General features: G+C 56.8%; 57 protein-coding genes, 2 tRNA genes and 2 pseudogenes (1 of these 61 only partly in view). 37 read left to right on the forward strand and 24 right to left on the reverse strand.

Features of this window, described 5'->3' with window-relative positions; all coding sequences use genetic code 11:
- Positions 1-143 precede the first annotated feature (143 nt).
- Positions 144-2,801, forward strand: coding sequence for a CBS domain-containing protein (locus L3J03_02075; protein MCF6289782.1), 2,658 nt, complete (start codon positions 144-146; stop codon positions 2,799-2,801).
- Here L3J03_02075 and L3J03_02080 read toward each other — a convergent pair.
- A complete protein-coding gene (locus tag L3J03_02080) occupies positions 2,798-4,126 on the reverse strand; it encodes a citrate synthase (GenBank protein ID MCF6289783.1) in 1,329 nt (442 codons plus the stop codon). The genes L3J03_02075 and L3J03_02080 overlap by 4 nt on opposite strands.
- Before the next feature lie 196 nt (positions 4,127-4,322).
- Between L3J03_02080 and thiE the strand changes: the two genes are divergently transcribed.
- Together thiE and L3J03_02090 are read left to right on the forward strand one after the other, a co-directional pair.
- Positions 4,323-5,024 carry a thiamine phosphate synthase gene (gene thiE, locus L3J03_02085; GenBank protein ID MCF6289784.1) on the forward strand — a complete coding sequence of 234 codons (702 nt, stop codon included), beginning with the start codon at positions 4,323-4,325 and terminating at the stop codon, positions 5,022-5,024.
- 37 nt (positions 5,025-5,061) lie between these two features.
- On the forward strand, positions 5,062-5,724 hold the full coding sequence (locus L3J03_02090; GenBank protein ID MCF6289785.1) for a hypothetical protein: 663 nt from the start codon (positions 5,062-5,064) through the stop codon (positions 5,722-5,724).
- Between the two features lie 12 nt (positions 5,725-5,736).
- On the opposite strand, the gene hflC is transcribed toward L3J03_02090, so the two are convergent.
- From hflC to L3J03_02105, 3 genes are all read right to left on the reverse strand, one after another.
- Positions 5,737-6,666, reverse strand: a complete 930-nt coding sequence (gene hflC / locus L3J03_02095; protein ID MCF6289786.1) for a protease modulator HflC — start codon at positions 6,664-6,666, stop codon at positions 5,737-5,739.
- An 18-nt stretch (positions 6,667-6,684) separates the two neighbouring features.
- The gene (hflK, locus tag L3J03_02100; GenBank protein ID MCF6289787.1) at positions 6,685-7,797 is read right to left on the reverse strand and encodes an FtsH protease activity modulator HflK; all 1,113 of its coding nucleotides are present in this window, start codon (positions 7,795-7,797) and stop codon (positions 6,685-6,687) included.
- Between the two features lie 363 nt (positions 7,798-8,160).
- Positions 8,161-9,051, reverse strand: coding sequence for a rhomboid family intramembrane serine protease (locus L3J03_02105; protein ID MCF6289788.1), 891 nt, complete (start codon positions 9,049-9,051; stop codon positions 8,161-8,163).
- Positions 9,052-9,427: 376 nt separating this feature from the next.
- On the opposite strand from L3J03_02105, the gene L3J03_02110 reads away from it, so the two are divergent.
- Positions 9,428-10,051 (forward strand): NYN domain-containing protein, encoded by a 624-nt coding sequence (locus L3J03_02110; protein MCF6289789.1) that lies wholly within the window; start codon positions 9,428-9,430, stop codon positions 10,049-10,051.
- A gap of 83 nt (positions 10,052-10,134) precedes the next feature.
- On the opposite strand, the gene L3J03_02115 is transcribed toward L3J03_02110, so the two are convergent.
- Positions 10,135-10,212, reverse strand: a tRNA-Glu gene (locus L3J03_02115).
- Positions 10,213-10,228: 16 nt separating this feature from the next.
- Positions 10,229-10,304, reverse strand: a tRNA-Lys gene (locus L3J03_02120).
- Positions 10,305-10,644: 340 nt separating this feature from the next.
- On the opposite strand from L3J03_02120, the gene L3J03_02125 reads away from it, so the two are divergent.
- The 7 genes from L3J03_02125 to radA all read left to right on the forward strand — a co-directional run bounded on the left by L3J03_02125 (position 10,645) and on the right by radA (position 17,072).
- Entirely contained in the window at positions 10,645-11,250 is a 606-nt protein-coding gene (locus L3J03_02125; protein MCF6289790.1) for a recombination-associated protein RdgC, read from the forward strand.
- Positions 11,251-11,393: 143 nt separating this feature from the next.
- Positions 11,394-11,567: a hypothetical protein gene (locus L3J03_02130; GenBank protein MCF6289791.1), complete on the forward strand. Its 174-nt coding sequence runs from the start codon at positions 11,394-11,396 to the stop codon at positions 11,565-11,567.
- A complete protein-coding gene (locus L3J03_02135; protein ID MCF6289792.1) occupies positions 11,554-12,096 on the forward strand; it encodes a hypothetical protein in 543 nt (180 codons plus the stop codon). The genes L3J03_02130 and L3J03_02135 overlap by 14 nt, the downstream gene beginning before the upstream one ends.
- A 3-nt stretch (positions 12,097-12,099) precedes the next feature.
- Positions 12,100-13,536: an Asp-tRNA(Asn)/Glu-tRNA(Gln) amidotransferase subunit GatB gene (gene gatB, locus L3J03_02140; GenBank protein ID MCF6289793.1), complete on the forward strand. Its 1,437-nt coding sequence runs from the start codon at positions 12,100-12,102 to the stop codon at positions 13,534-13,536.
- Positions 13,537-13,738: 202 nt separating this feature from the next.
- Complete coding sequence (radC, locus tag L3J03_02145; protein ID MCF6289794.1) at positions 13,739-14,485, forward strand: DNA repair protein RadC; 747 nt, start codon at positions 13,739-13,741, stop codon at positions 14,483-14,485.
- Between the two features lies 1 nt (position 14,486).
- Positions 14,487-15,671, forward strand: coding sequence for a radical SAM family heme chaperone HemW (gene hemW / locus L3J03_02150; protein ID MCF6289795.1), 1,185 nt, complete (start codon positions 14,487-14,489; stop codon positions 15,669-15,671).
- A 24-nt stretch (positions 15,672-15,695) separates the two neighbouring features.
- A complete protein-coding gene (gene radA, locus L3J03_02155; protein MCF6289796.1) occupies positions 15,696-17,072 on the forward strand; it encodes a DNA repair protein RadA in 1,377 nt (458 codons plus the stop codon).
- A gap of 20 nt (positions 17,073-17,092) precedes the next feature.
- Here radA and L3J03_02160 read toward each other — a convergent pair whose 3' ends face one another.
- The 12 genes from L3J03_02160 to L3J03_02215 all read right to left on the reverse strand — a co-directional run bounded on the left by L3J03_02160 (position 17,093) and on the right by L3J03_02215 (position 30,290).
- Positions 17,093-17,392 (reverse strand): DUF167 family protein, encoded by a 300-nt coding sequence (locus L3J03_02160; protein MCF6289797.1) that lies wholly within the window; start codon positions 17,390-17,392, stop codon positions 17,093-17,095.
- A 3-nt stretch (positions 17,393-17,395) separates the two neighbouring features.
- On the reverse strand, positions 17,396-17,980 hold the full coding sequence (locus tag L3J03_02165; GenBank protein MCF6289798.1) for a DivIVA domain-containing protein: 585 nt from the start codon (positions 17,978-17,980) through the stop codon (positions 17,396-17,398).
- A 3-nt stretch (positions 17,981-17,983) separates the two neighbouring features.
- On the reverse strand, positions 17,984-18,151 hold the full coding sequence (locus L3J03_02170; protein MCF6289799.1) for a hypothetical protein: 168 nt from the start codon (positions 18,149-18,151) through the stop codon (positions 17,984-17,986).
- Between the two features lie 218 nt (positions 18,152-18,369).
- Positions 18,370-18,672: a YggT family protein gene (locus L3J03_02175; GenBank protein MCF6289800.1), complete on the reverse strand. Its 303-nt coding sequence runs from the start codon at positions 18,670-18,672 to the stop codon at positions 18,370-18,372.
- Positions 18,673-18,690: 18 nt separating this feature from the next.
- Positions 18,691-20,604, reverse strand: coding sequence for a methionine--tRNA ligase (gene metG, locus L3J03_02180; protein MCF6289801.1), 1,914 nt, complete (start codon positions 20,602-20,604; stop codon positions 18,691-18,693).
- Positions 20,601-21,545: a hypothetical protein gene (locus L3J03_02185; protein ID MCF6289802.1), complete on the reverse strand. Its 945-nt coding sequence runs from the start codon at positions 21,543-21,545 to the stop codon at positions 20,601-20,603. The genes metG and L3J03_02185 overlap by 4 nt, the downstream gene beginning before the upstream one ends.
- Positions 21,546-21,608: 63 nt before the next feature.
- The gene (holB, locus tag L3J03_02190; protein MCF6289803.1) at positions 21,609-22,601 is read right to left on the reverse strand and encodes a DNA polymerase III subunit delta'; all 993 of its coding nucleotides are present in this window, start codon (positions 22,599-22,601) and stop codon (positions 21,609-21,611) included.
- Complete coding sequence (locus L3J03_02195) at positions 22,601-23,662, reverse strand: HD domain-containing protein (protein ID MCF6289804.1); 1,062 nt, start codon at positions 23,660-23,662, stop codon at positions 22,601-22,603. The genes holB and L3J03_02195 overlap by 1 nt, the downstream gene beginning before the upstream one ends.
- A 1-nt stretch (position 23,663) precedes the next feature.
- Positions 23,664-26,654 carry an AIR synthase-related protein gene (locus L3J03_02200; protein ID MCF6289805.1) on the reverse strand — a complete coding sequence of 997 codons (2,991 nt, stop codon included), beginning with the start codon at positions 26,652-26,654 and terminating at the stop codon, positions 23,664-23,666.
- A 304-nt stretch (positions 26,655-26,958) separates the two neighbouring features.
- Entirely contained in the window at positions 26,959-28,281 is a 1,323-nt protein-coding gene (locus L3J03_02205; protein MCF6289806.1) for a hypothetical protein, read from the reverse strand.
- Positions 28,282-28,328: 47 nt separating this feature from the next.
- Positions 28,329-29,807: a sigma-54-dependent Fis family transcriptional regulator gene (locus L3J03_02210; GenBank protein ID MCF6289807.1), complete on the reverse strand. Its 1,479-nt coding sequence runs from the start codon at positions 29,805-29,807 to the stop codon at positions 28,329-28,331.
- A gap of 231 nt (positions 29,808-30,038) precedes the next feature.
- Complete coding sequence (locus L3J03_02215; GenBank protein ID MCF6289808.1) at positions 30,039-30,290, reverse strand: hypothetical protein; 252 nt, start codon at positions 30,288-30,290, stop codon at positions 30,039-30,041.
- 365 nt (positions 30,291-30,655) lie between these two features.
- Here L3J03_02215 and L3J03_02220 point away from each other — a divergent pair, with 365 nt between their 5' ends.
- Positions 30,656-31,198 (forward strand): GspH/FimT family pseudopilin, encoded by a 543-nt coding sequence (locus tag L3J03_02220; protein ID MCF6289809.1) that lies wholly within the window; start codon positions 30,656-30,658, stop codon positions 31,196-31,198.
- Between the two features lie 60 nt (positions 31,199-31,258).
- Here the strand turns inward: L3J03_02220 and L3J03_02225 are convergent.
- Positions 31,259-31,507 (reverse strand): annotated as a pseudogene (locus L3J03_02225) (hypothetical protein).
- A 30-nt stretch (positions 31,508-31,537) separates the two neighbouring features.
- Positions 31,538-31,669: pseudogene (locus tag L3J03_02230) on the reverse strand (prepilin-type N-terminal cleavage/methylation domain-containing protein).
- A gap of 135 nt (positions 31,670-31,804) precedes the next feature.
- On the opposite strand from L3J03_02230, the gene L3J03_02235 reads away from it, so the two are divergent.
- From L3J03_02235 to L3J03_02250, 4 genes are all read left to right on the forward strand, one after another.
- The gene (locus L3J03_02235; GenBank protein ID MCF6289810.1) at positions 31,805-32,455 is read left to right on the forward strand and encodes a prepilin-type N-terminal cleavage/methylation domain-containing protein; all 651 of its coding nucleotides are present in this window, start codon (positions 31,805-31,807) and stop codon (positions 32,453-32,455) included.
- A 36-nt stretch (positions 32,456-32,491) separates the two neighbouring features.
- Complete coding sequence (locus L3J03_02240; GenBank protein MCF6289811.1) at positions 32,492-32,947, forward strand: prepilin-type N-terminal cleavage/methylation domain-containing protein; 456 nt, start codon at positions 32,492-32,494, stop codon at positions 32,945-32,947.
- Between the two features lie 169 nt (positions 32,948-33,116).
- Complete coding sequence (locus tag L3J03_02245) at positions 33,117-33,749, forward strand: PilX N-terminal domain-containing pilus assembly protein (GenBank protein ID MCF6289812.1); 633 nt, start codon at positions 33,117-33,119, stop codon at positions 33,747-33,749.
- 84 nt (positions 33,750-33,833) lie between these two features.
- Complete coding sequence (locus L3J03_02250) at positions 33,834-34,301, forward strand: PilX N-terminal domain-containing pilus assembly protein (protein ID MCF6289813.1); 468 nt, start codon at positions 33,834-33,836, stop codon at positions 34,299-34,301.
- A gap of 13 nt (positions 34,302-34,314) precedes the next feature.
- Here L3J03_02250 and L3J03_02255 read toward each other — a convergent pair whose 3' ends face one another.
- Positions 34,315-34,878, reverse strand: coding sequence for a hypothetical protein (locus tag L3J03_02255; protein ID MCF6289814.1), 564 nt, complete (start codon positions 34,876-34,878; stop codon positions 34,315-34,317).
- 259 nt (positions 34,879-35,137) lie between these two features.
- Between L3J03_02255 and L3J03_02260 the strand changes: the two genes are divergently transcribed.
- Positions 35,138-36,481: a radical SAM protein gene (locus L3J03_02260; GenBank protein MCF6289815.1), complete on the forward strand. Its 1,344-nt coding sequence runs from the start codon at positions 35,138-35,140 to the stop codon at positions 36,479-36,481.
- Between the two features lie 384 nt (positions 36,482-36,865).
- On the opposite strand, the gene pgeF is transcribed toward L3J03_02260, so the two are convergent.
- Positions 36,866-37,654: a peptidoglycan editing factor PgeF gene (gene pgeF, locus L3J03_02265; GenBank protein MCF6289816.1), complete on the reverse strand. Its 789-nt coding sequence runs from the start codon at positions 37,652-37,654 to the stop codon at positions 36,866-36,868.
- A gap of 4 nt (positions 37,655-37,658) precedes the next feature.
- Positions 37,659-39,284, reverse strand: coding sequence for an L-aspartate oxidase (gene nadB / locus L3J03_02270; protein MCF6289817.1), 1,626 nt, complete (start codon positions 39,282-39,284; stop codon positions 37,659-37,661).
- A gap of 230 nt (positions 39,285-39,514) precedes the next feature.
- On the opposite strand from nadB, the gene L3J03_02275 reads away from it, so the two are divergent.
- The 4 genes from L3J03_02275 (at position 39,515) to tcmP (ending at position 42,201) form a co-directional block, all read left to right on the forward strand.
- Entirely contained in the window at positions 39,515-40,147 is a 633-nt protein-coding gene (locus L3J03_02275) for an SH3 domain-containing protein (protein ID MCF6289818.1), read from the forward strand.
- Positions 40,148-40,217: 70 nt separating this feature from the next.
- On the forward strand, positions 40,218-40,832 hold the full coding sequence (gene cysC / locus L3J03_02280; protein ID MCF6289819.1) for an adenylyl-sulfate kinase: 615 nt from the start codon (positions 40,218-40,220) through the stop codon (positions 40,830-40,832).
- Positions 40,833-40,858: 26 nt separating this feature from the next.
- Positions 40,859-41,827: a DUF4263 domain-containing protein gene (locus tag L3J03_02285; protein ID MCF6289820.1), complete on the forward strand. Its 969-nt coding sequence runs from the start codon at positions 40,859-40,861 to the stop codon at positions 41,825-41,827.
- 89 nt (positions 41,828-41,916) lie between these two features.
- Entirely contained in the window at positions 41,917-42,201 is a 285-nt protein-coding gene (gene tcmP, locus L3J03_02290) for a three-Cys-motif partner protein TcmP (GenBank protein ID MCF6289821.1), read from the forward strand.
- Positions 42,202-42,376: 175 nt separating this feature from the next.
- Here the strand turns inward: tcmP and L3J03_02295 are convergent, their stop codons facing one another.
- Positions 42,377-42,535, reverse strand: a complete 159-nt coding sequence (locus L3J03_02295; GenBank protein MCF6289822.1) for a hypothetical protein — start codon at positions 42,533-42,535, stop codon at positions 42,377-42,379.
- 346 nt (positions 42,536-42,881) lie between these two features.
- Here L3J03_02295 and L3J03_02300 point away from each other — a divergent pair, with 346 nt between their 5' ends.
- The 16 genes from L3J03_02300 to L3J03_02375 all read left to right on the forward strand — a co-directional run.
- Positions 42,882-43,190 (forward strand): nucleotidyltransferase family protein, encoded by a 309-nt coding sequence (locus tag L3J03_02300; GenBank protein MCF6289823.1) that lies wholly within the window; start codon positions 42,882-42,884, stop codon positions 43,188-43,190.
- A complete protein-coding gene (locus tag L3J03_02305; GenBank protein ID MCF6289824.1) occupies positions 43,171-43,461 on the forward strand; it encodes a DUF86 domain-containing protein in 291 nt (96 codons plus the stop codon). Before L3J03_02300 ends, L3J03_02305 begins: the two co-directional genes overlap by 20 nt.
- 50 nt (positions 43,462-43,511) lie before the next feature.
- Positions 43,512-43,688 carry a hypothetical protein gene (locus L3J03_02310; protein ID MCF6289825.1) on the forward strand — a complete coding sequence of 59 codons (177 nt, stop codon included), beginning with the start codon at positions 43,512-43,514 and terminating at the stop codon, positions 43,686-43,688.
- Between the two features lie 123 nt (positions 43,689-43,811).
- Positions 43,812-45,125 (forward strand): AAA family ATPase, encoded by a 1,314-nt coding sequence (locus tag L3J03_02315; GenBank protein ID MCF6289826.1) that lies wholly within the window; start codon positions 43,812-43,814, stop codon positions 45,123-45,125.
- A complete protein-coding gene (locus L3J03_02320) occupies positions 45,118-45,702 on the forward strand; it encodes a DUF4276 family protein (protein MCF6289827.1) in 585 nt (194 codons plus the stop codon). Before L3J03_02315 ends, L3J03_02320 begins: the two co-directional genes overlap by 8 nt.
- Before the next feature lie 333 nt (positions 45,703-46,035).
- Positions 46,036-46,581, forward strand: a complete 546-nt coding sequence (locus tag L3J03_02325) for a hypothetical protein (protein MCF6289828.1) — start codon at positions 46,036-46,038, stop codon at positions 46,579-46,581.
- Positions 46,582-46,634: 53 nt separating this feature from the next.
- Entirely contained in the window at positions 46,635-47,024 is a 390-nt protein-coding gene (locus tag L3J03_02330) for a hypothetical protein (protein ID MCF6289829.1), read from the forward strand.
- A 234-nt stretch (positions 47,025-47,258) separates the two neighbouring features.
- Positions 47,259-47,492: a type II toxin-antitoxin system Phd/YefM family antitoxin gene (locus tag L3J03_02335; protein MCF6289830.1), complete on the forward strand. Its 234-nt coding sequence runs from the start codon at positions 47,259-47,261 to the stop codon at positions 47,490-47,492.
- Entirely contained in the window at positions 47,489-47,917 is a 429-nt protein-coding gene (locus L3J03_02340; protein ID MCF6289831.1) for a type II toxin-antitoxin system VapC family toxin, read from the forward strand. The genes L3J03_02335 and L3J03_02340 overlap by 4 nt, the downstream gene beginning before the upstream one ends.
- Before the next feature lie 313 nt (positions 47,918-48,230).
- Positions 48,231-48,518, forward strand: a complete 288-nt coding sequence (locus tag L3J03_02345; protein MCF6289832.1) for a metalloregulator ArsR/SmtB family transcription factor — start codon at positions 48,231-48,233, stop codon at positions 48,516-48,518.
- A 54-nt stretch (positions 48,519-48,572) separates the two neighbouring features.
- The gene (locus tag L3J03_02350; GenBank protein MCF6289833.1) at positions 48,573-49,925 is read left to right on the forward strand and encodes a TolC family protein; all 1,353 of its coding nucleotides are present in this window, start codon (positions 48,573-48,575) and stop codon (positions 49,923-49,925) included.
- Entirely contained in the window at positions 49,922-51,043 is a 1,122-nt protein-coding gene (locus L3J03_02355; protein ID MCF6289834.1) for an efflux RND transporter periplasmic adaptor subunit, read from the forward strand. The genes L3J03_02350 and L3J03_02355 overlap by 4 nt, the downstream gene beginning before the upstream one ends.
- Complete coding sequence (locus L3J03_02360; protein ID MCF6289835.1) at positions 51,036-54,263, forward strand: efflux RND transporter permease subunit; 3,228 nt, start codon at positions 51,036-51,038, stop codon at positions 54,261-54,263. The genes L3J03_02355 and L3J03_02360 overlap by 8 nt, the downstream gene beginning before the upstream one ends.
- Before the next feature lie 15 nt (positions 54,264-54,278).
- On the forward strand, positions 54,279-54,473 hold the full coding sequence (locus L3J03_02365) for a DUF2892 domain-containing protein (protein MCF6289836.1): 195 nt from the start codon (positions 54,279-54,281) through the stop codon (positions 54,471-54,473).
- Positions 54,474-54,543: 70 nt separating this feature from the next.
- Positions 54,544-55,215, forward strand: coding sequence for a phosphatase PAP2 family protein (locus tag L3J03_02370; protein ID MCF6289837.1), 672 nt, complete (start codon positions 54,544-54,546; stop codon positions 55,213-55,215).
- Between the two features lie 619 nt (positions 55,216-55,834).
- On the forward strand, positions 55,835-56,607 hold the 5' portion of the coding sequence (locus L3J03_02375; GenBank protein MCF6289838.1) for a KamA family radical SAM protein. 1,174 nt of this gene lie beyond the right edge of the window; only the first 773 of its 1,947 coding nucleotides appear in the window; the start codon lies at positions 55,835-55,837; the stop codon falls past the right edge of the window.

Below are 56,607 nucleotides of genomic sequence, written 5' to 3' on the forward strand. Positions count from 1 at the left end.
GACAAGCTATGGAGCGCTGGTCGTTGCCCGGAATAGAATATTTTCTGACCCCTGACCCCTGACCCCTGACCCCTGACCCCTGACCCCTGACCCCTGACCCCTGACCCCTGACCCCTGACCCCTGACCCCTGAAACAATACGCCATGCAGGTAATCACCACCCATTTGAATGCCGACTTCGATGCCCTGGCCGCGATGGTGGCGGCCAAGCAACTCTATCCAGAGGCGCATCTTGTTTTTTCCGGGTCCCAGGAAAGGAATCTGCGTGAATTTCTGGGCCAGGCCCTTCCCTATACTTACGAATTCAAGCGGGTCCGCCAGATCGATCTGACCAAGGTAACCCGGCTGATCGTGGTCGACACCCGCCAGGCCCGCCGGTTGGGCAACCTGGCCCAATGCCTGGACAACCCAGGAATCGAAATTCATATCTATGACCATCATCCGGACATGCCCGGCGATCTGCACGGCAGCGTGGAAGTGGTCCGGCCGCTGGGGTCCACCTCGACCATCTTCTGCCAGCTTTTTCAGGAGCGAAAGATCGCCCTGAGCCGTGAGGATGCCTCGCTGCTGCTGCTGGGCATCTACGAGGATACCGGCTCCTTCACCTTTTCCACCACCACTCCCGATGATCTGCGGGCCGCGGCCTGGCTCCTTGCCCAGGGGGCTGACCTGCAACTGGTATCCCAGTTCGTGTCCCGGGAATTGACTTCCAGTCAGGTGGCCCTGCTCAACGACCTGATCAGGCAGGCCACCAGTTATTCGATTCAGGGGATCGACATCGTGGTGGCCAAGCTCACCATGCCCGAATATGTGGACGAGTTTTCCCTGATTGTCCGCCAGTTCATGGTCATGGACAACCTTGACTGCCTGTTCGCCCTGGCCGGCATGGGCGACCGGATTTATCTCATTGTCCGGAGCCGGATTCCCGAGGTCAATGCCGGCGAGATCGCCCGCGAGTTCGGCGGCGGCGGCCATGCCTCCGCCGCCTCGGCCACGGTCAAGGATCTGACCATGATCGAGGCCGAGGAGAAGCTGGTGCGGCTGCTGCACAAGCATGTCCGCCCCCAGAGCGTGGCCAGCGAACTGATGTCCGCGCCGGTGATCTCGGTGGGCCCGAATATCGCGATCAGGGAGGCCAACGAGATCCTTACCCGCTACAACATCACGGTGCTGCCGGTGATCAAGGGACCGCATAAGATCCTGGGGATGATCTCCCGCCGGGTGGTGGAAAAGTCAATATTTCACGGGCTCGGCGACCTGCCGGTGAGCGAATACATGACCACCGACGTGGCCACCCTGCCGCTTTCCGCCACCCTGGCCGATATTCAGGAGATGATCATCGAGCACCGCCAGCGCTTGATTCCGGTGGTGGATGACCAGGGCGGGGTCAAGGGGGTTATCACCCGCACCGATCTGCTTAATCTACTGGTCAATGATCCCGGTCATATCCCGGGCGAGCCGCCCGGCGGGGAGGACCGCTCCTATGCCGAACGGCACCGCAATCTCAACAGCCTGATGGTGGAGCATCTCGGCCGGGAGATCATCGTGCTGCTCCGCGACATCGGCGAGGTGGCCGAGCAGAACCAGTGGGCCGCCTATGCAGTGGGCGGGTTTGTCCGCGACCTGCTGCTGCGGATCAAAAATCTTGACCTTGATATCGTGGTCGAGGGGGATGGCATCGCTTTTGCCAAAAAACTGGCGCAAAGGCTGGGCGGCAAGGTGCGCACCCATGAGAAGTTCAAAACCGCGGTGGTGATTCTGGCCAACGGGTTCAAGATCGACGTGGCCACGGCCCGGCTCGAATATTACGAGTATCCGGCGGCCCTGCCCACGGTGGAGTTGTCTTCAATCAAGCTTGATCTCTACCGCCGTGATTTCACCATCAACGCCATGGCCATCCACCTCAACCCGGACCGGTTCGGGACCCTGGTCGATTTTTTCAACTGCCAGAGCGATCTCAAGGAGAGACGGATCCGGATCCTGCACAACCTGAGCTTTGTCGAGGACCCCACCCGGATCTTCAGGGCGATCCGTTTCGAGCAGCGCATGGGGTTTCAGATCGGCAAGCATACCGAAAAGATGCTCAAGAACGCGGTGAAAATGAACCTGTTCGACCGTTGTCGCGGCCGCCGCTGTTTCGGGGAACTCAAACTGATCATGTCCGAGGAGGACCCGATGCCGGCCCTGCGGCGGATGGCCGGGTTCGACCTGCTCAAATTCATCCTGCCCGGGCTGAAACTGGACAAACGGCTGGCAGTCACCCTGGCCGAAACCCAGAAGGTACTGGCCTGGCATCGGCTCCTCTACCTGGATACGCCCTGCCGGTCGTGGATGGTCTACCTGCTGGTGGTGATGGCCCCCTTTTCCATGCGCAAGCTGGTAAATTTCTGTGCCCGTTTCGAGGTGCCGGAGCGGTACTGTCTCCTGCTGCGCCGGATGAAGGAGAGGGGGGATAAGATCGTCCGGGTCCTGAACCAGGGACGGGTCATGCGGCCCAGCGAGATCTACTGGCTGCTGCACGGACTTGAACATGAAGGGCTTCTCTACCTGCTGGCCCTGGCTCGGAGGAAAAATGCCAAAAAGGCGGTTTCGATGTACGTCACCAAACTGCGCACAGTGACCACCTCGGTGCGGGGCAGTGACCTCAAAAAAATGGGCTATCCGGTGGGCCCGCTCTACCGTACCATCCTCAACCATCTTCTGGAGGCCCGGCTCGACGGCCTGGTAAGCACCCGGGCCGGGGAGATCGCCTTTGTGAAGAAACATTACCCCCTGGGGCCGGACCAGGGGGGGTATGCCTAGGCTTCCTGACCGTTGTTTTCCGGTTTTCTTTCCGCCATGGGCACGAAAGGCCGCTGTTTGGGACCGACATAGATCTGGCGCGGCCGGTTGATCCGCGAATCGGGATCGTCCCACATCTCCTTCCAGTGGGCGATCCAGCCCGGCAGCCTGCCCAGGGCGAACATCACCGTGAACATGTTGGTGGGGATGCCGATGGCCCGGTAAACGATGCCGCTGTAGAAATCCACATTGGGATAAAGATTACGTTCGATGAAGTAGTCGTCGCTCAAGGCCGCCTCCTCCAGTTCCTTGGCAATATCCAGGAGCGGATCGACCACATGCAGGGAATCAAGAACCTGGTCGCAGGCCTTCTTGATGATCCGGGCCCGGGGGTCGTAATTTTTGTACACCCGGTGACCGAAGCCCACCAGCCGGAAGGGGTCGTCAGGGTCCTTGGCCCGGTCGAGATATTTGATATAGTCGCCGCCTTCTTCGTAGATCCGCTCCAGCATCTCCACCACCGCCTGGTTGGCGCCACCGTGCAGCGGTCCCCACAGGGCGCTGATTCCGGCCGAAATCGACGCATAGAGATTGACCCGGGCGCTGCCCACCAGCCGGACCGCCGAGGTCGAACAGTTCTGTTCATGGTCGGCATGGAGGATGAGAATCTTGTTCAGGGCCTTGACCACCACCTCGTTGATCGTATAGGGCTTGACCGGCGAATCGAACATCATGTTCAGGAAGTTGGCGCAGTAGGTCAGGTCGTGCCGGGGATAGATCAAGGGCTGGCCGATGGATTTTTTATAGGAAAAAGCGGCAATGGTCCGCACCTTGGAGAGGAGCCGGGCCGCCATCCGGTCGATATCCTCGGCCGGGTTGTCGATCATCTCCGGATAATAATTGCTCAGGGTGTTGACCATTGAGGAGAGGATGGCCATGGGCTGCGCATTGGGCGGAAAGCCGTCAAAGAAGTGGATCATATCCTCGTGGAGCATGGCAAACCGGCCCAGCAGGGTACTGAATTTTTTGAGTTGCTTTTCAGTGGGCAGGCTGCCGTGGAGCAGCAGGTAGGCCACCTCGACAAAGGTACAGTTCTCCGCCAGTTCGGCAATGGGATAGCCGCGGTAGTTGAGCACACCCCGGGCCCCTTCGAGAAAGGTGATTTCGCTGGTGCAGGAGCCGGTGTTCATGAAGCCGCTGTCCAGGGTGATATGCCCGGTTTCAGCCCGCAGCCTCCTGATATCGATGGCCTTTTCTCCTTCAGTGCCGATGATGACCGGCAGATGGTAGGTCTTTCCGTCCAGGATCAGAGTTGCCTGCTCCCGGGTGTTTTTTTCTTTCGACATATCCAGATTTCCTTGTATTCTGTCGTGCCGGCCGTAAGGGACACGATGATTGCGGTTTCGCGAGCATTACCGTTGTGGCGGTTCAGCCCGGAGGATGTTGCAGCCTGTATTCGGGATAAGTTGAGGCTTATCTCGTGAAGTCCACCCAAAAAAAATTAGTATAGAAGAAATTTGATAACGATTCAAGAGGCAGGCCATGAAGACGATGGAAGCGGATCATAACCACACCCCTGTCCATGGCAGGCGGATGCGGATTTTTCGAGACGAGGTCACGGTATACCCGGTGTCCTGCGAACGGCTGGCCAGCGGCCGCACCGACCGCGAGTGGCTGGCCGCGGTATTGGCCGGCGGCGCCCGCATCGTTCAACTCCGGGACAAGGATGCGGATGACCGCACCCTGTACGAAAAAGCGGTTTTCTTCCGGCAACTGACCCGGGCGGCCGGGGCGTTGCTGATCATCAACGACCGGGTGGATATCGCCCTGCTGGTCGACGCCGACGGGGTGCATCTGGGCAACTCTGATCTACCGGTCCGGGAGGTCCGGCGACTGGCGCCGGAACTGATCATCGGCGTGTCCGCCAATACCGTCGAGCAGGCCGCCACGGTGGATGAACGCGGGGCCTCCTATTTCAACATCGGGCCGCTCTATCCCACCAGGACCAAGGAGGGACTCTCAACCTTTATCGGCCTGGAGGCGGTGGCTCGATTTTCCGCCTGTTCCGCGTTGCCCTTTACGGTGATGGGCGGGATCAAGCCGGACCATGTCCCGGACCTGGTGGCGGCCGGCGCGGCCCGGATCGCGGTGGTCACCGCCCTGACCCGGGCCGGGAATATCGAGGCGGAAACCAGACGCTGGGTGGAGGCAATCCGCCGGGCCCGGGATAATAAAAGGGAATGATGAATGTCGAATATCGAATATCGAATGGGAAAAGACTATGAAGACCCTTGCTGAACAGACCGCGGAGATCCGGCTGCTGATGGAGTACGGTGTGCCCGGACAGCACCGGGATGCGGCCATCGAACTGCTGACCCGGCACGGGGAGGACAGTATCGCCCTGAACCTTTTTCAGGAGTTCTACAGCTTTCTGCCCGAGGCCCGGGAGGACGCGATCACCGTGCTGCGATTACTGGCGCGGCGGCAGGGGATTTTTCTGATCTGCGCCACCACCCTGGTTGCCGATTACCTGTACACGGTGGGCGGCCAGGGGGCCACTTTTCTCGGGCCTCTCGCCGAGGGGATCTGGGAAAAGGAGGTGCTTGATTTTTTCGGTTTCAAGGACCGGGAGGAATCTGTGGCCGCGCACCGGGAGCTGGACCGGTTTCCGGTCTATGTTCCGGTCCATCTTAACGACCAACTCTGTCATTTCTGCGCGGTTTCCAGCGGCGAGGAGCATGTCTTCGGCTGTCCGGCCGAGATCTGCCCCTGGTGCGGCGGTCAGTTGATCGGCTGCAACTGCCGGTTCGAGCAACTGGAGCGCGACCGGCTGGAGCGGGAAAAGCAGATCAACACCCTGCACGCCATGGTCAATGAAAAAGGGCGGGTCCCCTTTGAACCCGGCCAGGGACCCGCCTATCCGGCAATGGATGAGGATGAGTAGAGCGCCCCGCCCTTATTTTATCGACTGCAGATACTTATAAAACTCGGAGTCCGAGGAGATGATCAGCCGGGTGTTATCGCCCAGGGTCTTGCGATAGGTCTCCAGGCTCTTGGAAAAGGCGTAGAACTCCGGGTCCTGATTATAGGCATCGGCAAATATCCTGGCTGCCGTTGCATCGGCCTTACCCTTGATTTCCTGGGCCTCACGGTTGGCCTTGGAGGTGATCTCTTTTAACTCCCGCTGCACCTTGCCCATGATCTCCGCCTTCTGGCCTTCACCCTGGGAACGCTTCTCCGCGGCAATCCGTTTCCGCTCCGAGATCATCCGGTCATATACCTTGCGTTGCACCGATTCGATATAGTTGACCCGCTTGAACATCACGTCCACCAATTCGATCCCGTACTTGGGGGTGATCTTGGAGGCGGTCTTGTGGACCAGGGCGGCAATGTTGTCCCGGCCGTAGCGGATCGGTCCGTCTTCGGCCTGGGCCCCGGAGATGACCATGATTTCCGGCGACCAGTCCGAACTGCGGATGATCTCCACCAGGTTGTTTTTATTGACCAGGTCGCGGACCGTGCCGTCGATGATGTCGTCGAGAACGGTCATGGCCCGGGTCTGGGTCTTGACCGCCTGCATGAACACCAGGGCATCGGCGATACGCCAGCGGGCGGTGACGTCCAGGTAGACGAATGTTTTGTCATTGGTCGGGATCTGGTTGGGATCGCCGTCCCAGATCAGGATCCGTTTTTCAAAAAAGGTGGCCTCCTGGATAAAAGGGGTCTTGTAATGGAGGCCGGCCTCGGTGATCGGGGTGCCCACCGGGCGGCCGAACTGGGTAATCACCGCCTGTTTGCCTTCTGGCAGAATATAGAAACCCTGCCAGACGGTAACGCCGACGACCAGTACCAGGCCGATCACTATATATCGGATAATCGCATTCACAACATCTCCTCCTGGAGTTTAGGGTTTTGTAGCCGCGGGAGACCCGCCGGTGAGGTTGAGAAAGGGCAGGATCGAACGTTGGTCGCGGTCCAGCACATAGATGTCAGCCAGGGAGGGCAGGACATCCTGCATGGTCTCAAGGTACAGGCGCTGCCGGGTGACCTCCTTGGCGCTCCGGTATTCCTTGAGCACCGCCAGGAAGCGGGAGGTGTCGCCCTTGGACAGGTTTATCCGTTCCACTGCGTAACCGTGGGCCTCTTCCAACTGCTCCAGGGCCTGGCCCCGGGCCTTGGGGATCACCCGGTTGTAGGCCTCTTCCGCCTCGTTGACCAGCCGTTTCATGTCCTGGTCCGCCTCGTTGACCTCGTTAAAGGCCGGCTTGACCGCATCCGGCGGATTGACGTCCTGGAGTTGGACGGTCATGATGTCCACCCCGCTTTCATAGTTGTTAAGGACGGACTGCAGTTCCTTGGCCGTGGCCGCGGCCAGGATGTCGCGGTTGGAAAGAAGGTAGTCGAAGTCCATATTGCCGACGATCCGGCGGATGGCGGTTTCCGACAGGTCGCGCACCGCCTGGCTGATGTCGACCACCTTGAAAATGAAGTCAAAAGGGTCCTGCACCTTGTACTGGACGATCCACTCCACGTCGATCACGTTTTTATCCGCGGTGAGCATCAGTGATTCCGAATCATAGCCGGTTCTCTGGTACACGGTCTGACGGGCCGGAGTCTTGGTCCTGAAACCGAATTCCTCCTTCCGCACCGTTTCCACATCGACCTTCACCACTTCGTCGATCAGCGGTATCTTGAAGTTGAGACCGGGCTGGGCGGTCTTGCTGTACTTGCCGAAACGGAGCACCACCCCCTGTTCTCCCGGTTCAATGGTGTAGAAAGAGGAATAGACCACCTGGAAGAGGAAGATCAGGGCGATGATTCCGATGATGCGGCTGACCCCGCCAAAAGGGAAGCCGCCTTTGCCAGCGCCCTGGCCGTGCTTTGGCGGTTCACCGCCGCCGGACTGCTTGCCGGCAAAGGCGGCCTTGATTTTTTTGACGATCTCCAAAATGAAGTCCTCCGGGGATGGCGGACGGTTGCCCGGACCCCGGGGCGATTGCTGGTCTTGCCAAGCCATGATCAGCCTCTTTTAGTTGGCCGCTACAGATGAGACCACCGGCCAAGAGGCCGGGGCAGAGTCAAACGCAACGGTGATTGGGATGGGATTTTCCGATTTTTTACGAGGTTGTTGCACGTAGTTCGGATTGGATGATCTGACATCATCGCAGAATAACCTTCCGTTTACAAGGATTATTTGTTTCTCATCCGGAAGAATCGCCCTGCGAAGGGCAGAGGACCCTCCTTCGCCTGATGGCTACGGCGGGCAGGCAGAAAAATATGGGGCAGTGATCGTGGTTCGGATATGATATTCCCTGCACCCTGCACCCTGCACCCTGCACCCTGCACCCTGCACCCTGCACCCTGCACCCTGCACCGTTATTTATCCCCATGCCGCCAGCCAGGCGAGAACCACGGAAAACATCGTGCCTGCCAGGAGCAGGTTCTGGAACAATGCCCTTTCAAGAATACGGGCGGGAATTGTCCAGGCCAGGCCCCCCAGGATCATGCCGACGATCAATCCGAAGAAGTGGGCTCCCAGATCGGTATGCTCGCCGCTGCTGCCCAGCAGAGCCAGAAGCGCGACTCCGGCCGCCAGGGGCGCCAGGATCGCCCTGAGTGCCTGGGTCCGTTTGGTAATGGCCTGATACCCCACCAACAGACCGATGGCCCCGAACACGGCGGTGGAAAAACCCACCGAGTTATGGCTGGGACCGTGCAGAACGATATTAAGGTAGTTGCCGAGAACACCGGACAGCAACAGCAGCATCCAGCCCAGGCCGCTGCCCAGGACCCGGCAGAGATAGTGGACCGGAAATCCGCCGATGATCAGGTTGCCCATGAGATGAGCCGGATCGGCGTGAAGGGTCAGCGCGGTGAGCAGGCGCCACCATTCGCCATTAACAAGGATGGCCTTGCCAATGGCCGCCCCGCGGCTGAACCACGGGGCATTGGGACTCCAAGACCCGGTGATTGCGAAAAATACGGCAAGTGCGCCGAGCAGGAGAATCGTGGGCGGCGAAGAAAACAGTTCAGCACTTTGTCGCGGCGCCGGTGGAACCGGGGGCCAGTTGGCGTTTTCCTGCTCAAAGGCCGCAAGTTCGGCCCGGGCCCGTTCCTGATCCTCGGCCGCCACCCGGATAATCCAGTCGGCCGGGGTCTGCTCGACCCGGTGTCCAATGCCCACGGCCGACAGGACCAGGGACCAGAGTTCAATCCGTAGTCTGTCCGGGGTCGTTGCGGCGATTTCGGTCTGGAGTCGAGAGCGGGGCATACATTACCGGAGGTCAGAGATCAAAGGATGATGCCAAAGAAGGCGGGATGCCGGGTATATGTGGCGTCCCCGACGGGATTTGAACCCGTGTCGCCGGCGTGAAAGGCCATACTCAAAGCACACCTCTTCATGATTTCAGTTGGTTATAAATGACAAAAGTGGCTCAAAACGGCTAAAACGGACAAGAGAAGCCCTCAAAAAAGCCACCAGCTTTCTTCCGTTTTTTATTCAATGGAGCTTGCATAAAGTAAAGGTTTTTCTCTTGACAGAGGATGATTATATTATGTAGAGAGTGTAAATAAGTTTACTACCCCTATGGTTTCGACCTAGGGTGCGGGGTCGCTTCGGCGGCCCCTGCTTTTTTCTGGGGTTATAAATGCGAACATCGATCTATGTTGATGGTTTTAATCTCTACTACCGAGCCCTCAAGGGTTCTCCCTACAAGTGGTTGGACTTAAAAGCGTTAACAGCCAACCTCTTGCAGCCCCACCATATTATCGCTGAAATTAAATACTTCACTGCCATTGTTTCCGGGAATATCGATCCCGGACAACCGATCCGTCAGAAGACGTACATACGGGCACTTGAGAAATATGTGCCCGAGGCTTCCGTGTACTATGGCCACTTTTTGAGCCATCCGGTCTCGGCGCCGCAATACCCTTTAACCAATCCGCTTCAGTTCGCTAAGGTTATGAAGACGGAGGAAAAGGGCTCTGATGTCAACATGGCGGTTCATATCCTGAATGATGCCTGGCTTGACAGGTATGATTGTGCCGTGATCATATCGAATGATAGTGATCTGGCAGAGTCGTTGCGCCTGGTTCGTGAACAGCACAACAAAGTGATCGGCCTGCTTTCTCCGTTGATCAACGGGCATCCCTCCCGGGAACTCCAGAAGCATGCCCATTTTGTCAAAAGAATCAGAAAAGGGGTTTTGAAAATTTCACAGTTGCCTTCCCCCATCCCTGGATCTACCATTCGCAAGCCGCAAGGCTGGTAAGAGTCGAGATAGATTTACCCCAACCATTTATCCGAAAACAAGAAAAGGGGTTAGCCATTCACGGCTAACCCCTTTTTATTACTTGGCGTCCCCGACGGGATTTGAACCCGTGTCGCCGGCGTGAAAGGCCGGTGTCCTGGACCTGGCTAGACGACGGGGACAGGTCTTTGTTTAAGATGGTGGGTCGTGCGCGACTCGAACGCGCGACTCTCTGCTTAAAAGGCAGATACTCTACCAGCTGAGTTAACGACCCACTTGGAAGAAGGGTTACATACAATAGCCCGGGGGCGATGTCAAGAGCTTGGGTGTGGGTTTGTATATTTTCTTCTCCCGGTCTACGGCGTTGCAGCTTGGTGGTAGCAGGGTTTTCCGGCCGGGCGCCGTATTTTTCCGAATACCCGGCCAAGCGCCATCCCCCTGACATCAAATTCCTTGTGGAGTGCTGCCAGGTTTGCTATTCTCGGATGAGTTTCAATGGTCGTCGCCTTTACCCTGTGATTTCGTTACAAACGGGTGAATAAGGCTGCTTGTGGGCGCTGCCGTGCCGGTCGGCACGGCTCTTTTTTTTCATGGATTAATCAGGAGGTGTTCCCATGGGATTTCTTTCCGGGTCAGCCAGTTACGTACGCTACGCGGTTGAGGGCGACCTGCCGGAAAAATTTTTTGAATTCGTGGCCGAGCGTGTCGCCGGGTTCAGTTTCCGGGACATCGACGATACCCTGGATGAGTATTCCATCGGCTGGGTGTCGGTTGGAAACATGTTCGACAGCCGCTTCGCCTTTGGTTCCTACACCGTGGCAGATTATATCGTCCTGGCCATGCGCATCGATGAGCGCAAGGTGCCGGCGGCGATCTTGAACAAGTTCGCCAAAAAGGAAGAGGAACGGGTCAAGAAGGAACGTGAACTCCCCAAGCTGAGCCGGGCCCATCGCCAGGAGATCAAGGAACGGGTCCGTCAGCAGCTCGCCAGCCGGGCCGTACCCGCCCCATCGGTCTATGAGCTGTGCTGGAACCTGGCTGACAACACCGTGCTTTTCTTCAGCAATAATAAAAAGGCCCAGGCGGTGCTGGAAGATTTTTTCAAGGATTGTTTCGAGGTCCACCTGGTGATGCAGGTACCCTATCTCGCGGCCGGCCACCTGCTCGGCCCAGACGGCGAGGAAGCTCTGGCCCAATTGCGGCCAACAATTTTTGTCTAATTCCGGGTAAGGTTTCGGTAAACCGCGTACGTTTGAGGTTGGACCGGGAAAGGGGTTTTCTTATACCGAACGGTGTAGCGGACCCTGAGCCGCAGCCGTGACGGCAAAAGCGGAATTTGAAACAACTTCGGCATGATATGGTTATGGGTTCCGAATCGCCGCCGCGGCGAAGCGAGTTCCTGCTTGATAGCCTGTTTATGAACAGCCGACCCTTCTCAATGGAGCGGCCGTTGGTAGAAGAAGACCCCTTTCCCGACAGGAGGGGTTTACTGAATGTTTACAATTCCGGTCAGGGAAAAAATAATGGATCTTGTTGATATCATAATTGAAAAAAAATTTCTGGGCCAGGAGTTCCTCACCTGGCTCTGGTATAAGAGCAACCAGCGCGGCGGCACGGTGTTTCTGGCCGAAACAGGCGATATCCAACTGGTCTTTGAAAAGCATATGCTGCTGGAGTTTGGCGAGGGCGAGGCCCACGAAAGGCTTATCTGTCAGGGGCTGCAGACCGAACTCCAGGAGGCCCGGATCGGCCTGTTGATGGGTAAAAAACTGGAGCAGGCCCGGATCCGGCTGGCATACGGCGACCATGAGTGGTATTTTACCCTGTCCGCCACCCTGTTCGAGTTCCGCAGCGTCAAGGTGCCCAGAACCATGGGCGCGGACGAGGAAAGAGACGATTCCCTGGCCTTTGAGGCCCGGGTGCTGGAGCGGGTGGGGATGATCGAGCAGGTCAACCGGATCATTGACGAGCTGTTCCGGATGTTCCTTGCCCTGCGCATTGGTCCGGACTGGGAGCAGGAACTGGCCGGGCTCAGGGCCTGGGTCCACAGCGCCGCGGAGAAATAAATAATGGAGTTTGAGACTGTAATCGGGCTGGAGATCCATGCCCAGTTAAAGACATTGAGCAAGATTTTCTGCGGTTGTTCCACTGCCTTCGGTGCGCCGGCCAACACCCATACCTGCCCGGTCTGCCTGGGCATGCCCGGGGTGCTGCCGGTCTTGAACCACCAGGTGGTGGAGTATGCCATCCGGATGGCCCTGGCCACCAACTGCGAGATCGGCGCAACCAACGTCTTTGCCCGCAAGAACTATTTTTATCCGGACCTGCCCAAGGGATATCAGATCTCCCAGTTCGAGCGTCCCCTTGCCGAGCATGGCTGGGTCGAAATCGAGGCGGCGGGCAGACATCGCCGCATCGGGCTCACCCGGATCCACATGGAGGAGGATGCCGGCAAGTTGATCCATGACGAGCATGAGTCCAAAAGCTACGTGGACCTCAACCGGACCGGGGTGCCGTTGATCGAGATCGTCAGCGAGCCGGATATCCGCTCGCCCGAGGAGGCGGCCGCCTATCTGAAAAAACTGCACGCCATTCTCCGCTACCTGGATATCTGCGACGGCAATATGCAGGAAGGCAGCTTCCGTTGCGATGCCAATATCTCGCTTCGGCCCAAGGGGCAAGAGGAACTCGGCACCCGCACCGAGCTGAAGAACATGAACTCCTTCCGTAACGTGCAGAGGGCCCTGGAATATGAAGAGAGGCGGCAGCGGGACCTGCTCCTGGACAACGGCGAGGTGGTGCAGGAGACCCTGCTCTGGGATGCGGATAAAAACGTGACCACCTCCATGCGCGGCAAGGAGGAGGCCCATGATTATCGCTATTTCCCGGACCCGGATCTGGTGCCGGTGGTGATTGACCGGCAGTGGATCGAGCGGGTCCGGGCCACCATGCCCGAGCTGCCCGATGAGCGCAAGTCCCGGTTTATTACCGAGTTTGAGCTGCCGGAATACGATGCCGGGGTGTTGACCGCGGATCGGGAGCTGGCCGATTATTTCGAAAGCGCCCACGCCCTCTATCCCCGGGCCAAAAAACTCAGCAACTGGATCATGACCGAACTGATGCGGGAACTGCGCAACGAGGATGCTGGTATCACTGCCTGCGCGGTGGGTCCGGAGAATCTGGCCGCGCTCCTGAAGATGATCGAGGCCGGTACCATCAGCGGCAAGATCGCCAAGACGGTGTTTGCGGAGATGATGGCCAGCGGCAAGGATGCCGGGACCATTGTCAAGGAGAAGAACCTTGTCCAGGTAAGCGATGCGGACGAGTTGCTCGGGATGGTCCGCGAGATTCTCGCGGCCAACCCCCGGCAGGTGGCGGATTTCAGGGGCGGCAAGACCAAGCTGATCGGCTTTTTTGTCGGCCAGTTGATGCAGAAGACCAGGGGCAAGGCCAACCCCAGGCTGGCCAATCAACTCTTTGCCAGGGAGTTGGCCAAGGATAAATGATCACCTGCAACCACCGTGGTTCGTAACCGTTCACCGGGGGTACGGAATTACGGTAACCTCATGCCCGTAAGCGTTTACCAGTGGTTTAGATTCGTTCATTTGGGACAGCGAAGCATACTGGTGCTATTCGAGCAGGCCCAAATGGGCGAAGATGAGGTGCTGGTGAACGCTTGCCTTGGTTCCAATCGGCAAGGAGGGATTCATGGAAAAGGGCGATTGGCGAAAAAAAGGCGCCGGCCACCGGCAGCGGTTGCGGGACAAGTTCCTCGCCCGCGGCATCAAGGCCTTTAACGACGATGAACTGCTCGAACTGCTGCTCAGTTTCGGCACCCCGCGGATCGACTGCAAGGACACGGCCCGGGCCGTGCTGGCCCATTTCAACAACTCCCTGGCCGCGGTGCTGGACGCCCCGGCCGAGGAGTTGATCAAGATAAAGGGCATGGGCCGGAAGAACATCTTTGCCCTTCATTTTGTCCAGGGAACGGCCCGGCGTTATCTCAAGCAGCGGGTACTCGGCAAGCAGTACATCCATTCCTCCCGCGAGGTGGGCGACTACCTTGTCCACCTGCTGCGGGGCCGGGAGCGGGAGGTGTTCATCGCTGTTTTTCTCGATGGTGCCCATGCGGTGATTGCCACCGAGACCGTGGCCGAGGGTACTATTTCAGTGAACACCATCTATCCGCGCGAATTAATCAAGCAGGCCCTGAAGTACAATGCCGCCGCGCTGATCGTGGCCCACAACCACCCCTCCGGCAGCCTGACCCCGTCGGCCCAGGATATCAACCTGACCCGGACCCTGTTCATGGCCTGTTCCCTGATGAACATCACCCTGCTCGACCATCTCCTGGTCGGCGCGGCGCAAGAGGTATACAGCTTTGCCGATCACGGCCTGATGACCGATATCAGCTCCCGATGCGCCCAACTCCTCAACCAGCCGGACCGGGGCTGAGATGGAGGTGTACGACCTGCCGGGCCCGGGCCAGGGCGAGGAGATTGCCACCATTTATGTGCATGTCCCCTTCTGCCGGAGCAGATGTCCTTACTGCTCCTTTGTCTCCTTTGTTGTTGACCGGGACGGGCAGGTCGTTGACTACGGCCGGGCGTTGATCGACCAGGCCAAGGCCATGGCTGAAAATCCCTGGGTCCGGGCGCGTCAATTTACCTCGCTGTTTTTCGGGGGCGGCACCCCTGCCCGGCTGTCCGTTGACCAACTGGCGGCCCTGTGCGATATTTTTTTGCGCCGCTACCCCTTTTCCACGGAAGTTGAACCCGAGGTAAGCCTTGAGACCAACCCCAACACGGTATCCCGGCAGATGCTTGCTGGTCTGCGCCAGGCCGGAATCAACCGGCTCAGCATCGGGGTCCAGTCCCTTTCCGACCGGCTGTTAAAGAAACTGGGCCGCACCCATTCCGCGGCCGATGCCCGCCGGGCCGTGCGCCTGGCCCGGCAGGCCGGGTTTGCCAATCTCAACCTGGACCTGATGTATGGCCTGCCGAGGCAGTCAACGGCCGACTGGCAAGAGACCCTGGCCAGGGCCCTTGAGCTTGGGCCCGAGCATCTGGCGATCTATGAGCTGACCGTTGAGCCGGGCACCCCTTTTGCCGGACGGCTGGCGGCCGGCGACCTGCACCTGCCGGATGAGGAGACCCTGCTGGCCATGGCGGAGGTAACCGCGACGCTGTTGAACCAGGCCGGGTTTACGCGCTACGAGATCTCCAACTACGGCCGGCCCGGTTATTATTGCCGCCACAATATCAATTACTGGGAAAACGGCCCCTATCTCGGCATCGGCGCCGGGGCGGTCTCCTGTTTTTCCGGGGTGCGGATCCGCAACGTCGAGGATCCTGGGGAATTTGTCCGGATGGTGGCGGCCGGCCGGCCCCCTTTTCTAGACGCGGAATGCCTGGACCACCAATCCCGGTTCCGGGAGACGGTGATCATGGGGCTGCGAATGCTGGACGGGATCTCCTGCAGCCGGCTTGAAGAACGGTTCGGGCTCGAGCCGCGCCAGTATTATGGGCCGCTGCTGGAGCGGCTGATAAAAGAGGGCTGGCTGGCTGGCAGCGGAGACCGGCTCCGCCTTACCGGCCCGGGGCTTGGTGTGGCCGATTCAGTGTTGAGCCAGCTGGTATAAGGGAAAAAGAGATAAGAGATGACCATGAAGGCAAAGAAACCGGAAGTTGTTTATATCTGCCAGGGCTGCGGCTATCAGAGCCGTAAATGGCTGGGCCGCTGCCCTGACTGCCGGGAGTGGCAGAGCCTGGTTGAAGAACGGGTCACTGCCTCCCGCGGCGGCGGGACCGGAACTAAAACCGCGACCGCCATCCCGGTCCCGCTGGTGTCGGCGCCCGAGGATGACGATCAGCGCTCCACCACTGGAATCGCGGAGCTGGACCGGGTCCTGGGCAACGGGGTGGTGCCGGGCTCGATGATCCTCATCGGCGGCGACCCCGGGATCGGCAAATCCACCCTGATGCTCCACATGCTGGCCGGGATGGCGGCCCAGGGGTGCCGGGTTCTCTATGTAAGCGGCGAGGAATCGGTGCAGCAGATCAAGATGCGGGCCAGACGGCTCAATGCCTTGCACCCTGACTTGTTCCTGGCCATGGAGAGCAATGTTGAGGCGATTATCGGTATGGCCGACCATATGCAGCCCGGCCTGCTGGTGGTGGATTCGATCCAGACCCTGTTTACCGAGGAGTTTCCCTCGGCCCCGGGCAGCGTCACCCAGGTGCGCGAATCCGCGGCCCGGCTGATGACCCTGGCCAAGACCAGCCGGATCCCGGTGGTGCTGGTGGGTCATGTGACCAAGGACGGGGCCATTGCCGGCCCCCGGGTGCTGGAGCATATGGTGGATTGCGTTCTCTATTTTGAGGGGGATCGCGGCCATGCCTTCCGGATCCTGCGCACGGTCAAGAACCGCTATGGCTCCACCAACGAGATCGGGGTGTTTGAGATGAAGGAAGAGGGGCTGGTCCAGGTGGACAACCCCTCGGAGATATTTCTGGCCGAGCGTTCGGTCGATGTGCCCGGCTCGGTGGTGATGCCGAGCATTGAGGGCAGCCGGCCGATCCTGGTGGAGGTCCAGGCCCTGGTCAGCTCCACCAACTTCGGCACCCCGCGGCGGACCGCCATCGGCGCCGACCCCCAGCGGCTGGCCCTGTTGACCGCGGTGCTGGAGAAAAAGGCCGGCCTCTCCCTGGTGGCCAATGATATCTTTTTAAATATCGCCGGCGGGATCAGGATCGACGAGCCGGCCCTGGACCTGGGCGTGATCAGCGCGATTGCCTCCGGCTTCCTCGAACGGCCGATTCCGGCCGCCACCGTGGTCTGCGGCGAGGTCGGCCTGGCCGGCGAGGTGCGCGCCGTCGGCCAGATCGAGATGCGACTCAAGGAGGCCTACCGGCTGGGTTTCACCCGGTTTATCCTGCCGCGCAGCAATGCGGCGCGACTGGGGGCCAAGGTCCGCAAACAGACCCCGCTGGAGTTGATCGGGGTGGCCACGGTAACGGAACTTCTGGACAGGGTTTTTTGACCGGGGTTCAAGCCTTTGGTTCAGCGGGCCAGATCCCGGTCAAGCACGGCCCGGACCTCGGCCGGGGAAAGGCGGGCCAGTTGCACCTGTTTGGTCCGGCTTTGCAGGCCTGACTTGATGGTGACAGCGGATTTGGGCAGACAAAAGAATTTGGCCAGATAGTCGATCACCATGGCGTTGGCCCTGTTGTCCACCGGCGGGGCGGTGACGGCCAGCTTGAGCGCATCGCCATGTCGGCCCTGGAATCTGGTGCGCGAGGCCCGCGGCTGGATGTAGAGGGTAAGAAGAACGCCGTTGTCATCGGAGCGGAGATAGGACATGGATCAACGGTCCTGCTTGTCCTCGATCCCGCCAAAGGTGATCGCTGGTTCCGGAGTATCGTCATCCAGGGTTTCAGGCCCGAACAGGGGGTCGATATGTTCTGCCGTGGCCACCGGCGCTTCCGGTTTTTTCGGCTCGGGCGGCGGCTCAGGGTCGGGCCCTGGAGGCTCTGCCGCCTTCCGGGGGGCGGGTTCAAGCCCGGGCATCTCCATCTTTTGAAAAAGTTCATCACGGTCCGGCAAAGCTGCCGGTTCCTGGCCGGGAGTGGCTGCGACAGGTTGCGAAACCGCGGGATCCAACTGCTCCAGGTACCAGTTCAGGGTGGCGCGCAATTCGTCCCGGACCCGCTCTTGCAGGGCAATCAGTTTTTCCTCGGTCGCAGCCTTTTCCAGAGCCTGGCCGGCCGTTCTGTCCCCCCGGCCCTGCTCCAACTCACGGATCCGTTCCCGCAGTTGGTCATTTTCCCGGAGCAGGGCGTACAACTCCTCGGCCACCTGTTCGAGGAAGGTATCCACCTCGTCCATATCAAAGCCGCGCAACCGGACCTGAAACTCCTGGTGCTGGATATCTTCCGGGGTGATGGCCATCTGTTACGGTTCCTGGAAATTGTAAAATTGTTGTAAACATTCAGTACCCCCCCTCCTGTCGGGAAAGGGGTCTTCTTCTACCAACGGCCGCTCCATTGAGAAGGGCCGGCTGTTCATAAACAGGCTATCAAGCAGGAACTCGCTTCGCCGCGGCGGCGATTCGGAAGCCATAAGCATATCCTGCCGAAGTTGTTTCAAATTCCGCTTTTGCCGTCACGGCTGCGGCTCAGGGTCCGCTACACCGTTCGGTATAAGAAAACCCCTTTCCCGATTCAACCTCAAACGTACGGGGTTTACCGAAACCTTACAAATTGTTTTTCGCGAGGTATGGGTATCGTCTTTTCAGGTTTCTGATCTCTGACTTCCGGCCTCTGGCTTCCGGCTTCCGATTAATGGCCGATGGACCGGGCGATCCCGGTAATGGTCGGCACCAGAAAACTGCGGAGAAAGAGAAGGGCCAGGATGAGGATCATGGGTGAAAAATCGATCCCCCCGGCAAATGCGGGGATCAGCCGCCGGATCCGGGAAAGGACCGGTTCGGTCACCTCGTTGAGAAAACGGACAATGGGGTTGTAGGGATCGGGACTCACCCAGGAGATAATCGCCCGGCCGATAACAACCCAGATATAGGCGCTGATCACGATACTGATGATATTGGCCAAGGACATCAGAAAATTACTGAGAACGAACATGTTGGATACTCCTCTGGTTTAAGAAATTTTGCTGCCCGCGGCCACTGGTCCGGACACGGTGGCAAGCACCAGCTTGCCATCGCTTTTTGCCGCCAGGACCATGCCCTGGGAGGCGACCCCCATCAGCTTTACCGGTTTGAGGTTGACCACCATGATCACCTGCCGGCCGATCAGTTCTTCCGGCTGGTAGAACTCGGCAATCCCGGCAACCACGGTCCGTTCTTCCGGGACCTTGACCGTGAGCTTCAGGAGCCGGTCCGATTTTTTGATCTTCTCCGCCGCCACCACCTCGGCCACCCGCAGATCGAGTTTTTTGAAGTGGTCAAAGGAGATCAATGAAGCCTCATCCACGCCTTTCCCGGCCCGATCCGGTTGTTTGGCAGCCTCGGCCCTGGTCGGTTTGCTTTCTCCTTCCTTGTCCAGCCGCGGAAAAAGCGACGGCACGGTGGTGATGGCGGTGCCCGGTATGCTGAGCCCCCAGCTTCCCTGGGAGCAGAGATCAGCCGCGGTTTTGATACCCAGGGCCTTGCTCATCCTGGTTGCGGTTTCCGGCATCACCGGCTGCAGGACCAGGGCGAGCAGTCGCAGGGTTTCGGCCAGGTGGAAGAGGACCGTGGCCAACCGCTCCTGTCTGGCCGGATCCTTGGCCAGTTCCCACGGCGCATTGACCACGATATACTTGTTGGCCAGGGCAATTACCTCCCAGACCGTTCGCAGGGCCCGGTTAAAGGCAAAATCGTTCATCAGACCGGTATACTCCGCAACCATCCTGGTCGCAGCCGCGGCCAGTTCCCGGTCAATATCCTCGCCGGCCCCGGGCGCCGGCACCCGGCTGTCGGCAAATTTGGCCAGCATGGTCAGCGAGCGGCTGAAGAGATTGCCCAGGTCATTGGCCAGGTCCGAGTTCCGGCGGGCGATTATCCCCTCGCTGCTGAAGGATGAATCCAGGCCGAATGACATCTCGCGCAGGAGGAAGTAGCGGACCGTGTCCACCCCGTACCGCTCGACCAGTTCGCCGGGCCGGACCACGTTGCCCAGGCTCTTGGACATCTTGGTCTCGTTGATATTCCAGTAGCCGTGGACATGGAGTTTTTTGTAGGGCTTCAGGCCGATGGCCTTGAGCATGGTGGGCCAGTAGATGGCGTGCGGCTTGAGGATATCCTTGGCAATAACGTGCTCGGCGCCTTCCCAGTAGCGGGCAAAATCCGGCCCGCCGGGAAAACCGATGCCGGTGAGATAGTTGATCAGGGCGTCGAACCAGACATAGGTGACAAACTCCTGGTCAAAGGGCAGGGGAATGCCCCAGGTCAGCCGGCTGGTGGGCCGGGAGATGCAGAGATCCTCCAGCGGATCCTCAAGAAAAGAGAGTACCTCGTTGCGGTACCGTTCCGGGGTGATGAACCCGGGGTTGTTCCTGATATGGTCGATGAGCCATTCCTGGTACCGGTGCATCCGGAAGAAGTAGTTCTGTTCGGTGATCTTTTTGGGCGGCGCCAGGTGGTCCGGGCAGTTGCCGTCAACCAGCTCCTTTTCAGTGAGAAATCGCTCGCAGCCCTTGCAGTAGAGCCCGGAGTAGTTGCCCCGGTAGATGTCGCCCCGGTCAAAGACCTGCTGGAGAATGGCCTGGACCGTCTCGATGTGTTCCGGGTCGGTGGTGCGGATAAAATTGTCCGGCTCAATGGCCAGCAACGGCCAGGCCCGGCGGAACATTCCGCTGATCCGGTCGGTGTACTCCCTGGGCTCCTCGCCGGCCTTTTCCGCGGCCTCCACCACCTTGTCGCCGTGTTCGTCGGTACCGGTCTGAAAGCGGACATCCTCGCCGCAGAGCCGCTTGAACCGGCAGATGGTGTCGGCAACAATGGTCGAATAGGCATGGCCGAGATGGGGCTGGGCATTGACATAGTATATAGGGGTGGTGATGTAGAAACTCATGCTTTTTCCTTGCGGGAATTTTGCGTTGTCCGCTTCGGCTGCGGGTCGTTTGCTGCTTTCTTGACCCCTGGCGCGGGCTTGACCGTCCGCCACTCCTCCTTGGTAAGTATCCTGTCCTTGCCGTCCTGACCGAGAAGGGTGATCGTTTCGCTCATCACGTTATGACGGATGACCTTATAGTTCTGGTTGTCATAGGATATCCGTTTGCCGACCTTGGGCATCTTCCTGCGGATCGACTTATAGGTGGCGAATTCGTAGTTGAGACAGCAGAGCAGCCGGTTGCAGGCCCCGGAGATCTTGACCGGGTTAAGCGGCAGGTTCTGCTCCTTGGCCATTTTGATGGATACCGACTCGAACTTCTTGATAAACGAGGAGCAGCACAACTCCCGGCCGCAGCAGCCGACCCCGCCCAGCATCATGGTCTCGTGGCGGACCCCGATCTGGCGCATTTCCACCCGGGTGCGGAACTCCTGGACCAGAATTTTGACCAGTTCCCGAAAATCCACCCGGTTTTCGGCGGTAAAGTAAAAGATGATCTTGCTGCCGCTGAAAAACCGCTCCACCTTGACCAGCCGCATGGGCAGTTTGTTCTTTTTGATCTGACCCGCGCAAAAGGAAAAGGCCCGGTCTTCCATGCCCTTGAGCTTGGCATACTTGGCCTCCTCGTCCCGGGTGGCCCGGCGGATAATGGTATGGTTCATCTTCTTGGTCCGCTCCTGGTTGTCCGGCCAGTTGGGGGTGGAGCCGACAATCCGGCCCGGCTCCAGGCCGTGATCGGTCTGGACCATGACCACAATTCCCTTGGACAGCCGGGACAGCCGGGACGGCGCCGAGAATACCTGCTCCTCCTCCCGGAACTGGATCCGGTAGAGGACCGTCAATCTCTCGCCGGGCTCCGGGGCCGGGTCCCGGTCAATCTGCGGTTCGCTTTTGTTCGTCAATGCCGTGGTTCCTGGTAAAAGGGATCGGATGATATCTGTTTACACGAATTTATCATATTAACCCTATAAGAGCCCCCAGAAAAGGACCTCGCACACCAGGGTGCGATTACAGTTGCGATGCAACTCCTTTTCAGCCCGTTGGATCATTTTCAGCTTTGCCTGTAGTTCCGCCATGTTCCAGCGTCTTCCAGCCGTGTCCAGGATGGCGGCCAGGTCCTGGCTGGTGACAAGCTCTTGCGGGCCGCCGCCGGCAAGGAGCATCAGGTCGCGGAACCAGGTTTTGAGCATGCCCAGCAGTTCGCCCAACTGCTCCTTTAATGCGGCCGCTCTTTCCGCAAGCCGCAGGATCATCCCCACTGACTCCGGGTCTGCCGGCGATAGCCGGACCAGGTTCTCGATCAACTCCTGCCGCAGGTCCAGTAACTCCTGGTCCAGCAGCAACCCGGCCCGGCCCAGGCTGCCCTCGGACAGCGCCGCCAGGGTGGCACCACCGGCCGGGTCCAGATCATGGTCCCGGCACAGGGCCTGGGCGACCAGTTCATAGGGCAGGGCATGAAAGGGGATCACCTGACAACGGGAGACAATGGTGGGCAGGAGGACCCCGGACTCATCGGCCGTCAGGATCAGCAGATTGTCGGCCGGCGGTTCTTCCAGGGTCTTGAGCAGGCTGTTGGCCGCCTCGCGGCGCATGGTATGGACATCCTCAAGGATCACCACCCGGGTGCGGGCCTCAAAGGGCGGAAAGGTGAGGGCATGCTTCAACTCCCGGATCTGCTTGATTTTGATCCCAGCGCCGTCCGGCCGGATATGGAGCAGGTCCGGGTGGGAGTCGGCATTGAACTTCCGGCAGGAGGAGCAGTTGCCGCAGACATCAGTTCCCCGGGGGTGGTTACAGTTGATAAAGGCGGCCATGGTCAAGGCCAGCCGTTTCTTGCCCACCCCGTCCGGGCCGCGGAACAGATAGGCGTGGGCCATCTTTTTCCGGGAAAAGGAGGTGATGAGCAGATTTTTGGCCTTGTCCTGGCCGATGATGTTGGCAAAGGAATAGGGATGCATTACAGGCCAAACAGCTTTTGTTGCCGGGTCTCCTGGGGCGCATTGCCGCTGTCTTCAGGCAGTTCCGCAGCCGTGGTTGACGACGGGTCTTGCTCCTGCCCGCGGCCGCGGAGAAAGAGAAAACGCTCCAGGATCCGCTGAAAATCAGTCCACTGATACCCGGGCTCGGACAACCGGCCTTCCAGTTGACCGATATAGTTGAGCTTGGCATCCAGGTCATCGATAAAGTTGAGAACAAATGCCTCGCTGATCATCGGCAGGGTGGGCGAACCGAACTCGTGCTGGCCGTGGTGGCTCAAGACCAGGTGCTGGACCCGCACCAGCAGTTCCCGGGGAAAGTCGCGGATTTTTATTGCCCTGGCCCCGACCATTTCCGCGCCGAGCACCAGGTGGCCCACCAGTCGGCCCTGGTCGGTATAGTTGAACGGGTAGACGTCATAGGAGAACTCTTCGACCTTGCCGATATCATGGAGCAGGGCCCCGCTGAGCAAGAGGGAGCGGTCAAGCCCGGGGTACAGGTCAACGATCCGGCCGGCCAGCCGGGCCACGGCCAGGGTATGCTCCAGCAGGCCGCCGAGATAGGCGTGATGGATGGATTTGGCGGCCGGCGCCTGCTGGAACCGGTCAAGGAAAGCCGGGTCCTGGAAAAAGGCCTGAAGCAGTTTTTTCAAAAAAGGCTCGGTCACCCCCTTGACCAGGTCCTGGAGCTCGGCAATCATGGCCGGGATATCCAGGTCAGTGGCCGGGAGAAAGAGCCCCATATCAACGGCGGCCGCATCAACCGCCTCCAGGGTATCGATCTTCAGCTGGACTACCCCCTTATAGGCCTGGGCCTGACCATGGATGGCGATGATTCCGCCGGCAGGGCAGGACGGCTGCAACCGGTCAACGTTCTCCCAGAGCCGGGCCCCGATCTCGCCGCTGGAATCCATCAGGGTGAGAATCAGGTAGGGCTTGCCGTTTTTGGTCTCGGCCCGGCTGACCTCCTTGACCAGAAATAGTCCGGTCACCGCCCGGCCGTCCCGGATCTTGTTGATATATGTTCCCTTGTTCGATCTCATCTTAAAAGTTCAGGGTCTGCTGCCAGGCGATCTTCAGGTCACCAATGGACTGGTTAAGCACCTCTTCGCCGGAAAGCCCGGTGCAGGAGAAATGCGGTTCAGCCACCACCCGGCCGATGCGGGCCCAGCCGGTGGCGGCCATGGTCTGTTCAAAATCCGGGGCCCGGTCCGGGGCCACGGTGACCACGAACCGGCTCTGGGATTCGGAAAATAAAAGAATGTCGTCCCGGTCAATCTCCCGGCACGGCACCCTGGCAAGATCAACCTCCATTCCCAGACCGCCGGCAAAGGCGGTTTCAGCCAGGGCCACGCCCAGACCGCCGTCAGAGCAATCGTGACAGGATGCCACCAGGCCGGCGGTCATGGCCCGGTTCAGGGCCTGGTAACGGGGCAGGGCCTCTGCTTCGCGAACCCGGGGCACACCCATGCCCACCCCGCCGTGCCGGGCCGCATATTCCGAGGCCCCGGTCTCATCATAGGTCATGCCCAGGACATAGACCAGGTCGCCTTCCCTTTTGGCATCCATGGTAACCGCCAGGCGGACATCGTCGATCCGGGCCATTACCGAGAAGAGCAGGGTCGGCGGGATCGAGATCTTGGTACCGCCCACCAGGTAGTCGTTTTTCATGCTGTCCTTGCCCGAGATGCAGGGCACGCCAAAGGCCTTGGCATAGCGGGCCAGGGCCTGGTTGGCCCGGACCAGCTGGGCCAGCTTGTAGGGTCCGTCCGGGGTCTTTTCCGAGAGGATCGGGTCGCACCAGCAGAAGTTGTCGAGCCCGGCCATTACCTTGAGGCCGGCGCCCACGCAGAGAGCGTTCCTGATCGCCTCGTCCACGGCGCAGGCCGCCATGTGATAGGTATCGATATCCGAATAGCGCGGACAGACCCCGTGGGAGATCACCAGCCCCTCAAAGGAATCGAGCAGGGGCCGGATCACGGCCGCGTCACCGGGGCCGTCGTTGGCGATCCCGGTGAGCGGCTTGACCACGCTGCCGCCCTGCACCTCGTGGTCATACTGGCGGACCACATACTCCTTGCTGCAGATGTTCAGCCTGGCGAGCATTTTTTTCAATTCCCGGCCCAGGTCGGGCTGGTCGGGGAATTGGGGCTCGCTATGGCTGGGCGGTTCCCAGCGGGCCACCATCTCCATTGGCGGCAAGCCGCCATGGACGAAATCCATATCCATGTAAGCGATGGTTTTCCCCTCGTACAGGATATGGAATTTGCCGGTATCGGTAAAGGTGCCGAGCACCGTGGCCTCCACATCCATCTTGTCGCACAGACCGATGAAGGCGTCCAGCTTCTCCGGCGGCACTGCCAGGGTCATCCGTTCCTGGGCCTCGGAGATGAAGATCTCCCAGGGCTGGAGTCCGGCATATTTCAAGGGCGCCTTTTCAAGGTGCAGTTCAAAGCCGCCGCAGTCCTCGGCCATCTCCCCCACTGAGGAGGAGAGCCCGCCGGCGCCGTTGTCGGTGATGCAGCGGTAGAGGCCCAGGTCCCGGGCCTTGAGCAGACAGTCGAACATCTTTTTCTGGGTGATCGGGTCGCCGATCTGCACCGCGGTGGCCGGCGAGTTCTCATTGAGTTCCTCAGAGGAAAAGGTGGCGCCATGGATGCCGTCCTTACCGATCCGGCCGCCGGTCATGACGATGATGTCGCCGGCATCGGCCTGCTTGTGCTCCGAGGGCTGGCCATTGACCAGGGCGGGCATGATCCCGACGGTGCCGCAGAAGACCAGGGGCTTGCCGGCATACCGGTCGTCAAACAGGAGCGAACCGTTGACCGTGGGGATGCCGCTCTTGTTGCCGCCGTGCTCCACCCCTTGCCGCACCCCTTCGAAGATCCGTTTGGGATGGAGCAATCTGGCCGGCAGGGGCTTATCATAAAAGGGCGAGGCAAAGCAGAACATATTGGTATTGCAGATCAGCTTGGCGCCCATGCCGGTGCCGAACGGGTCGCGGTTGACCCCGACGATGCCGGTCAAGGCCCCGCCGTAAGGATCAAGGGCCGAGGGGCTGTTATGGGTCTCCACCTTGAAGACCATGTTCCAGTCGGGATTGAAGCGGATCACCCCGGCATTGTCCTTGAACACCGACAGACACCAGTCGTCCGCACCCATGTCCCGGCGGATCTCCTTGGTGACATTGCGGATATAGGTATCAAACAGGCTGGTGATGCGGGAGGAGGTGCCGGTTTCCGCATCCTCATAGCTGATGTTGCCGTTGAATATCTTGTGCTTGCAGTGTTCGGACCAGGTCTGGGCCAGGACCTCCAGTTCCACGTCGGTGACCTTTTCGCCAAGGCCCCGGGCTCCCCGCTCGGCCTTTACCCCGGGCCGGGCCAGGTAGTTGCGAATGAGTTTCATTTCCTCCATGGTCAGGGCCAGCACCCCGTGCCTGCTGATCCGGATCAACTCCTCATCGGATACATCCAGGTCGATCTCCACTACCTGAATCCGGTTTCCCCCAACCACCTTGGGGGCAAAGGGCTGGATCCCGTTGGCCTGGACAAAACTCGCCCGGTCCATCACCGTGAAACGCTGGATCAGCTCGTTGGCCAGGAGCTTGCGGGCAATGGCCTCGGTTTTTTCCTGATCAAGGTTTCCGGAGAGGAGAAACTGGGTCGAGGTGTAGACCGCCTCGTCCCGGCCCAGCTTACGGCCGAGGAGCAGGCCCAGGGCCTGGGCCGCGGTGCGGCCCTCGTTGTCAGTGACCCCGGGCCGGAAACCGACCTCGATCAGCCAGTCGAATTCGAACTGGTTCCGCAGGGCCAGGGCAGCCAGGGAATAGTCCTGGGTTACCGGGTCGGAAAAGGGGCCGGCCGCGGCCTTCTCCAGTTGTTCCGGGGAGATGTCCGCCTCCACCGTAAAGGCCTTGATGGTGCGCACGGTATCAACGGCAAGGTTAAGGTCCGCGGCAATCCGTTTTCGGGTCTGTTCCCCGAACGAATCATTGAATGCCGGCTTCAGGCCGACCTCGATCCGGGCAAGCATGGCGTTCTCCTTAATTTATGCAAAAAACGCAGGATATGGAGCATGATTTGATCTGAAAAAGAAAATCGAGATAATTAGCCGGCAAGTATACCAGATGGAGAGAATTTGGGAATGAAGAATTGTAACAGTTCACCAAGGGCGACAACCTCGGGGGATACTCAGCCCGTACGAGTTCACCAGTGCCTTGGATTCGTTCGTTTGGGGCTCCGAATCTATCCTTGGCGGATGTGAGGAGGCCAGGTAAGCGAGCCTGCGAGACTCCGAAACGGGCGAAGATGAGGTGCTGGTGAACTTGTACGAAGAATTACCGTTCCGGTCGGGGTTGGCGGGCCGCCAGTTTTTTCGCCTTGAAAAGGGCCTTTCGATTCCTGGTGGAGTTGGGCTTGAGCTCCACGGCCCGGGCATAGGATATTGCCGCGGCCCGGAAATCATTGTTAACGGCCTGGGCCTGGCCCAGCCAGTAGAATGCACTGCCGCTTTCAGGGTTTTTTTCAACCTGCTTTTTTGCCTCGGCAAGGGCGGTATCGAGGTGCTCGCGGGCGCGGACCTCATCTCCCTGTAAACGATACGTATGAACCATGTTCAGGTTTGCCGAAACACTTTTCCGGTTTTTTTCCAGACGCTTGAGGCCTGCCCCAAGCGCCCTTTTCATATAATAAGAGGCCTGTTGCTCGTCTCCCAGTTCCCGGTAGCACAGAACAAGTTGGCGCAGGGTAAAGGTATTGTCAGGGAACTTGCTTTCCTGTATATGGTAGAGCCTTGCCGCCAGACGCCATTGGCCGATATTCTTGAACGCGTTTGCGTGTTTCCTGGAAACCTTGTCAAACCGGACCAGCGAACCTATATACAGTCGCGGTGTCTGTTTGACCACATAGGAACTCGCAGCGGCAAGCACTGTTGCGCTCAAGAATATCTGCAGGATGCTGATGGTCAGTTGCCGGACAGGCACGGGCCGCCAGAAGCGGCTGCCATGGGGGGGAAGATCGAGCCGAAAGGCAACCTCATAATGGCTGGCCATTATGCAGAAAGCAAAAGAAAGAAGAATTTCCGCGACCTCGGCCTCGTTCATATAATAATATTCAGGCTCAAGCCAGCCCGCGGTTACAAAAAAAGGACTGAGATAAAGAGGTGGAGACGGCAGGCCCTTTTCTTCCATCCAGATGGCCGGTTGCCAGCGATATCTGAGGGCCAGGGGATAGACCAGGCTGTAAAGGGTCAGGCCGACGGCCAGGCCGTACTCCATGAACTGTTTGGTCAAGGTTTCGATGGGCCCGACAAAGATGTTGTGTATATTGGTCTCGTTCTGGATGTTGTGGGCCTTGAAAAATTGAGGCGTGCTAATATTGAAAATTCTCTGACCCCAGGAAATTTCTTCCATTGCCACGTAAAAGCAGGCCAGGGCAAGAACTCCGAAAAAGAGACGGAACCGTTTATGGCTGAAAGAGACCCAGAGAGACAGGACCATGGCCATGGAAAAAAAATAAAACTGCAGCCACTCACCGAACATGTCTTCCATGGTGGCCCAGATATAGAGATCCGGGTATCTGGTTCCCAGGACCAGGTACCCGGCAAAGATGAGAAGATAGAGAATGAGGGCTGTCAACTGGTGGGATCTAAGTCCGGACATGATAATTCCCCTGGTTGAGATGGCTCTGCAACAAGTGCTGGACAGACTCAAGAACCAAGATTATACCGTTTCATCTTTTTATGCAGCCCCTGGCGGGTAATTCCCAGCAGGGCGGCCGCTTTCAGCTTGTTGCCCCGTGTCTTTTTCAGGGCCTCTTCCATCAGCCTTATTTCAAGCTGTTTCACCTGATCCGGAATGGCGAGGCTGGTGATTCGTTCCGCCGGATTTTCCCGCTTGCCTGCCGCTATTTCCTGGGAGCAGGTGGTTGCCTGGATCTTTTCATTTTCAGAGGTAAGGGCAACCAGACGCTCCACCTCGCTGTGCAGCTGCCGCACATTGCCCGGCCAGTCATACTCCATGAACAGGTGCAGAACCTCGGCCGAGTATCCGCCAAGCTTTTTATGAAAGCGTTCGCAGGTATCTTCTAAAAACGCGGTGGCCATGGGGATGATATCCTCTCTTCGCTCCCTGAGCGGCGGGATGGTTATTTTTACGGAAAAGAGCCGGAAAAAGAGATCTTCACGGAAGCGGCCTGATTCGACCTCGGCATTGAGGTCTTTATTGGTGGCGCTGATCAGCCGGAAGTTATAACGGATGACCTTGCTGCCGCCGAGCCGTGTCCCTTCTCCCTCCTGAAGGGCGCGAAGAAACTTGGGCTGGATGGCAAGGGGCATATCGGCAATCTCGTCAAGGAGCAGGGTGCCGCCGCCGGCCTCCTCGAACCGGCCGCTGCGACTCCGGTTGGCTCCGGTGAACGCCCCCTTTTCATACCCGAAAAACTCACTTTCCATGAGCTGTTCAGGTATTGTCGCACAGTTGACAGCTATAAAAGCGTTGCTGTGACGGTCGCTTCCCTGGTGAATCGTCCGGGCGACAAGTTCCTTGCCCGTACCATTTTCCCCCTGGATGAGAACATTGACCGGGGTGTTGCTTACCAGCCGGGCCATTTCCATCACCTCACGCATGGCCTTGCTTTCAGCAATAAAAAGACGGTCATGAAAATAACCGGTATCCAGCCGGTCCACCTCCTGGTTGAGCTGGGAGGAAATTTTCAGGATTTCTTCGTTAAGGATGGCGCTTTCAATAGACAGGGAAAGGTAGGAGGCAACTTCGCCGAGCAGGGCCAGATCCTCCTTGGTAAACCCTCCTTCCTTGTTTATAACCTGAATTGCGCCGGTTATACCGACAATGGTCGCTCCCTTGATGGGAGTACAGACCATGTTACGCGAGATATAGCCTGTCTCCTCCTCAACCAGCTTATGGTATCCCTTTCTCTGGTCAAGGTCATTGGCAATGATCCCTTTGCCGGAAGAGATCGTCCGGCCGGCAATACTTCCCTCCCTGGGGGGCCTGATCTGTTTTTCTGCCAGTCCGGTACCGAACTTCGAACAGATATTTTCCGTGCCGAGTTCGGTAATATAGATGGTGCATCGTTCCGCCGACATGAGTCTGGGCAGAATTTTTACATAAAACTCCAGGTAAGACTCATAATTTTCCGCAGACCATGCGGCTGTGACCTGCTCCATTCTCGTTTTAAGATTGGCAAGGCGCTTTCGGGATATGAGGGCTGGAATCTTATCCATAACGGGACACACCGTTTACACCGCGTAAACACTGGTTGCACTCCTGTTTTTTGCAGACGCAGTATGAACTTTTTTAGTTCTTGTGTCAACTATGGTTACATTTTTATTTACTGTTTTGTATATATCCGCGGATAAGAGTTCGGCCGATTGGCTGCACCACGGCGAGCTTACAGGTCAAGGAGTGTACTCGACAGGTGGTCGCGCCACCCTGTGAGTTACGTTACTTTTTGTTCGCATGGGGTTTGATAATGAATAAGGAGGCCTGCCATTGAACCAGCCGGCCCGGGCCCGGACCAGGCGTAAAACTTGCAAGTAAGCGTTCACCAGCACCTCATCTTCGCCCATTCTGGCCTGCTCGAATAGCACCAGTATGCTTCGCAGTCCCGAATGAACGAATCTAAGCCACTGGTAAACGCTTACGGGCATGAGTTTACCGTAAATCCGTACCCCCGGTGAACGGTTACACTTGCAAAAACCATGTCGGGGTTGAAACCGACACACGGCAGGTCACCGGCCAATGGCGTGGGTTCCCCCAATATTTCCATAAGCATGTTTAAAGATAACCTGTTATAATTGTGGGATTATAAAAATATTCTTGCTAGACTTGCCAGCTGTTTTCACCAGAAGAGGCAACCATGATGTTACGGCCCGGATTGCAGCGAAAAACCTCATTCCCACTCTGTTGTTCAATGAAGAGGGATGGATGCCACTGGGAAATATCCGGGTTCACTCTGGTGGAAGTGCTTGTTGTAATGATTATTTCCGCCATTCTTACGTTGGGGGTCGTCAATATGTTTACCTCGAACAAGGCTAAACTGAAGGCAGCGGCATTTGCCCTGCGGGGAGATATAAACCTGGCCCGTTCCGAGGCGGTTACCCGCAACAAAGACGTCCTGATCCAATTTGTTTTTAATGTGAGTGAATCCTCTTTTGTTAATGGTTCCGGTGACCGGGACGGCTACCGGATCTGTGTGGACGGTGATACCGGCACCGCCAATAACAGTTGCGGTGATGCCGACGATACTTCAATCCGGGATATGCGGATGAAACCGGAAGTGCAGTTCTATGATACCACCGGCGGCGCCATAACCGGGGGGCCGACAACGACCTCGGGCGGATCCAGTCTTGTTAACAAGGATGGTGTTCTTTTTACCTCGAACAAGTTCAAGATGCAGGCTGATGGAACGAGTAATCTCGCGGGAACAGCAGTCATTTATGTACCGGAGACAGGAGACCCGACAACAATGCTGGTCGAGCCGTTCGCAGTTGTGGTGAACAGCACGGGCCGGGTCCGGTTGGAGCGATGGCGAACCGATGACTGGTATGACAAGTAATGCCCGTCCGGAACATGCGAAAAACAATCCTTATTGCCGGACAGACACCAGGTGGCAGGATTATGGTGGGCAGGTTATTTCCTGGGATTCCTGGAGGGTGCTGGAAATCTGGTAGCACTGGTCGGCCTCAAGCTTGCTCTTGGTCATGGCGGTAAAAACCGTGGTGTCGGCCGCGGTGATGGAGTAGGTGAAGTATTCAGTGTCCGCCGGGTTGAAGTTGAGCATGCTGGTGAAGGTCGAGGCGGTGATGCTGCCGCCGTAGTAGTTGTTATTCATGGCATAGTACATCTCCTGGGCGGTTTTCAGATCAAGAAGATTGTTGCGGGCATTTGTAAGGCGGGCCTTTTTTACATGATTGTAGTAGGCAGGGATACTGACCGCGGCCAGAATGCCGATGATCGCCACCACGGACAAGAGTTCGACAAGAGAAAAGCCTTTGTTTTTTCGTGCAGAAAGAGCTGTGCGAACCATTTCCATCCCGCCTCGTGATGTAGTAGTTTATGGCCGTCCGGTGGGAACCGATGTCAAGGTAACTTGATTTATTATAGCAGTATTAACAGGGAACAGCATCTTTTTTTGGCTACATTCCGGGGTAAAGGTAACATTGTGATCGTGAAAATAGAGCAACAGTCAGGATTTACTATTGTTGAGTTGATGATCGCGGTGCTGGTTTCCCTTATTGCCTTGACCGGAATATACCAGGCCTTTGTCAGCTTTACCAATAATGCCAATGTCCAGGAACAGATTATAGAAATGCAACAGAACCTGCGTATCGGCATGAAAAGGATGGCTGACGAGATTCGCAAGGCCGGCTACGACCCGACCCTGAGTGGTAATTTCGGCATTACCGATGCCCAGGCAACGACAATCACCTTTACCGGAGATTTTGAGGGTACTGAAAACGGCACGATTGATGCTGGAGAGACCATAACCTATTCATATGATTCGGCTGATCTTGAATTGGAGCGCGCAGTTGACAACGGGACACCATCCCCGATAATAAGTAATGTTGATGTTGTAAATATTGTTTATCTGGACGCCGCCGGCAATGTAACGGCAACACTGAGCGATATTCGCCGGGTGCAGCTGGCGTTGGTGGTTCGAACAACAAACCCGGATTACTCATATACCGATACGGGTACGTTCAGTAACCTGCAGGGCACCGTAATTTTAAATACAGCATCCCTTTCAGGCGAGGACCTCAACCACCGCCGCAAGGCAATGACCCTTGAGCTGACCCTGCACAACCTTTATTAACGAGTATCCGGTCCAAAATGGGACCAAGGGTAAGAAATGAAGAATAACAAAGGGTTCTCCCTGCTCGAAGTCTTGATCGGAATTTCCATTTTCGCCATCGGCCTGATGGGACTTATGGTCCTGCAGATTTCCGCCATAAAAAATATCTCTTTTTCCGGCAAGTTGTCCGAGGCCACCCTGATTGGCGAGACCAAACTTGTTGATCTCAAAAATGTGCTGTCAGACAGTGATCCCCTTCTTGAAGATGATGATGGCGACGGCGAGGACGGGCTTGGGGATTTCGGCTGCGGCCCCAGCGACGCCTGCTCCGACAAGGCGGACGGAGTAGACACCTCCCAGGGCCAGAAGGGCATCTACACCGTATACTGGAATGTTGCCCCAGATTCGCCCGACACAGGTGTTCAGACAATCAACGTTATTGTTACCTGGACCGCCAAAAATATTCAGCGGTCCATCCAGATTCGATCAATGCGGGATATGCTTTCGTCTTGAGTCTTTTTTCGGCATAAAATTTGCAACAAAAATAGTCCGGGCAGGGCTTGTCCGGACTTGAGTGGCCATGAGTTGACGTTGGACCGTTATCAGCCGAACAGTTACATCGAGAAGATAAAAACCCAAAAAGCCTCTGCTGACAGAGGCATGACTCGACCGGGAGGTTATTATGAAAAGACAACGGGTAAAAACAGTCAAAAAAGAAAAGGGATCAATCATTAATGTGGTTCTGCTGATTCTGGTTATTCTCAGCCTGGTCGGCATTGTGTTAAAGCAGACCGGCAACATTGACACCAAGATCGCCACAAACGAAAAACTTGCCAGGGTGGCGTATTATGCCGCTGATGCGGGCATGGAGCGGGCAATCAACATGGTGACCGCCGGCCTGGACGGCGGTTCTCCGGACACCAGTTGGGTCGGAGTATCCCAGGGGTTCGGCGATGCCTCCTACCAGGTTGCGGTGGAGGATTACAGTTACATAAGCCCTCCGGCCGGCAGCAGCTCCTCGGGCAGCAGTTCCTCGGGCAGCAGTTCCTCGGGCTGTTCTTCATTAATGCCGGCCAGAGGCGCGGATTCCATCTGGCAGAGAATCTCCGGATTTTTTGTCTCCCCAGCCTATGCCATGTGCGGCAGCAGTTCCTCGGGCAGTTCTTCAAGTTCGTTCACCCTGTTTGATGACAACGATGGTGACCTTGACGGCTATATTCGGATCACCTCCACGGGTACCATAAATAATGTCAGCAAGAGCATTGAAGTAATATTGAAAAGCGACGGCACGGTGGTGTCCAGGATCGAGCAGTAACACCGGTTACCCTGCTGCAAACGGAAAATGTACCGGCGCACACCACTGGTGCTTCGTCGGTACAACTGCGAATGGAGTAAAAAAATGAAAAGAGGTGAAAGGATCGACACGGAGCAGCGCGGATCTATTATCAATATCGTACTGCTGGTGCTGGTAATCCTGACACTGATAGGATTCGTGCTTATCCGTTCCGCCAGGATCGACACCCGGATCGCAGCCAACGAAAAACAGGAAACAACGGCCTTCCATGCTGCCGACGCCGGTCTGTCCCGGGCCCTGAACATGCTTGAGGGTAATGGAGACGGCAGTTGGCTGGGAAGCCCCCAGTCCTTTGGTGATGCGACCTACCTGGTGACGATGACCGACTATACCAGCAGCAGTTCCTCCAGCATCTCCTCGGTCAGCAGCTCAAGCGCGGTATACAGTTATGATATTGATGGTGACGGGTATATCCTGATCAGGACGACCGGGACGATCAACAAGGCAACTGTGGCGGTTGAAGCGATTTACCAGGAAGGCACGGGGATGATCTCCTGGAGGGAGGTGGAGTAAGAAGCTCTTTATTCTATAGCCCGGCCGGAGGTTCCGGGAGGGGCATTTCCAGCCACCAAGCCGGCAATGCCCCTCCATTTGTTTTACGAACATCCTCCTCAAGCTCTTTCAAATCCATCAGCCCCTCTTTTATTTTGGCAATCCTCTTTTTCAGCTGGAGCCTGTTGCTTTTTGTTATTTCTTCGGTAAAAAGCCGGTAATCTCTTTTCAGTTCTTCTATGAGGCCGGCCTTTCTCTCCTGCTGATATTCAGCAGGACTTTTTTCCTGTTCGTTGTCATCCTGTTCCGCGGCAACCTGCTCTTTTTCATTTTCCCCTTTTTCTTCTTGAACAACCTCATCCAGGGGGGGCGGTTCCGGTTTCGACTTGGTAAAAGCAACTTCCTGGACAGAGAGCACCCTGTCCACCGGGATGCCGATGGTGCCGCCCAGGGCTTCCAGATAAAGGACAGATCCTTCCATTTTTACGTCCCTGGCCTTGAGTCTGCCGCCGTTTTTAAAGGTTACCAGGTAGTCGGCAATACCCGGGCCGGGCATGAGAAGCAGAAAGGCAATGAGTAGGAGGATAATTTTTTTCATGGAATTGTTCATCGTCTCGGGGTCAGGGGGTGAACCTTGTCAGGTTTATCTCCCTGTAGCCATGAAGATGCTAGCCAAAAAAAACAACAAAGTCAATGGACACGGGCTGGAATATCACCTCAAGCCGTCACGGATCCGGGAGAGAGAAGGCCGGCGGTTATTGAGATGCGCTTCTGAATTATGTAGACTGTCCAGCCAGACCTGGAGGTTCACTGGTCCATGGCCGGCGTTCCCGAACATGGAGTGAACTCTTACGCCCATGAAATTTCATGATTACATAACCTGCATCGGACCAAGGGCCTTGAACTACATGGCGGCCCGGCACGGGCTGACAAGGGCGGCCAACCCCCTGACCCTGACCTTTTCGGTGACCGCTGCCTGCCGGAGTCGCTGCCGGACGTGCAATATCGGCAAACGCTATCTCGCTGATCCCAAAATTATCCGCCAGAATCTGGCCCTGGATGAAATCGAGACAGTTTTTAAATCGCTTGGCCATATATATTTTTTTAATATATCCGGCGGCGAGCCCTTTATGCGACCGGACCTGGCCGAGATCATCCGCCTGGCCTGCCTGTACCTGAAACCGCGCCTTATCCATATCCCGACCAACGCCCTTGCCCCAAATACCATTGAAAAGATCACCCGCCGGATTCTGGTTGTGCTGGATGAATACGCACCCCTGTCAGTACCCATTTCCATCAAGCCCTCCATAGACGGCATTGGCGCGGCACACGACTCGATACGAGGCGTTAAGGGGAATTTTGCCGCCCTGGAGCAGACCATTGATCTTCTTCTTGCCCTTGCCCTGGAAAATCCCCGCCTGCACGTTGACCTGGGAACGGTGATTTCCAACTATAATATTCACCATCTTGATGAAATAGAAGACTGGGTGCATGGCCGGGGCATTGAATCATACCGGCACGAGATCGCTGAACAGCGGGCCGAGTTTGATAACCTGGGCGATCCCATTACCCCGACGGTTGCGAGGTATGAGAAACTGGTCAAGGGGTTTAAGGAGAAAATTTTCCAGAACATCCGCGGCAAGGCCTTTCTTACCAGGACCACCGAGGCGGTGCGGCTGGTGTACTATGATGTCGCGGTCCGGATTCTCAAGGAGCGGCGCCAGGTCACCCCGTGCCTGGCCGGGATTGCCAATATTCACCTGAATTATAACGGCGAGGTCTGGCCCTGCTGCGTTCTCGGCAATGAACAGGCCCTGGGCAATGTCAGGGAGTCGGGCCTTGACATGCGGGAGGTCCTTGGATCCAAGCAGGCGAAACAGGCCAGGCAGTATATTGCAGACGGAAACTGCGCCTGTCCGCTGGCCAACCAGTGGCTGAACAATATCCTTCTGACCCCGCGTCATATGGTAAAGGTTCTCTATACCCTTGGCCTGCTTTTTCCTTTCAGGGCCGGAACAGGGCCGGTCGGCGGCCGGTCCGGGCGAGTCACGGGTGGTGCCGGGGAAAAGAAAGACCGCCCAGCCGGCGGCAGGCACAGGGCCATGGTGCTCAAAAAATTCGGCACCATACCGGGTGGTGATGAGGAGGTTGAGCTGCCGGCTGAACCGCCTGAGCCGGTAAAGATCGATAACCCGCTTTAGGCAAGATCTTGTCTTGATGGTGTAACCGGCCGGTGACCACTCATAATTGATGAACTGGTAACAACCCGAAAGGCTTCAAATGCCACCCAATAAAATCAACAAGTTACAACATGACACACGTCCGTCGAGCGGTAAGGTTTCGGTAAACCCCGTACGTTTGAGGTTGGACCGGGAAAGGGGTTTTCTTATACCGAACGGTGTAGCGGACCCTGAGCCGCAGCCGTGACGGCAAAAACGGAATTTGAAACAACTTCGGCAGGATATGCTTATGGGTTCCGAATCGCCGTTGCGGCGAAGCGAGTTCCTGCTTGATAGCCTGTTTATGAACAGCCGGCCCTTCTCAAACATGCTGTTACTAATAACAATTAACCAATAACTAGTAACTTACCCCCTCAACCCGATAACCGAGGCGAATCGTCCGGTGACCCGGTCCCGGCGGAAGGAGAAATAATCCCGGTTGCAGACCGTGCAGATTTCGGACACAGAGATGCTCCTGGCCGGAATGCCGGCGGCCCGGAGCTGGCTGCGGCTGATCGCCCGGAAATCAAAATAGGCCGGCCGGACCTGATAACGGTGCAGAGCCCCGGGCAGCTCCGTGGAAAAATTTTTAAACTCGGCGCAGCAGGGCCCCAGGGAGGGGCTCACCGCAGCGACAAGATCGGCCGGCCGGGTACCGTAATGCTCCTGCATGGCGCTGACGCAGACGCCGATGATCTTGGCCACCGTACCCCGCCAGCCGGCATGGACAATGCCCACTGCCCGGTGGACCGGATCGTGGAACATCACTGCCTGGCAGTCGGCCTGCTGGACCATCAGGCCGATCCCGGGCCGGTCGGTGATCAGGCCGTCGCACTGGTCGATATCAAGATCAACGTCCGGGATGGCGGTGATCGCCCGGACCCGGCTGCCATGCACCTGGTGCATGCCGGCCAACCGTTTGATCCGGATCTCTTTTTTTATCCGCTCCCGGTTGACCCGGACGTTCTCCAGGGTATCGCCGACCTGAAGACCCACGTTCAGGGAGTCCCACGGCCGGGGGCTTGTTCCGCCATGCCGGGAAAATACCCCATGGAATATCTCCGGCCGGGACAGGGGCGGGAAGAAAAGGGGTTGCAGGGAGTAGCAGCAACGGCGGGAACGGCGGCAGGAGTGGGAACCGGAGGATGTTGACATCGGCTTACTTATGGGAAGGGTTCCGGCAGAGCACGGTGTCGTGGCGCCAGTTGCGATCATCACGGTCCGGATAGTCGATGATCGCGTGCAGGCCCCGGGATTCCTTGCGGGCCAAGGCGCATTGCACGATCAGTTCCGCCACCAGGGCCAGGTTGCGCAGCTCCACCAGATCCGGGGTAAGAAAGTAGTCGCGGAAATGCTGGGCCACCTCCTCCAGGATCGGGGCCAACCGTTTCTGCACCAGCTTGAGCCGTTTCTCCCGGCGGACGATTCCCACATAATTCCACATCAGCCGCCGGATCTGGTCCCAGTTATGGGTTACCAGCACCCCTTCCTTGATCGGCTCGGCCCGGCCGGCGCTCCAGGAAAGGACCTCGGGAAAGTCGCGGGCCATGATCATATCCCGGTCCTGTTGGCACTGGACAAAGGCCTGGTGGGCAAAGACCACGGCCTCCAGCAGGGAGTTGCTGGCCAGCCGGTTGCCGCCGTGCAGGCCGGTGCAGGCGGTCTCGCCCAGGGCAAAGAGGTTTTCGATTGAGGTCCGGCCCATGCGGTCGGTGACCACCCCGCCGCACATGTAGTGGGCCGCCGGCACCACTGGCACCGGTTCCCGGGTCATGTCGATGCCATAGGAGAGACAGGTGCTGTAGATATTCGGGAACCTTTTTTTGATGAATTGGGCCGGCTTGTAGCTGATATCAAGATAAACGCAGTCGTCACCGCTGGTTTTCATCTCAGTGTCAATGGCCTGGGCCACCATGTCCCGGGTGGCCAGGTCGCCCCGGGGATCGTATTTCTTCATGAACGGCCGGCCCTGTTCGTCGATCAGCCGGCCGCCTTCGCCGCGCACCGCCTCGGAGATCAGAAAGTTCTTGGCCTTGGGATGATACAGGCAGGTGGGGTGGAACTGGATAAACTCCAGGTTGGCCACCCTGGCCCCGGCCCGATAGGCCATGGCCACCCCGTCGCCGGTGGCGATATCCGGGTTGGTGGTATAGAGATACACCTTGCCGCAGCCACCGGTGCAGAGCACGGTGGTCCGGGCGAGATAGCGGTGCACCGAGTTGTCCTCGCGGTGGAGGACATAGGCGCCCAGGCAGCGATCAATAAAAGGAGATCCGGGACTGTTCAATCCTGCCCTGGAGGCAATGAGCAGATCCACGGCCAGGTGGTTCTCAAGCACGGTGATCGCCGGGTCGGCCGCTATCCGGTCCAGCAGGGCCCGTTCGATTTCCCGGCCGGTGAGGTCATGGGCATGGGCGATGCGCCGGGCCGAATGGCCGCCCTCTTTGCCCAGATCAAGATGACCGGGCTGCTGTTCGTTCGGGCTGAAAGAGACCCCGAGGGTGACCAGCTCGCGGATTCGCTCCGGACCGTTTTCCACCACCAGCCGCACCACCTCTTCCTTGCACAGTCCGGCCCCGGAACGGATGGTGTCCCGGATGTGCAGGTCAAAGGAGTCATCCTCCGAGAGCACGGCGGCGATCCCGCCCTGGGCCAGATTGGTGGCGCTGTCCACCTTGGCCTTCTTGGTGATAATGGTCACCGTGCCCAGGGTGGCGGCCTTCAGGGCAAAGGACAGTCCGGAGATGCCGCTGCCGATTATCAGAAAATCCGTAGTAAATGCCATGGCTGCTCAGGTCGCGAACGGTTGAAACAAGGTTGATCAGTGTTCCCTTCTGTACCACAAGCAGCCGGGGATGAAAAGATGAAAGGGGAGGGAAGAGCAGCGAGTAACGAGCAACGAGTGCTGAATTCAACATTCAGCATTCAAAATTCACGGTTATTCCTTTAGCCTTTCACCTTGCACCTTCCGGCTTTTTTCAGTAAAAATACCTACTTTATCCGGAATACAGAAAAATGAAGGCGCAACAACGCGCCACTGTAAAATCTTTCCTCCTGAACCCTGAGCAGGATCTGCCCTTCACCTTGAACGACATGGGGACCACGGTTCAAGGGGAGACCGGTGAACTGAAAGAAATGAATCCTGTCCGGTTAGCTGATATTACCGGAAAATCCCGCTGGGTTTTTCCGGTGTTCCTTGTCTTGGCCTTCCTGATTGCCGCCTCGCCGGTGCGGGCAAAGACGATTTTTAAAAACGGGAGCATGGTGAGCGTGGCCCGGAAGAGGGTGAACATGCGCTCCGGTCCGGGCAGGCAATACCTGGTCCGCTGGCAGTTGGACCGGGGCGTGCCCCTGCTGGTACGGGGGACCAGGGGCAACTGGGTCAAGGTCCGTGACTTTGAAAGGGACGAGGGGTGGATCCATGGGAAATTATTGGATCGGCGGCCACATCTGATTGTCAAGAAAACCAGGAACAAAACGCAGCGCATTGATATCCGCAAAGGTCCCGGATCAGGTTATGAACTCGTGGGCCAGGCCGATTCGGGCACGGTTTTTCAGACCCTGGCCCGAAAAAAAGGCTGGGCCAAGGTGCGCCATAGGTCGGGCCTCACCGGCTGGGTGCGGCGAGAAAAGGTCTGGGGCTGGTAGGGTGAAACAACCCGTGCATCTCTGTTCATCCTTGTAAGAAAAATAACAGCAAAACAACAGGAAACAATTTATGAACAATAACAACACGGTCTGGCACCGGGCAACGGTGACCCGGGCCCGGCGCGAGCAGGCAAACGGCCATAAAAGCGTCAATCTCTGGTTCACCGGCCTGTCCGGCTCCGGCAAATCCACCCTGGCCCATGCCGTTGAAGAAGAACTCCATCAACGCGGCTGCCGCACCTATGTGTTTGACGGCGACAATGTCCGGCACGGCCTCTGTTGTGACCTGGGATTCGGCGTTGAGGAGCGCCGGGAGAACATCCGCCGCATCGGTGAGATGGTCAACCTCTTTCTTGATGCCGGGGTCATCTCCCTTACCGCCTTTATCTCGCCCCTGGAAAAAGACCGGCAAAAGGTAAAAAATCTGCTCGGCCCGGGAAATTTCATCGAGATCTTCTGTAACTGTTCCCTGGAGATCTGCGAGGCCCGGGACGTCAAGGGGCTGTACAAGAAGGCCCGGGCCGGTGAGATCAAAAATTATACCGGCATTTCCTCGCCCTATGAGGCGCCCACCGATCCGGACCTCCGGCTCGACACCGGCCGCCTGCCCCTTGGTGAGTGCGTGGCCGCGGTAATGGGCCTGCTGGAGGAAAAGGGGATTATCAAGGGTCAAACAGAATTCTAAATCGCCATGTTCTGTTCTGCCGGATAGTGGACACACGCCACTGCCCATGCGACGCCGGGAAAAGAAGTTTCCTTGATAATCCAGAACCCGTGGAGTTGTCAGGTTGGAAATTTGGTAAAAAACCTAACGAGATAAAAATACTTTTCGATTTCCTGGGCGCCACCTTGGCGGAATTGTATCCCGGCTCAGCTGGCGAAGTGAGGGCAATACCGTCAGATCAGTATGAACTATTCGAAAATTTAGCTGATTTGTTACCGAAACTGCCGGGGCCGCGGAAACTCGAATTGACCAAGCAGGTTTTGCAAGGCCTTGAAGAATCTGACATAAGCGTAGAAGAGTTCGTCGATGCATTCAGCAACTCTACGCCGGAGGCAGTGAAAAATATAGGGGTGGCGGCAAAGTTCGTTCAATATAAGTCCGCGTTCAACGAATTGAAAAGATTAATTCAAATCGCCGACCCAAGTGAGACAAGATATCAAAATCATCTCCAGAGACATCCGTGGATATTCGGTAGCGAATACAGTGAACTTCTGGATCGCAGGAAATGGACCAGGGACGACAATCTGGATTTCATGCTCCGCAGAACGGTTGACAACTACCTGGAAATCGTTGAAATAAAAACTCCGGCCACCATGCCTTTGTTTAACCATGATAAGAGCCATGATAGTTTCTATGCCTCGGCAAAACTCAGCCAGGTAATGGGGCAGGTCAATCGGTACATTGAAGAAGTCGAGCGGCATAGAGACACGATAATTGCCAAGGATCGAATCGATCCTCTCAAGATAAGGGCAAGAATTATCATCGGCGTTGACGGCGATGAAGATCAACAAGCTGCGCTGAGGACCTTGAACTCCCATTTGCATCGGGTGGAGATCTTGACCTTCGATCAACTGCTGCGTGTGGCAAAACGAACCCTGGATATTTTTCAATCACGGATTTCCGAGGGTGAATCACACCCTGAATATGAAGAATGGGATGATGATGTGCCCTTCTGAAGTTTTTCAAGCAACAGAGTCAATCGGAGATTCAGCCCTTTTGTTTTCAAGATACGAAACAGATTGAATCAGCCTGTGGAGCGTAATTAATGAGCGATCTTCGTTATGATGAGATTGGCTACTGGTCCGAGGTCAAGCTGGACATCTTGCGGGAATACGCAAACGCCTATTCCCACATTCTTTCATCACAAAGAAATCCGTCTCTATACCACATCTATATAGATGCCTTTGCCGGCGCCGGAAAGCATATTTCAAAAAGCACCGGCGAATTTATCCCTGGCAGCCCAGCCAATGCCCTTTTGATTGATCCGCCCTTCCGGGAATACCATTTTATAGATTTGTCGGTCTCGCAACAACCCGCTCGACGGACGTGATTCGTCTTGTAACTTGTTGATTTTATTGGGTGGCATTTGAAGCCTTTCGGGTTGTTACGAGTTCATCAGATTTGAATATGCAAAAAATTGATGCGCTTGAGCAATTATCCGGAGCATGTGACGAGGTTTCTGTTTATCCGGTTGACTGCAATAATATCCTGTTGCAAAAGGTTGTTCACCGGGAGCGATACGAAGGTAAACATTCAGTAAACCCCCTCCTGTCGGGAAAGGGGTCTTCTTCTACCGACGGCCGCTCCATTGAGAAGGGCCGGCTGTTCATAAACAGGCTATCAAGCAGGAACTCGCTTCGCCGCGGCGGCGATTCGGAAGCCATAAGCATATCCTGCCGAAGTCGTTTCAATTTCCGCTTTTGCCGTCACGGCTGCGGCTCAGGGTCCGCTACACCGTTCGCTATAAGAAAACCCCTTTCCCGGTCCAACCTCAAACGTACGGGGTTTACCGAAACCTTACATACGAAGAGTATAAAGGGGCTCTATGCATTCTTGATCCCCATGGACTTCATCTTGATCGGGAAATCATGTATACTGCCGGAACAATGTGATCTATCGAGATTTTTTTAACCTTTTCGGTTGCCGATATGAATCGCAATGTCCTGTGGCATTCGCCGGAGGGTGTTGATTTGAACGACAACACCGCTGAATAAGGAGTGAAAAAAGATCATGATTGAGACCAAGCAGAACGTTTTTCAGATGCTCGATCAGAACAGATCGCATCTGAAAGGACTAGGTGTTAAAAAAATAGGGTTGTTCGGTTCCTTTGTGCGAGGGGAACAGCGCCCGGACAGCGACATTGATTTGCTGGTCGAATTTGAACCAGGTCGAAAGACATTCGATACCTTCATGGAGCTGTCTTTCTTTCTGGAAGATGTTTTGCAGCGTAAGATTGAACTTGTCACCGTTGAATCACTCAGTCCGTATCTTGGCCCCCACATCCTCAAGGAGGTTGAGTATGCCACCCTTGCCGCTTGAATATTTTCGCCACATCCTTGATGAGATCGAATATCTGCTGGCCGAAAGTCAGAGTTTAAGCAATGAGCAGTTCCTGAAGAATGGCACACTCAGACGTGCCTTTGTGAGGAGCATTGAAATTATCGGAGAAGCTTCCAAGAAAGTGCCCGCTGAATTGAAGAATAAATATCCGACAGTGCAGTGGAAGGCCATGGCGGGCATGAGAGATCGACTTATCCATGATTACTTCGGGGTCGACTATGACATCGTCTTGGGATGTTGTGGAAAATAAAATACCATCACTTCGCGAAGCAGTACTGGAGATCCTGGAAAAAGAATGTAATGAAACTGACGGAAAATGAAAAAAGGGATGCCATTAAGCTGAGTAAGGCGGGCAAGCCGTTGCCGGACAAGTATCGGTTCCTGTTGTTTGATGATGACCGGGAAGTGGAGTTGATCTGGAACGGCAAGACCGTTGAGGTCTGCATTTTAAAATCATTAAAAATGATGGACTCGTAACAACCCAAAATGCTTCAAATGCCACCCAATAAAATCAACAAGTTACAACATGACACACGTCCGTCTCGCGGGTTGTTGCGAGACCGACAAAAATGATCACACAAAATTGATCAGGAGGTCAATGTGCTCAAAAGGATAAAAATAAAAGGCTATAAGTCCCTCGTTGACCTGGAAGTTCGCCTTTGTCCCCTTTCTGTCCTCTTTGGCCCGAATGCGGCGGGAAAAAGCAATTTCCTGGATGTATTACAGCTTTTGTCCGGAATTGTGACCAGCCGCACATTAAAGGAAGCCTTTGAGCCTCCTTATCGGGGAAAGCCCTTGGAGTCATTCTCTTTTGGACGGGACGGCATCAAGGGACTCCTAAAGAAAGAAAGCGCCTCATTCTCAATCGAAGTGGACATTGAACTCTCTCAAAGTGTGGTCGATACCGTTAATCGTCAAATACGCGAGATGAAAAGAACTAAAGCTTCTGAAAAAAATGAAGGGAGCAATAAAAATCAATCATTCGTGCGTGAAAAATCTCTCCGTTATCGTATTGAAGTGGAAATATTGCCAAAGTCAGGCTTCCTGCGTGTTGTGGATGAATATCTTGCAGCATTGAACAAACAGGGGGAAATCAGCCGGAAAAGAAGCCCGTTTTTAGAAAAAGTCAACAGACGTTTGCATCTCCGCATGGAAGGCCAGGCCCATCCGACTTATTATGACTGCTACTTGGACCACAGCATTCTATCCATGCCCCATTATCCCCCGCACTATCCTCATCTGGTTGCCGCCCGGCAGGAGCTGGCAAGCTGGTTCTTTTTTTATTTTGAACCGCGGGAACGTATGCGGGCTTCCAATGTGGTCAAGGAAGTACGGCACATAGGTCTGATGGGGGAGGAACTGGCTTCATTTCTGAATACGCTCAAGGTGCTTGATCCCCCTCAGTTCAGGGCGGTTGAGAAGGCCCTGCATCTGGTTATTCCAAACGTCACCGGCATTGAAGTTGATGCAAATGAGTTCGGGGAAGTCGATTTAAAGCTCATCGAAGGGGAAACACCTATTCCGGCCCGGGTTCTATCCGAAGGCACATTGCGCGTTCTGGGTTTGCTCGCCGCCATGGGAGGAGCAAAGGAACCGTCGGCTTTGCTGGGTTTTGAGGAGCCTGAAAACGGCATCCACCCAAGAAGAATCAGGATGATTGCCGATATATTAAAAAACCGTACGCTTTCAGGTGATACCCAGCTTATTGTCACCACGCATTCACCGATTTTGCCGGACATGATTGATAATGACAGCCTGTTTGTGTGCCGCAAGGAAGAAGATAGAACAATAATCGAGTCTTTTATTACCACCTGGGGTCCGTTAGGTAGAAAAACGGACATTGACAAAGTGCTCGACAGGGAGGAGCAACCCTTGGTGTCCGAACGTATCTTAAGAGGTGATTTTGATGCGTAGGATAATTTTGTTTGTCGAGGATTATGGGCACGAGGCCTTTATTACATCGGTCATTCAAAGGTTCGCAAAAGAACAAGACAAGGCGGTTAAAATCATTCCTCTTAGCGCTCGCGGAGGACACGGCAAGGCAGTTGCCGAGCTGAAGTCATATTTAAGGGAACTCCGCAATGACAGGGTTGGCTTTCCTGATCTGCTGGTAGTGGCGACAGATGCTAATTGCAGAGGATATCAGGACCGTAAAAAAGAGATAGATGACGTAACCGCTGATTTGCAGAATATTTTAATTTCTGCCATCCCTGACCCCCATATTGAACGGTGGCTGCTTCTGGATTCCGCCGCTTTCAAATCAGTAATGGGTAAAGGGTGCGATGCGCCGGATCATAAGTGTGAACGGGGGCGCTATAAAAAAATATTAATGGATGCCATGTTGCAGGCCGGGGTCCACCCCTCTTTGGGGGGGATAGAGTTTGCGGAAGATATTGTTAATGCCATGGATTTTGAACGTATGGAGCAGGCCGATCCATCCTTGGGGCAATTCCTCAAAAGTATACGTAATAAGTTCAAGGAATGGGCATGAAACTGACGAAAAATGAAAAAGGGACGCGATCAAACTGATTGAGGCGGGGAAGCTGCAAAAGAAGGCAACAAGGATGAATGAGATTAAGCATGGTGTCCCCGGAATTCATGTCCCCGGAATTACCGGATTGTTGAACCGGCAGGAGGAGGGGACATGCCCGCACATTCCACGCGAGGCCGGGACAAGAGAATGGCCTGTCAACTACTTGAGTTGATGGCCTAACTCACCTTGCATATGCAAAAAAATGTTCATATGAGAACCATGAGAGAATCAAGGGACCGTTCAGTTCGGAATAATGTCACTAATGATCGAGTAATTCCTCTGGGAACTGGCTTGGCGGCTATTCCCGAACGCCTCCTTCTTGCGCATGCTCGTGGCGAAGTTCTCTTTATCGCTGGTGCCGGAATCTCGCAATCCGCAGATTTGCCCGACTTCCGTGATCTCGTGCTCAGAGTCTACAAGCAGCTTGACGCGGCCGTGCATGCTATCATCTCCGACATCCCGCGCTCAGGCTGCAATCATCTGGGCACGGACCTCGGATTGACCAATCAACAAGCCGCAGAAGTCAGGAGGTTTGTCCGTGAAGATTATGACGTCGTCTTGGGAATGCTCGAACGGCGAATAGATGGGCAGTCACATGGCAAAAGCCGCGTCAGGCAGTCAGTAGCTAATGAACTGCGTTTTCATGACGTTCAGCCAGCCCCAATTCACCGCGCATTGATGCGCCTTGCCGACCGTGGTGGAGCGGTAACGATTGTAACGACAAACTTTGACCTACTTCTTGGGGAAAGAGCCCTACATAAAAGGAGAAGCTGCTCCATCATGGCCCCGAGTCATGCGCGGGCAGTCGCGAGGCTGCATGTGAAGCGTTCAAACTGACGTGTAAAAACGGCACGCCGGTAAACTCTGCGTTGACGGCAATAATGGATATCATGATAGATTTTGACGAACTCTGCGGTAATTTTGAGAATTGGCCGAATAGCTGGAAGGGCCTTGAAGAAGATGTTCCATACGGTGCCGGAATTCTTGTGGTGTTTCGGCCATTTATTGAACACCTCATTGCCGCAGGCTTAACAAAACGAACATTGAGAAACCATGTGAACAACCTTTGGCTCCTGGGCGGCGAAACAATACGCAAAGTAAGTCTTTATGAAGAATATGACGTCCCGGCCTTGAAGAAAATATCCGAGTGCGTTGATGAAGAAGGAGGACCTTATTGCAAGCATCTCTACACAGAGTCAGAAATCAGGTCTTTCGATGCTACTTGTAAAAAATTGCACAAGTTCCTGAAAAACAGAAATCCGGAGCCAACAAAGGGCTGATAGTGGATCTGGGGTCAGGCAAACGGGTAATTCTGTAGCTGGCACTGAAGCATGGCACGAAAACCATGCACCGCTTGTCAGGGCGCAGTTTATCATGAAATTATCAGGGGTAACGGTGGGCAGAATATTTTTATCCGGCTGACTCCCTCGCCAAGCCAGGCTGGAGGCTCCCGACACCTTGACACACTGCCTCCTTACATGTACATTCAGGTGCGCACATAAGGAGATATTATAATGAAAACGATAACATTTACAGATTTTCGCAAGAAAGCTTCAGGTTTCATTACAGAAGTGGAACATGGAGAGACACTCGTGCTTTTACGTCGTGGAAAACCAGTGGCCGAAGTAGTTCCATTTTCCGATGGGGCCCGCCGGACACCTTCATGGAAGAAACCGGGAATCCAGTTGCAAATCCATGGAAGTGACCTGTCTTCTGCTATTCTGGAAGAACGTGAGGACGGTCAATGAGGCTGGCAGTTGATTCTTCCTCGTTTGCCAAAAGATACATCCAGGAAGTCGGCAGCGATAAGCTTGATGATTTGCTCCAGCATGCTTCCGAATTGGCCCTCTGCGTTATTCTGATTCCCGAGATCGTTTCCGGTCTAAACCGGCGATTGCGGGAACACGCCTTGACGGGCAGAGACTATCGCAAGGCCAAGAGGCAATTGCTGGACGATATCCGGGATGCGATTGTCCTGCAGCTCACTCCCGCGGTTATTTCACGCGCAGTCAAACTCTTGGAGAGCAATGTGTTACATGCCATGGACGCCTTGCATCTTGCCTGTGCCCTGGAGTGGAAGGCAGACCTATTTATCACCTCAGACCAAAGACAGTTGGATGCGGCCATAAATTCAGGACTTCGGAGCGAGTTCCTTGGCCAACCAACCGGATAGCCGGGGGTCTTTCTCCCCCGGTCCCCACACCCCCTAGTACAAAATACCCCCCATCCCGTGAAACTCCCTGTTGCAGCGGCAGGGTTACAACAAAACAGCTTCCCGGACCGTCTGACCGTCCTTCCGCCTGACCGTGGTCTCGCCGTGGTGGGCCTGGACGATCGCCTTGACAATGGCCGGTCCATTGCAGCCGGCGCTACATACCCGCCCGGGACCGGCGGATAGCGGGATTTATGATTTTTTTTACAAAAGGACTTTACAAGGGGGAATTTAAGCATTAAGTTAAATTGCAAATTACTTGAGCGGGGTACTGATGCGGAAAGAACAGATCGAGACCATGGCCGGTCTCCTGAAATCCATTGCCCACCCGATCCGGTTGCAGATCCTCTGTCTGCTCCAGGACCGGGAGTTGACCGTTGCTGATCTTCTCGCCAAGATCAAGACCAGCAACGGTAATATCTCCCAGCACCTGTCGGTGCTGCGCAACCAGGGGATCATCGGCAGTCGCAAGGATGCAAATTTCATCTACAGCCGGATTATCGACCAGCGGGTGGTGGAGTTGATTAATGCCATGGAGCGGTTGTTCTGCACCGTTAGGTGAGCCGCACTGACCAGGCCGCGGCTTTTTTAAAAAAGAAAATCAAAGAGGAAGGATATGGCGCGATACCTCGTATTGACGGTTATTTTTCTATTGCTGGGTCTGCAGGCACTACCTGCCGCGGCCGTCAGCCTCAAGGAGGCGGTGGCCCTGGCCATGGCCAATAATCATCGGATTATTGCCGGCCGGGACCTGCTGGCCGCCACCAATGAAGAGATTGCCATTGCCAGGAGTCATCTCTTGCCCAGCGTACGATTCGAGGAGCGGTTCATGCGCACCTCCAATCCCACCTACGGATTCATGGCCAAGCTCAACCAGGAGCGGTTCACGGCCCGGGATTTCGCCATCCCGGCCCTGAATGATCCCCGGCCGATCAATGATTTCCAGGGCTCCATTACCCTGGAGCAGCCGCTCTATGCCCCGGCCGCCCAACTGGGGCTGGCAATGAGTAAAGAGGCCCATGCCGGCCAACGCCGGGAACTCAAGCGGACCATGCAGACCGTGGCCATGGATACGGCCCGGGCCTATCTGATGGCGCTCACGGCCCGGGAATATGTAACAGTGGCGGAAAAAGGCCGGCAGGACGCGGCCGAGCATCTCCGGATAGCCGAACTTCGTTTTAAGAACGGCCTGGGTCTTTATTCAGATACCCTCCGGGCCGCCACCGCGCTGACCAGGGCTGAGCAGCAAATGGTCAGCGTTCGCAAGAATCTGGCGGTGGCCCGCCGTTCCCTGGGACTGCTCACCGGCAGCGAAGACTCCCTGGAGGTGACCTCGGCCGGGGTATTGGATCTGCCGCTCCGCGAGTTGAGCTTCTACCAGGAGGCAGCCCGCAGCCGGGATGATATCAAGGCCATGGAGCACCAGCGAACCAATGCTGAAAACGGGATCAAGCTGGCCAGGACCGGTTTTTTGCCCACAGTGGGAGTGGGTTCTTCCTATCAGATAAACGACCATACCTCCCCGTTTCAGGGCGAGGGCAACAGCTGGCAGTTGATGGCCCGGCTCAAGTGGAACCTGTTCAGCGGCAATAGAACAACCCATGAACAACAAAAGGCCCACCATCAGCTGGCCGCCACCCGGGAGTATCTGGCCGGTCTGAAAAAGGCGGCCTCCTTCCAGGTATACGAGGCCTACCTGGCAGTGGAGGAAAGCCGCAAGATACGCGAGATGGCCCGGGCAGCGTTGGCCTCGGCCGAGGAGGGCAGCCGGCTGGTCGCCATCCGGTACGAGAACTCGCTCTCGCCGATGGTGGATCTCCTTGACGCCCAGGTCAGCCTGGACCAGGCCCGGGCCAATGCGGTTGCCCGGACCCTGGAGTATGAACTGGCCCGTATCCGGCTGGGATATGAGAGTGGAACGATTTTAGCGGATCTGCAAATAGAAGAGAATCTGGAGGCGAACAAATGAAGAGAATAGCGGTGCTGGCAACAGCGCTCATGGTTCTGGCCCTGTCCGGCTGCGGCAACGGCAAGGAAGAGGCCCGGGTGTCGGCGGAACGGCCGGAGATCACCGGGGTCCGGCTGGAGCCGGCGGCCCTGACCGAGGTGGAGGTGATAACCGAGTCCTCGGGAACCGTCAAGGCAAGGAACACCAGCATGGTGTCCGGCCGGATGATGGGCGCGGTGGTTGCGGTCCATGTCAAGGCCGGCGACCGGGTTGCGTCCGGCCAGCTCCTGGCGGAGATCGACAACCGGGAGATGACCCAGAAGGTGGCCCAGGCCCGGGCCGGGCACCGGCAGGCGGTCAAGGGACTGGCCGCGGCCAAGGAGAATATGCACCTGGCCGAGATCACCTATGACCGCTACCATGCCCTGTTTGTTGAGAAGGCCCTGGCCCAACAGGAACTGGACCAGATGGCCACTGCCAAGCGGGTGGCGGTTCTGGAATACGAGCGGGTCCTGGAGATGGTGGCCCGGGCCGCGGCCGGGGTCAGGGAGGCTGAGGTCGGTCTTGGTTTCACCCGGGTCATCGCGCCCGTGGCCGGGCTGGTCACGGCCAGGATGATCGATCCCGGCAGCATGGCCCTGCCCGGAGTACCCCTCTTTACAATCGAGGACACCTCCTTGTTCCGGATCGAAACCGATGTGGCCGAGATCCAGGCCGGCAAGATTGTTCCGGGCATGGCCGTGCGGATAAGCATCCCGGAGCAGGATCAAGAGTTGTCCGGCACGGTCAGCGAGGTGGTATCGGCCATCGACCCGCGTTCCCGTACCTTTCCGGTCAAGATTAAAGTGGATGGAACGGATTTAAAGAGCGGCCGGTTCGTCCGGGTCCGGATTCCGGTGGCTACCAGAAAGACCCTGCTCCTGCCGGCCGCGGCCGTGGTTGAAAAGGGACAACTCACCGGGGTCTATGTGGTGAACGACAACCAGGTGGTCACCTATCGGCTGATCCGTATTGGCCGCCGATATGGCGACCAACTGGAGATTCTCGCCGGGGTGAAGCCCGGCGAGCGGATAATCGTGGACGGGCTGCCCGGGGTAACCGACGGCGGTATTCTGCGCGAGGATAACAGCCATGAGTAAGATCGGTATCTCCGGGGGAATTGCCCGGGCCTTTATCAAATCCAAGTTGACCCCGCTGGTGGTCATTGCCTCGCTGATCCTGGGCGTGTTCGCCATTGTCGTCACCCCGCGCGAGGAAGAGCCCCAGATCGTGGTGCCGATGATCGATGTGATGGTCAGCTATCCCGGGGCCTCGGCCAGGGAGGTGGAGGAACGGGTGACCCGGCCGATGGAGAAGTTCCTCTGGGAGATCAAGGGGGTGGAGTATATCTATTCCATTGTCCGGCCCGGGATGAATCTGACCATTGTCCGTTTCTATGTCAACGAGGACATGGAGGACAGCCTGGTCAAGCTCTACAACAAGCTGATGGCCAATGCGGATAAGATCCCGGCCGGGGTGTCCCAGCCCCTGGTCCAGCCCAAATCCATCGACGATGTGCCCATCCTCGGTCTGACCCTGTGGGACAGGGAGCAACGCACCACCGGCTTTGAATTGAGGCGGGTGGCGGTGGAACTGGCCAATGAGTTGAAAAAGGATCCCCAGGTCTCGGAGATCTCGGTGATCGGCGGCCAGAAACGCCGGGTCATGGTCTCCCTTGATCCGGCCCGGCTCAAGGCCCATAATATCTCCGCATTACAGATCATCGGCCAGTTGCAACAGGCCAATGTTGTCCTGCCCTCCGGCGCCTTTTCCGCGGGCAACCGCGAGTTTCTGGTGTCAACCGGCGAGTTCCTGGCCGATCTTGAGGCGATCGGCCGGGTGGTGGTCGGCGTCTTCAACGGCCGGCCGGTTTATCTGCGCGACGTGGCCGAGCTGAGTGACGGCCCCGAAGAGCCGGCCAGTTACGTATTCATGGGCCAGGGTCCTGCCGGGGAACACGTTGCCAGCGGTGAATATGAGGCGGTCACCGTGGCCCTGTCCAAGAAAAAGGGGGCCAATGCCAGCCAGGTGGCCAAGACGGCCCTGGCCAAGGTTGAGGCCCTGCAGGGTTCCATTCTCCCTGCCGGGATCGAGATCAGCGAGACCCGCAACTACGGGAAAACGGCCCAGGAGAAGTCAGACGAGCTGTTGCAGCATATGGTCATCGCCACCATTTCGGTGATCATCCTGATCGCCCTGACCCTGGGCTGGCGCGAGGCCCTGGTGGTGGGGGTGGCGGTCCCGGTTACCCTGGCGCTGACCTTGTTGATCAACTATCTTTACGGCTATACCCTCAACCGGGTGACCCTGTTTGCGCTCATCTTTTCCATCGGTATCCTGGTGGATGACGCCATTGTGGTGGTGGAGAACATCCACCGCCATTTCAAGCTGCAGAAACCCTCGCCCCTGACCGCGATCCTGGCGGTGGAGGAGGTGGGCAATCCCACCATCCTGGCCACCTTTGCGGTGATTGCCGCCTTGCTGCCCATGGCCTTTGTCTCCGGGCTGATGGGGCCCTATATGCGGCCGATTCCGGTGGGGGCCTCGGCAGCCATGCTCTTTTCCCTGCTGGTGGCCTTTATCGTCAGCCCCTGGCTGAGCTACAAGGTATTGAAGAACGTCCGTCATGACGGGCAGCTGGACGAGGAGTCGGGCCGGGTCTATACCTGGTATTACCGGATCATGGCCCCGCTCATGGAAAAACCCTTGCGCCGGCTGCTGGTGCTGGCCACGGTGGGGCTGCTGCTGGTCCTGTCCATGAGCCTGGTGCCCCTGAAAAAGGTCACCGTCAAGATGCTGCCCTTTGACAACAAGAGCGAGCTGCAGGTGATCATCGATATGCCCGAGGGCGTGACCCTGGAAGAGACCGCGGCCCTGACCCGGGAACTGGGCGAGTATCTCAAGTCAGTGCCCGAGGTGACCAACTACCAGTCCTATATCGGCACGGCCGCGCCCTATAACTTCAACGGTCTGGTCCGCCATTATTTCCTGCGCTCCGGCAGCAACGTGGCTGATATCCAGGTGAACTTCGTGGACAAGGGCGAGCGGAACGTGCAGAGCCACGGGCTGGCCAAGCGGCTCCGGCCGGGGCTTAAAAGTATTGCCGACCAATACCAGGCCCGGATCAAGCTGGCCGAGATCCCGCCCGGCCCGCCGGTGCTGAGCACCCTGGTGGCTGAGATCTACGGCCCGGACCAGGCCCGGCGGCAGGAGATCGCCGGACAAATCAAAAACATCTTTGAGACCACCGACGGGGTGGTGGACGTGGACTGGTATGTGGAGGACGACCAGCCCAAGTTCACCTTTGCGGTGGACAGACAAAAGGCGGCCCTGCACGGGATCTCTACCAAGACCGTGGCTGCCACCATGCGGATGGCCTTGAGCGGCATGAGCGTAGGCCTGGTTCATTATGAGCGGGAAAAGGAGCCGGTGGAACTGTTGTTGCGGCTGCCCCGGGCTCAGCGCTCCGATATTGACAGCCTGCGGGCGATAAGCGTGCCGGCGGCGGACGGCACACTGATCCCGCTCTCCTCCCTGGTCACTGTCCGGCAGGGGATCGAGGACAAGACCATCTACCATAAGAATTTGAAAGAGGTCACCTATGTGGTGGGCGATGTGGCTGGTGCCAAGGAGAGCCCGGTCTATGCCATCCTGGAGATGAAGGAGCGGGTAAAGGAGCTTGAATTGCCCGAGGGCTACGAACTGGCCCAGTATTCGGCAAGGCAGCCCTGGCTGGAGGATAAATATTCGCTGAAATGGGACGGCGAGTGGCACATCACCTATGAGGTGTTCCGCGACCTGGGCATTGCCTTTGGCGCGGTGCTGATCCTGATCTACATCCTGGTGGTGGCCTGGTTCAGGAGTTTTATCACCCCGCTGGTGATCATGGCGCCGATCCCGCTGACCCTGGTGGGGATCCTGCCCGGTCACTGGATGTTCGGCGCCTTTTTTACCGCCACCTCGATGATCGGTTTTATCGCCCTGGCCGGGATCATTGTCCGTAACTCGATCCTGCTGGTGGATTTCGTCCAGATGGAATGGCGCGATTGCGGCGACCTGAAAAAGGCCCTGATCAAGGCCGGTGCGGTGCGGATGCGGCCGATTATCCTGACCGCGGCCGCGGTGGTGGTGGGCTCCTTTGTAATGCTTTTCGATCCGATATTCCAGGGGCTGGCCATTGCGATGATGTTCGGCGCGGTGGCCGCCACCGGCCTGACCCTGATCGCGGTGCCGCTTCTCTACTACCAGTTCTTTAAAAACAGACCCTGCCCCCTGGCGGGCCGGGATTCTAACGGTGATAATGATGATGAACAGTCATAATAAAGGAGAAAACCCATGATTGTAAACGATTGGATCCATGTGCTGGCCGGCGTCTTTATCCTGCTCAGCGTGGCCCTGGGCACCTGGCTGAGCCCCTACTGGTTTTTCATGACCGGCTTTGTCGGGCTCAACCTCTTTCAGTACGGCTTTTCCGGATTCTGTCCGGTGGCTGTTGTCCTGAAAAAGGCCGGAGTGCCGGAGGCGCGCTAGCTGCCGCCCCGGACGGAAGGGACAAAAAAACTTGTTTTTAATATTTGCTGCGGGTAAGTAAATTGCCGACATGGCAAAACGATTAAAACTGGAGTTATTGATAGTCGGCAGCGGGCTGATTCTCTGCACCGCGCTGATCCGGCTGACCGGTGCCGATCTCGGCCTGGCCCGGCTGGTGGTGGGGCCGGACAACCGCTGGCCCGGGGTTGGCAGTGTTTTCTGGAAGGCGATCTACAATTACGCCAACCTGCCGGCAATCTTTCTGGCCGGGGGTGCGGCCCTCTGTCTGTTGGCCGGTTCTTTTGTTCCCCGGCTGCTGAAGTACCGGCGCTTCGCCCTGTTCCTTGTTCTGTTGCTGGCCCTGGGGCCGGGCCTGATCGTCAATGTCGTCTTAAAGGACAACTGGGGCCGGGCCCGGCCCGGTGAAATTGTCGAATTCGGCGGTCAACACCAGTATACCCATATCCTGCGGCCCGGTGATTCCGGGCCGAACAGCTCCTTCCCCTCGGGCCATGCGGCGGTCGCTTTTTTCCTGATCGCCCCTTATTTCTATTATCGGACGCGTTCGCGCCGGGTGGCTGTTTCCTTCCTGCTGCTCGGCCTGGGCTGGGGACTGCTGACCGGGGCGGCCCGTATTCTCCAGGGCGGCCATTTCTTAAGCGATGTCCTGTGGGCCGGCGGCATTGTTTATCTCACCGGGGCCCTGCTTGCCGCCCTGCTCGCCCTTGACCGCGAACCATGACTCCGTGCCTTAGCAGATGCCGGAATCCCGGTAATCTGGTAAAATAAAAAAAACGCTGACAACGAATCCGCCTGCCGTGGCACTGCCGCGGGCGGATTTTTTTCAATTATGCCACAGCCGGGAGTTCAGGATGGTACTTGAATTGGTAACCGTTCACCAGGGGCTACAGATTTACTGGTCCCAGTTAAGGTTAAAGCCCCGCCTTCAGGCGGGAAGATTTATCCTTTCCAATGGAATCCGGTTGGAAGGGAAGAGTTTTTTTACTTCGTGCTCGTGAACGTGCTCGTGAACGTAAACGTGATCCGAGACAAGAAAAAAATAAATATGTTGCGAGCAAGCAGGATGGATTATCAAGGAGAGTCGCTCGATAAATGGACTTGTCGTTTGCCAAGGGCACTTATGTTCGTGTACGAGTACGTTCACGTTCACGAGCACGAGCACGTCAAAAACGGGTCTTGGACCCGTATCCCGACTTTCAGTCGTTAAGTTAACCCACCGTCTTCAGACGGTGGTTGTTAAGTTGAATTGGTAACTCCGGCAACATACACGCTTATGCGTTGATGTTTGCAGCTGGTCTGTTGGAAAAAAGCGATCCGGTAATGCGACAGGGGAGGAAAAGATGTCGGCAAAGAGCAAGCAGGCCAGGGGCGGGCCTTTGAAAAAGAGTAAACAGACAACCGGCCGGCAATGGTCCCGGACCCGGATCATCGACGATGTGTTCAGCGATGCGGTGGCCATGGTCAAGCCGCGTTTTGAGGTCGATTACAATGCCTACCTGGAGCGGCTCTGGCAGGCAAGTCCCGAGATTCACGAGCTGCTCCGCCGGGCCAAAGACCTGGAAACGGCCCGGCAGGCCCTTTTCACCTTTCTCGAACAGGCGGAGCGGCGGGTATTCGACCTTGACAATGATCTCCATATCCTGGAAAAGGCCACGGTGCGGGAGAGCATCCGGGTCTTTAAGAGCATCATCGGGCCGATCAACGAGCAGCGTTGCCAGACCTCGGCCCTGGACGCCCTGTGGAAGCTGGCCGGTGATCGGCGTGATGCCCTGAAAAGCGAGGTGTCCGCCGGATTTCTGCTCGAGTTCATCAATCTTTTCCGGGGGGTGACCGGCCGGGCCAACATCTATCTCGATACCCGGGCGACCAGGAAAGGGGTGCCTGAGTTTCTGCGGCGCCATGGCCGCGAGGCTGCGGAACCGCGGATGGAACTCCTGGACGGGATCGGTGGCACCGTGTTGAAATATTTCAAGAAATATCCGTCCGGCCTGGAACCGGATGTGCGGGAGTGGCGGCGGGTGAACCGGGAACGGATCCTGAAATATTTCAAGGGCACGGAAGAGGACTGGAACAACTATCTCTGGCAGATAAAACATGTCATCCGTGACGCCCG

The organism is Desulfobacterales bacterium (assembly GCA_021647905.1).
Classification (GTDB): domain Bacteria; phylum Desulfobacterota; class Desulfobulbia; order Desulfobulbales; family BM004; genus JAKITW01.

Coding starts and splice junctions, on each gene's coding strand:
- L3J03_02260 (MCF6289815.1), top strand. CDS start 35,138: ATGAAATTTCATGATTACATAACCTGCATCGGACCAAGGGCCTTGAAC.
- L3J03_02215 (MCF6289808.1), bottom strand. CDS start 30,290: ATGCCCGTAAGCGTTTACCAGTGGCTTAGATTCGTTCATTCGGGACTG.
- L3J03_02205 (MCF6289806.1), bottom strand. CDS start 28,281: ATGTCCGGACTTAGATCCCACCAGTTGACAGCCCTCATTCTCTATCTT.
- tcmP (MCF6289821.1), top strand. CDS start 41,917: ATGAGCGATCTTCGTTATGATGAGATTGGCTACTGGTCCGAGGTCAAG.
- hflK (MCF6289787.1), bottom strand. CDS start 7,797: ATGGCTTGGCAAGACCAGCAATCGCCCCGGGGTCCGGGCAACCGTCCG.
- L3J03_02160 (MCF6289797.1), bottom strand. CDS start 17,392: ATGTCCTATCTCCGCTCCGATGACAACGGCGTTCTTCTTACCCTCTAC.
- L3J03_02105 (MCF6289788.1), bottom strand. CDS start 9,051: ATGCCCCGCTCTCGACTCCAGACCGAAATCGCCGCAACGACCCCGGAC.
- L3J03_02340 (MCF6289831.1), top strand. CDS start 47,489: ATGAGGCTGGCAGTTGATTCTTCCTCGTTTGCCAAAAGATACATCCAG.
- L3J03_02250 (MCF6289813.1), top strand. CDS start 33,834: ATGAAAAGAGGTGAAAGGATCGACACGGAGCAGCGCGGATCTATTATC.
- L3J03_02345 (MCF6289832.1), top strand. CDS start 48,231: ATGCGGAAAGAACAGATCGAGACCATGGCCGGTCTCCTGAAATCCATT.
- L3J03_02220 (MCF6289809.1), top strand. CDS start 30,656: ATGTTTACCTCGAACAAGGCTAAACTGAAGGCAGCGGCATTTGCCCTG.
- L3J03_02130 (MCF6289791.1), top strand. CDS start 11,394: ATGGGTTCCGAATCGCCGCCGCGGCGAAGCGAGTTCCTGCTTGATAGC.
- L3J03_02300 (MCF6289823.1), top strand. CDS start 42,882: ATGATTGAGACCAAGCAGAACGTTTTTCAGATGCTCGATCAGAACAGA.
- L3J03_02335 (MCF6289830.1), top strand. CDS start 47,259: ATGAAAACGATAACATTTACAGATTTTCGCAAGAAAGCTTCAGGTTTC.
- L3J03_02295 (MCF6289822.1), bottom strand. CDS start 42,535: ATGGCTTCCGAATCGCCGCCGCGGCGAAGCGAGTTCCTGCTTGATAGC.
- L3J03_02355 (MCF6289834.1), top strand. CDS start 49,922: ATGAAGAGAATAGCGGTGCTGGCAACAGCGCTCATGGTTCTGGCCCTG.
- L3J03_02240 (MCF6289811.1), top strand. CDS start 32,492: ATGAAGAATAACAAAGGGTTCTCCCTGCTCGAAGTCTTGATCGGAATT.
- hemW (MCF6289795.1), top strand. CDS start 14,487: ATGGAGGTGTACGACCTGCCGGGCCCGGGCCAGGGCGAGGAGATTGCC.
- L3J03_02125 (MCF6289790.1), top strand. CDS start 10,645: ATGGGATTTCTTTCCGGGTCAGCCAGTTACGTACGCTACGCGGTTGAG.
- gatB (MCF6289793.1), top strand. CDS start 12,100: ATGGAGTTTGAGACTGTAATCGGGCTGGAGATCCATGCCCAGTTAAAG.
- holB (MCF6289803.1), bottom strand. CDS start 22,601: ATGCATCCCTATTCCTTTGCCAACATCATCGGCCAGGACAAGGCCAAA.
- nadB (MCF6289817.1), bottom strand. CDS start 39,284: ATGGCATTTACTACGGATTTTCTGATAATCGGCAGCGGCATCTCCGGA.
- thiE (MCF6289784.1), top strand. CDS start 4,323: ATGAAGACGATGGAAGCGGATCATAACCACACCCCTGTCCATGGCAGG.
- L3J03_02110 (MCF6289789.1), top strand. CDS start 9,428: ATGCGAACATCGATCTATGTTGATGGTTTTAATCTCTACTACCGAGCC.
- L3J03_02195 (MCF6289804.1), bottom strand. CDS start 23,662: ATGAGATCGAACAAGGGAACATATATCAACAAGATCCGGGACGGCCGG.
- L3J03_02310 (MCF6289825.1), top strand. CDS start 43,512: ATGAAACTGACGGAAAATGAAAAAAGGGATGCCATTAAGCTGAGTAAG.
- L3J03_02305 (MCF6289824.1), top strand. CDS start 43,171: ATGCCACCCTTGCCGCTTGAATATTTTCGCCACATCCTTGATGAGATC.
- L3J03_02245 (MCF6289812.1), top strand. CDS start 33,117: ATGAAAAGACAACGGGTAAAAACAGTCAAAAAAGAAAAGGGATCAATC.
- L3J03_02165 (MCF6289798.1), bottom strand. CDS start 17,980: ATGGCCATCACCCCGGAAGATATCCAGCACCAGGAGTTTCAGGTCCGG.
- metG (MCF6289801.1), bottom strand. CDS start 20,604: ATGAGTTTCTACATCACCACCCCTATATACTATGTCAATGCCCAGCCC.
- L3J03_02370 (MCF6289837.1), top strand. CDS start 54,544: ATGGCAAAACGATTAAAACTGGAGTTATTGATAGTCGGCAGCGGGCTG.
- L3J03_02170 (MCF6289799.1), bottom strand. CDS start 18,151: ATGGCTTCCGAATCGCCGCCGCGGCGAAGCGAGTTCCTGCTTGATAGC.
- L3J03_02135 (MCF6289792.1), top strand. CDS start 11,554: ATGGATCTTGTTGATATCATAATTGAAAAAAAATTTCTGGGCCAGGAG.
- L3J03_02275 (MCF6289818.1), top strand. CDS start 39,515: ATGAAGGCGCAACAACGCGCCACTGTAAAATCTTTCCTCCTGAACCCT.
- L3J03_02080 (MCF6289783.1), bottom strand. CDS start 4,126: ATGTCGAAAGAAAAAAACACCCGGGAGCAGGCAACTCTGATCCTGGAC.
- L3J03_02360 (MCF6289835.1), top strand. CDS start 51,036: ATGAGTAAGATCGGTATCTCCGGGGGAATTGCCCGGGCCTTTATCAAA.
- L3J03_02255 (MCF6289814.1), bottom strand. CDS start 34,878: ATGAAAAAAATTATCCTCCTACTCATTGCCTTTCTGCTTCTCATGCCC.
- L3J03_02075 (MCF6289782.1), top strand. CDS start 144: ATGCAGGTAATCACCACCCATTTGAATGCCGACTTCGATGCCCTGGCC.
- radA (MCF6289796.1), top strand. CDS start 15,696: ATGAAGGCAAAGAAACCGGAAGTTGTTTATATCTGCCAGGGCTGCGGC.
- L3J03_02320 (MCF6289827.1), top strand. CDS start 45,118: ATGCGTAGGATAATTTTGTTTGTCGAGGATTATGGGCACGAGGCCTTT.
- L3J03_02210 (MCF6289807.1), bottom strand. CDS start 29,807: ATGGAGCAGGTCACAGCCGCATGGTCTGCGGAAAATTATGAGTCTTAC.
- cysC (MCF6289819.1), top strand. CDS start 40,218: ATGAACAATAACAACACGGTCTGGCACCGGGCAACGGTGACCCGGGCC.
- pgeF (MCF6289816.1), bottom strand. CDS start 37,654: ATGTCAACATCCTCCGGTTCCCACTCCTGCCGCCGTTCCCGCCGTTGC.
- L3J03_02350 (MCF6289833.1), top strand. CDS start 48,573: ATGGCGCGATACCTCGTATTGACGGTTATTTTTCTATTGCTGGGTCTG.
- L3J03_02365 (MCF6289836.1), top strand. CDS start 54,279: ATGATTGTAAACGATTGGATCCATGTGCTGGCCGGCGTCTTTATCCTG.
- L3J03_02330 (MCF6289829.1), top strand. CDS start 46,635: ATGATAGATTTTGACGAACTCTGCGGTAATTTTGAGAATTGGCCGAAT.
- L3J03_02175 (MCF6289800.1), bottom strand. CDS start 18,672: ATGTTCGTTCTCAGTAATTTTCTGATGTCCTTGGCCAATATCATCAGT.
- L3J03_02200 (MCF6289805.1), bottom strand. CDS start 26,654: ATGCTTGCCCGGATCGAGGTCGGCCTGAAGCCGGCATTCAATGATTCG.
- radC (MCF6289794.1), top strand. CDS start 13,739: ATGGAAAAGGGCGATTGGCGAAAAAAAGGCGCCGGCCACCGGCAGCGG.
- L3J03_02090 (MCF6289785.1), top strand. CDS start 5,062: ATGAAGACCCTTGCTGAACAGACCGCGGAGATCCGGCTGCTGATGGAG.